The 57,671-nt window shown below is 66.6% G+C and carries 36 protein-coding genes (2 of these 36 only partly in view); 14 read left to right on the top strand and 22 right to left on the bottom strand.

What is annotated here, in order from left to right; translation table 11 throughout:
- Nucleotides 1-137, bottom strand: partial view of a sugar MFS transporter gene (locus ACLBKT_RS10185; RefSeq protein WP_410182803.1) — the 5' end (the start) only. It extends 1,159 nt beyond the left edge of the window; only the first 137 of its 1,296 coding nucleotides appear in the window; its start codon is at nucleotides 135-137; its stop codon lies beyond the left edge, outside the window.
- Nucleotides 138-286: 149 nt separating this feature from the next.
- Here ACLBKT_RS10185 and ACLBKT_RS10180 point away from each other — a divergent pair, with 149 nt between their 5' ends.
- The gene (locus ACLBKT_RS10180) at nucleotides 287-1,306 is read left to right on the top strand and encodes a LacI family DNA-binding transcriptional regulator (RefSeq protein ID WP_410182802.1); all 1,020 of its coding nucleotides are present in this window, start codon (nucleotides 287-289) and stop codon (nucleotides 1,304-1,306) included.
- Between the two features lie 41 nt (nucleotides 1,307-1,347).
- Here ACLBKT_RS10180 and ACLBKT_RS10175 read toward each other — a convergent pair whose 3' ends face one another.
- From ACLBKT_RS10175 to ACLBKT_RS10160, 4 genes are all read right to left on the bottom strand, one after another.
- Complete coding sequence (locus tag ACLBKT_RS10175; protein WP_410182801.1) at nucleotides 1,348-4,104, bottom strand: phosphoenolpyruvate carboxylase; 2,757 nt, start codon at nucleotides 4,102-4,104, stop codon at nucleotides 1,348-1,350.
- The gene (locus tag ACLBKT_RS10170; protein WP_410182800.1) at nucleotides 4,101-5,090 is read right to left on the bottom strand and encodes a glucokinase; all 990 of its coding nucleotides are present in this window, start codon (nucleotides 5,088-5,090) and stop codon (nucleotides 4,101-4,103) included. Before ACLBKT_RS10170 ends, ACLBKT_RS10175 begins: the two co-directional genes overlap by 4 nt.
- An 84-nt stretch (nucleotides 5,091-5,174) precedes the next feature.
- Nucleotides 5,175-7,313 carry a S46 family peptidase gene (locus ACLBKT_RS10165; protein WP_410182799.1) on the bottom strand — a complete coding sequence of 713 codons (2,139 nt, stop codon included), beginning with the start codon at nucleotides 7,311-7,313 and terminating at the stop codon, nucleotides 5,175-5,177.
- Between the two features lie 93 nt (nucleotides 7,314-7,406).
- Complete coding sequence (locus tag ACLBKT_RS10160; RefSeq protein ID WP_410182798.1) at nucleotides 7,407-8,060, bottom strand: DUF1826 domain-containing protein; 654 nt, start codon at nucleotides 8,058-8,060, stop codon at nucleotides 7,407-7,409.
- A gap of 164 nt (nucleotides 8,061-8,224) precedes the next feature.
- Here ACLBKT_RS10160 and ACLBKT_RS10155 point away from each other — a divergent pair, with 164 nt between their 5' ends.
- The 10 genes from ACLBKT_RS10155 (at nucleotide 8,225) to ACLBKT_RS10110 (ending at nucleotide 34,187) form a co-directional block, all read left to right on the top strand.
- Nucleotides 8,225-9,082, top strand: coding sequence for a hypothetical protein (locus ACLBKT_RS10155; protein ID WP_410182797.1), 858 nt, complete (start codon nucleotides 8,225-8,227; stop codon nucleotides 9,080-9,082).
- A gap of 362 nt (nucleotides 9,083-9,444) precedes the next feature.
- Nucleotides 9,445-11,211 (top strand): ShlB/FhaC/HecB family hemolysin secretion/activation protein, encoded by a 1,767-nt coding sequence (locus ACLBKT_RS10150; RefSeq protein ID WP_410182796.1) that lies wholly within the window; start codon nucleotides 9,445-9,447, stop codon nucleotides 11,209-11,211.
- Between the two features lies 1 nt (nucleotide 11,212).
- Nucleotides 11,213-18,811, top strand: coding sequence for an MBG domain-containing protein (locus tag ACLBKT_RS10145; protein WP_410182795.1), 7,599 nt, complete (start codon nucleotides 11,213-11,215; stop codon nucleotides 18,809-18,811).
- A gap of 1 nt (nucleotide 18,812) precedes the next feature.
- Nucleotides 18,813-21,875, top strand: coding sequence for a CHAT domain-containing protein (locus tag ACLBKT_RS10140; protein WP_410182794.1), 3,063 nt, complete (start codon nucleotides 18,813-18,815; stop codon nucleotides 21,873-21,875).
- Between the two features lie 15 nt (nucleotides 21,876-21,890).
- Complete coding sequence (locus ACLBKT_RS10135; protein ID WP_410182793.1) at nucleotides 21,891-23,951, top strand: CHASE2 domain-containing protein; 2,061 nt, start codon at nucleotides 21,891-21,893, stop codon at nucleotides 23,949-23,951.
- The gene (locus ACLBKT_RS10130; RefSeq protein WP_410182792.1) at nucleotides 23,938-24,684 is read left to right on the top strand and encodes a hypothetical protein; all 747 of its coding nucleotides are present in this window, start codon (nucleotides 23,938-23,940) and stop codon (nucleotides 24,682-24,684) included. Before ACLBKT_RS10135 ends, ACLBKT_RS10130 begins: the two co-directional genes overlap by 14 nt.
- Before the next feature lie 184 nt (nucleotides 24,685-24,868).
- Nucleotides 24,869-26,254: a multiheme c-type cytochrome gene (locus tag ACLBKT_RS10125; RefSeq protein WP_410182791.1), complete on the top strand. Its 1,386-nt coding sequence runs from the start codon at nucleotides 24,869-24,871 to the stop codon at nucleotides 26,252-26,254.
- A 2-nt stretch (nucleotides 26,255-26,256) separates the two neighbouring features.
- On the top strand, nucleotides 26,257-28,209 hold the full coding sequence (locus ACLBKT_RS10120; RefSeq protein WP_410182790.1) for a heme-binding protein: 1,953 nt from the start codon (nucleotides 26,257-26,259) through the stop codon (nucleotides 28,207-28,209).
- Between the two features lie 3 nt (nucleotides 28,210-28,212).
- Entirely contained in the window at nucleotides 28,213-30,066 is a 1,854-nt protein-coding gene (locus ACLBKT_RS10115) for a hypothetical protein (protein WP_410182789.1), read from the top strand.
- Nucleotides 30,066-34,187: a hypothetical protein gene (locus ACLBKT_RS10110; RefSeq protein ID WP_410182788.1), complete on the top strand. Its 4,122-nt coding sequence runs from the start codon at nucleotides 30,066-30,068 to the stop codon at nucleotides 34,185-34,187. Before ACLBKT_RS10115 ends, ACLBKT_RS10110 begins: the two co-directional genes overlap by 1 nt.
- A gap of 107 nt (nucleotides 34,188-34,294) precedes the next feature.
- Here the strand turns inward: ACLBKT_RS10110 and ACLBKT_RS10105 are convergent, their stop codons facing one another.
- The 4 genes from ACLBKT_RS10105 to ACLBKT_RS10090 are packed head-to-tail and all read right to left on the bottom strand — an operon-like array spanning nucleotide 34,295 to nucleotide 40,422.
- Nucleotides 34,295-35,182 (bottom strand): metallophosphoesterase, encoded by an 888-nt coding sequence (locus ACLBKT_RS10105; protein WP_410182787.1) that lies wholly within the window; start codon nucleotides 35,180-35,182, stop codon nucleotides 34,295-34,297.
- A complete protein-coding gene (locus ACLBKT_RS10100; RefSeq protein WP_410182786.1) occupies nucleotides 35,179-36,993 on the bottom strand; it encodes a cytochrome c3 family protein in 1,815 nt (604 codons plus the stop codon). Before ACLBKT_RS10100 ends, ACLBKT_RS10105 begins: the two co-directional genes overlap by 4 nt.
- 13 nt (nucleotides 36,994-37,006) lie before the next feature.
- Complete coding sequence (locus ACLBKT_RS10095) at nucleotides 37,007-37,885, bottom strand: hypothetical protein (RefSeq protein WP_410182785.1); 879 nt, start codon at nucleotides 37,883-37,885, stop codon at nucleotides 37,007-37,009.
- The gene (locus ACLBKT_RS10090; RefSeq protein ID WP_410182784.1) at nucleotides 37,885-40,422 is read right to left on the bottom strand and encodes a cyclic nucleotide-binding domain-containing protein; all 2,538 of its coding nucleotides are present in this window, start codon (nucleotides 40,420-40,422) and stop codon (nucleotides 37,885-37,887) included. The genes ACLBKT_RS10095 and ACLBKT_RS10090 overlap by 1 nt, the downstream gene beginning before the upstream one ends.
- Before the next feature lie 108 nt (nucleotides 40,423-40,530).
- On the opposite strand from ACLBKT_RS10090, the gene ACLBKT_RS10085 reads away from it, so the two are divergent.
- Nucleotides 40,531-41,481 carry a tetratricopeptide repeat protein gene (locus tag ACLBKT_RS10085; protein WP_410182783.1) on the top strand — a complete coding sequence of 317 codons (951 nt, stop codon included), beginning with the start codon at nucleotides 40,531-40,533 and terminating at the stop codon, nucleotides 41,479-41,481.
- 136 nt (nucleotides 41,482-41,617) lie between these two features.
- Here ACLBKT_RS10085 and gdhA read toward each other — a convergent pair whose 3' ends face one another.
- The 12 genes from gdhA to ACLBKT_RS10025 all read right to left on the bottom strand — a co-directional run bounded on the left by gdhA (nucleotide 41,618) and on the right by ACLBKT_RS10025 (nucleotide 53,390).
- Entirely contained in the window at nucleotides 41,618-42,973 is a 1,356-nt protein-coding gene (gene gdhA / locus ACLBKT_RS10080) for an NADP-specific glutamate dehydrogenase (protein WP_410182782.1), read from the bottom strand.
- Between the two features lie 121 nt (nucleotides 42,974-43,094).
- Nucleotides 43,095-44,405 (bottom strand): oxygen-independent coproporphyrinogen III oxidase, encoded by a 1,311-nt coding sequence (gene hemN / locus ACLBKT_RS10075; protein ID WP_410182781.1) that lies wholly within the window; start codon nucleotides 44,403-44,405, stop codon nucleotides 43,095-43,097.
- Between the two features lie 64 nt (nucleotides 44,406-44,469).
- On the bottom strand, nucleotides 44,470-44,709 hold the full coding sequence (locus ACLBKT_RS10070) for a hypothetical protein (protein WP_410182780.1): 240 nt from the start codon (nucleotides 44,707-44,709) through the stop codon (nucleotides 44,470-44,472).
- Nucleotides 44,706-44,867 carry a cbb3-type cytochrome oxidase assembly protein CcoS gene (gene ccoS / locus ACLBKT_RS10065; protein WP_410182779.1) on the bottom strand — a complete coding sequence of 54 codons (162 nt, stop codon included), beginning with the start codon at nucleotides 44,865-44,867 and terminating at the stop codon, nucleotides 44,706-44,708. Before ccoS ends, ACLBKT_RS10070 begins: the two co-directional genes overlap by 4 nt.
- Nucleotides 44,864-46,987: a heavy metal translocating P-type ATPase gene (locus ACLBKT_RS10060; protein WP_410182778.1), complete on the bottom strand. Its 2,124-nt coding sequence runs from the start codon at nucleotides 46,985-46,987 to the stop codon at nucleotides 44,864-44,866. The genes ccoS and ACLBKT_RS10060 overlap by 4 nt, the downstream gene beginning before the upstream one ends.
- The gene (locus tag ACLBKT_RS10055) at nucleotides 46,984-47,439 is read right to left on the bottom strand and encodes a FixH family protein (protein ID WP_410182777.1); all 456 of its coding nucleotides are present in this window, start codon (nucleotides 47,437-47,439) and stop codon (nucleotides 46,984-46,986) included. Before ACLBKT_RS10055 ends, ACLBKT_RS10060 begins: the two co-directional genes overlap by 4 nt.
- Nucleotides 47,436-48,887 (bottom strand): cytochrome c oxidase accessory protein CcoG, encoded by a 1,452-nt coding sequence (gene ccoG / locus ACLBKT_RS10050; protein ID WP_410183676.1) that lies wholly within the window; start codon nucleotides 48,885-48,887, stop codon nucleotides 47,436-47,438. The genes ACLBKT_RS10055 and ccoG overlap by 4 nt, the downstream gene beginning before the upstream one ends.
- A gap of 118 nt (nucleotides 48,888-49,005) precedes the next feature.
- The gene (ccoP, locus tag ACLBKT_RS10045; RefSeq protein ID WP_410182776.1) at nucleotides 49,006-49,953 is read right to left on the bottom strand and encodes a cytochrome-c oxidase, cbb3-type subunit III; all 948 of its coding nucleotides are present in this window, start codon (nucleotides 49,951-49,953) and stop codon (nucleotides 49,006-49,008) included.
- Nucleotides 49,943-50,107: a cbb3-type cytochrome c oxidase subunit 3 gene (locus ACLBKT_RS10040; protein ID WP_410182775.1), complete on the bottom strand. Its 165-nt coding sequence runs from the start codon at nucleotides 50,105-50,107 to the stop codon at nucleotides 49,943-49,945. Before ACLBKT_RS10040 ends, ccoP begins: the two co-directional genes overlap by 11 nt.
- The gene (gene ccoO, locus ACLBKT_RS10035) at nucleotides 50,104-50,868 is read right to left on the bottom strand and encodes a cytochrome-c oxidase, cbb3-type subunit II (RefSeq protein WP_410182774.1); all 765 of its coding nucleotides are present in this window, start codon (nucleotides 50,866-50,868) and stop codon (nucleotides 50,104-50,106) included. The genes ACLBKT_RS10040 and ccoO overlap by 4 nt, the downstream gene beginning before the upstream one ends.
- A 23-nt stretch (nucleotides 50,869-50,891) precedes the next feature.
- Nucleotides 50,892-52,547, bottom strand: coding sequence for a cytochrome-c oxidase, cbb3-type subunit I (gene ccoN / locus ACLBKT_RS10030; RefSeq protein WP_410182773.1), 1,656 nt, complete (start codon nucleotides 52,545-52,547; stop codon nucleotides 50,892-50,894).
- A 66-nt stretch (nucleotides 52,548-52,613) separates the two neighbouring features.
- Nucleotides 52,614-53,390, bottom strand: coding sequence for a Crp/Fnr family transcriptional regulator (locus ACLBKT_RS10025; protein WP_410182772.1), 777 nt, complete (start codon nucleotides 53,388-53,390; stop codon nucleotides 52,614-52,616).
- Between the two features lie 147 nt (nucleotides 53,391-53,537).
- Here ACLBKT_RS10025 and ACLBKT_RS10020 point away from each other — a divergent pair, with 147 nt between their 5' ends.
- Nucleotides 53,538-54,215, top strand: a complete 678-nt coding sequence (locus tag ACLBKT_RS10020; RefSeq protein ID WP_410182771.1) for an OmpW/AlkL family protein — start codon at nucleotides 53,538-53,540, stop codon at nucleotides 54,213-54,215.
- 186 nt (nucleotides 54,216-54,401) lie between these two features.
- Here ACLBKT_RS10020 and ACLBKT_RS10015 read toward each other — a convergent pair whose 3' ends face one another.
- Nucleotides 54,402-55,790, bottom strand: coding sequence for a DcaP family trimeric outer membrane transporter (locus ACLBKT_RS10015; RefSeq protein ID WP_410182770.1), 1,389 nt, complete (start codon nucleotides 55,788-55,790; stop codon nucleotides 54,402-54,404).
- Between the two features lie 148 nt (nucleotides 55,791-55,938).
- Between ACLBKT_RS10015 and acs the strand changes: the two genes are divergently transcribed.
- Nucleotides 55,939-57,671, top strand: the 5' portion of a protein-coding gene (gene acs / locus ACLBKT_RS10010) for an acetate--CoA ligase (protein ID WP_410182769.1). The gene runs 199 nt beyond the window's last position; the window shows 1,733 of its 1,932 coding nt (coding positions 1-1,733); it begins with the start codon at nucleotides 55,939-55,941; its stop codon lies beyond the right edge, outside the window.

Below are 57,671 nucleotides of genomic sequence, written 5' to 3'. Positions count from 1 at the left end.
CTGGTGATCCCGCCGAAGATGAAGAACAGCGCAAAGACGAAATAGTTGAGGCCCGGCGCATCCACCTGCGGCGCATCATCCGCGCCCGTTACCTGCCCGTAATCCCCCGCGGCTGCGCCGCCCGGTGCTATTGCCATTGTCGCTCTCTCCCCAAGCGGCTCTTTGTTGCGAACGTTCACAATCCGCGCGCCCGTGTCAACCTGCAAGAACCGCGGCGGCTTTTCCAGTGCGTATAGCAATGCAGGCCAGCCTTGCGCGGGGATAACGTCCCGCTAGAGTGCCGCCCATGAACGGGGGACCGAAAAGACGGCCGACATCCTTCGATGTGGCGGAACGGGCAGGCGTCAGCCAGCCGACCGTCAGCCGCGCGCTGTCCGGCTCGCCCGCCATTGCTGAAGCCACCCGGCGCAAGGTGATCGAGGCGGCCGAAGCGCTCGGCTATTTCGTCGATGAACGCGCCGCGCGGTTGCGGCGGGGATCGACCGGGACGCTGGCGGTGGTGGTGATCTGCCGCGAGGGCGACAATGCCGCCAGCATCAATCCCTTTGCCTATGCCTTGCTTGGCAGCGTCTGCGTCGCCGCGTCGGAGCGCGGGTTCGAGACGCTGGTGAGCTTTCAGGCGCGGCCCGAGGACTTCTTCGGCCATTATCAGGAACAGGGCCGGGCCGATGGCCTCGTGGTGATCGGCACCACCACCAATGCCCCGGCGTGGGAGCATTTCCGCGCGCTCGATGGCGATGGACGCAAGGTGGCCTATTGGGGATCGCCCTTCGACGAGCTTGACTGGGTGCGCTCGGACAACCGCGCCGCCGGGCGGCTCGCGGTCGAGCATCTGCTCGCCGCCGGATACCGCCGTCCGTGCTTCCTCGGCGCGCTGAACACGCCGCAGGTGCAGTTCACCGAACGCTATGAAGGCTATGCCGAAGCGATGCGCGCCGCCGGGCTTGCGCCCTGTCTGGCCCCCACGGTCAATGCCCCCACCCGCGAAGAGGAAGGCCGCCGCGCCGCGCGCCGTCTGATCGAGCGGGGCGAGGATATCGACGCGGTCTTTGCTGCCTGCGACGCCATGGCGCTGGGGGCGATCGAGGCTTTCGCTGCGGCCGATATCGCGGTGCCGCAAGGCGTGGGTGTGATGGGCTTTGATGATCTGGTCGCCGGCCGGTTCAGCCGTCCGCCTTTGACCACGATTGCACCTGATCCAGCGGAGGCCGGAGTCGCGCTGGTCGAGGCTGTGCTGGATGATGGCGAAGCCGCCCGCCGCCGCGTCCCGGTCAAGCTGATCGCGCGGGGGAGCACGGCGCGCTAAATCCGCCCCGAGCTTCGCTCGGGGCGGGGGAGGATCAGCGCTTACCCGTGCGCGCCGAATTCGTTGGCGATGGCGGTGCTGATCCTGAGGCTGAGTTCCTGCGCGCGGGCAATCGGCGTCATGAAGTCACGCTCGATCGCGCCATAGCCTTCCTCGCCGCCGTCAGGGTAGTCGGAGGGCTCGTCCAAGGGGAAGTCGCGCGGGCCGGGGATGCGCACCGGGAAGGCGCGGCGCAGCTGGGCGAGGGCCTCGTCCACCCGCAAGGTCATCACCATCTCGATCACGTCGCGGCGGCTGATGTCATTGGCGCGGCTGAAGGCGGGGACGGCGACCGCTTTCAGGAACATATGCTGGAGCAGCGCCAGCCGCAGCGCCTGCAACACCCCGATGCGGCGGCGCACATGCTCGCGGGCTTCACTTGGCGCTTCATCCGGGAGGAGATCGGTCAGCCGGTGCAGCTTGATCGCGTCGATCCTGAGGCGCGAGGCCAAGCGGCGGAACACCCCCGTCCGGTCATCGCCGACGAGATATTCGGCCAGCGCCGCGCAGCTTCCCGCGAGGTGATCCTCGGTGCCGCGATAGGTCCGGCTGGCCCAATAGGCCGAATTGAACAGCTCGCCATAGGCCGCCACAGTCTTGATACTCGCGAGCGCATTGGCGGCGCGCACCAGCCGCATGATCTGCGCCCCGCGTGGGGATTCGGTCAGCAGAGCGGCGATTTCCTCGCGGTTGCTGTCGGCCGCGCTGCCAATCCCGGCGATGACATTGACGGGATAGCCCAGCTGCTGGAGGATCGCGTTGTGCGGGATCGCGCGGATTTGGCGCAGGCTCATCTCGCGGTCGGCATTGATGTCGCTCTGACGGCGCGAGACGCGGCTGCCGGTGGGGTTCAGGAGGCCGAGGCCAAAGGCCGTTACCGCGCGCGCATAGGTGCGGCTGGCCAGGTGATCGCCCTGATGTTCCTTCACCGCGCGGTAGAAATCGAGGCTGATATCGGTGCGGTGATAGAAGGGGTCGGCGGGCGCGGCGAGGTCGGTCTCGGCCGGGCGCAGTTCGGCGATGCGGGTGAGGGTGGCGAGCGCCAGTTCGGGCGTGGCGAAGAACAGATAGCCGTCACCGCCCTGAAAGCTGACCTCGGGCTCCAGCCGGACGCCCGCCCGTGCAAACCGCCGCCGCGCCCAGGGGGAAAGCGGCCATTCGATCCGGTCGCGGAACGACGCCGGATGCGCGCCGCGGCCCATGCTTTCGCCGTGGGTGTTGAAGACGAGCGCGGCAATGTCGGACAGGCCATTGGCGGCCATCGCTTCGGCGAGGCGGCCTTGCAGGCGCTCAATGGCGAGGGCGGCGGGGACTTGCCCGACGAAGCGGCCCGCGTCCGAGAACCCGGTCTGAACCGCCACTCGGCCACGCTGACGGGCATAGGCGCGGTAGGCCGGCTCGGCGAGCAGCGCGTCGAGGAACCTGCCGCCATGTTCCAGCGCGGTCTCGGTTTCGAACAGGGGCGAGACATCGACCTTGTCCTCCACCCCGAACAGCTTCGCGAAGTAAAGCGCGGCGAGCACCGTGGCAGGCTGTTCGCACTCGGCCACCAGCATCCGGATCGGCGCATCGGCATCGATGTGCTTGAGGATCTGCGCCATCGCGAGGAACTGGCGGATCGCGGTCGAGCTTTCGGTGGCGAGGGCGGCAAAATTGGTGCGCAGGGGGCGGGCTTCTTCCACCATCCGGCGCAGGGTGGCGATCGCGCCCTTGCTGGCCAGATCGATCGCCTCGTCATCCGCGAGGCGGCGGCGGATGGCATTGTGGAGTTGCTTGGCGTTCACCCGGAAGTGGATCCAGCCCATGCCAAGCCCGTCCGCACGCATCGCGGCAGCAAGGGTGAGCAGGCGGACGGCGCGGGCGGGATCGGCTGTCTCGGCCTCGGTTTCCAATGCTGCGATCAGGGCAGCAAGCGACAGCAGGTTGTCGGCGCTGTGGGTGGTCAGGCGGTTGGCAGCGGCGGCCAGGGCCTCGGCGCTCGACAGATCGGCAGAAAAGTCCTCAGCCCGGGCGGCGGCGAAGGCGGCGGCGGGGCGCAGCGTGTCCAGCAGCGGGTGGCCCGGATCGATGCCGTCAAGGCTGGCGGTGTAACGCGCCAGCCTCTCGGCCTTTTCCTGAAGCCGGAAGGCGATCGAGGTGTGCCAGCCGATATCGGTGCGCCCGTCCATGTCGTAGCCGACCCAGCTGGCGAAGCGGAACGGGAGCGGACGGAGCGCGCGCCAGTCCTGCGGCCAGCGTTGGCGCGCGTCCTCCAGCAAGCGGGCGACGATCACGTCGCGCGCGTCCTGCGCGCGGGCCATCGCGTCCATCGCGGCCCGGTGTTCATGATCGAGTGTCACGGCAGTGCGGGCGGATGGCACGGCGCAGGCGGCTGCGTCATCATCGCCCGATGCCGCGGCGGCGACCGCTTCGGCCTGTGCCGGGGCGAGGAGGAAGGTGGGGTGGGCGGTGAAGACGGCGTGGAGCTGCGGGCGCTCCCAGCGCGCCGCGAAGGCCTCGAAATCCTCGCCCTCACCCGCGAGCCGGACAGGCTGCGGCGGCGGGGCGAGCAACGCGCGCAGCTTGCCCGCGCGGGCCTTCAGCCCGTCACACTCCAGCTCGGTGACGAGCGCGGAAAGATCATCAAGGGTCAGCGCGTCCCCCTCCAGCGCGCGCGACAGATCGAGCGAGAGCTGGAACACCGGGTTGAACAGCGGCGTTTCGCGGGTGCGCTGGTGCAGCTCGCCCAGCCGGGCTTCGAGGGCGGCGATCGTCTTCATGCGTGTTCGGAGGCGAAGGCTGCCGCTGCGCCGAACAGGCCGGGCTGCGGGTGGACGATCAGCTTGACCGGGATGTTCGCCATCAAGCTCTCGAACCGGCCCTTGGCCTTGAACCGCGCGGCAAAGCCCGAGGTCAGCAGCGTGTCGCGGATGCGGTAGCCAAGGCCGCCTGCGATCACCACACCGGCGAACCCGCCTTGCGCGAGGGCGAGATCCCCCGCCGCCGATCCCAGCGACAGGCAGAAGCGGTCCACAGCGGCGGCGGCCAGGCTGTCTTCGCCGCTGGTGCCAAGCCCCCAGATGGTGATCGCATCCAATTCGGGCACGCTGCGGCCTTCCAGCGCGGCGAGCGCTTCATAGATGTCGACGATCGCGGGCCCGGACACCACGCGCTCCACCGAGACGCGGTTGTGGCGGCTGCGCAGACGGGCGAGGATCGCGTCCTCGATGCTGTCCAAGGGGGCAAAGTCGATATGCCCGCCCTCGGTCGCCTGCACGCGGTACTGGCTGCCCGAGCGCCACAGATGCGCGACGCCCAGCCCGGTGCCGGGGCCGAGCACGCTGATCGTGCCTTCGCTCCCCAGCGGCGTTTCTGGTCCGGCGAGGTGCAGGAACTGGCTGTCATCGGCCCGCGCCACGGCATGGGCGACAGCGGCGAAATCATTGACGAGGGTGAAGCGCTCCACCTCCAGCTTCTCGTTGATGAGCGCGGGGCGGATGATCCACGGATTGTTGGTGAAGCGGATCACCGGATTGAGGTTGCCGGGGCTGCCGACCGGCCCGGCAATCGCCATGCTGACGGCCGGGGGCAGGGTGCCGCCGCGCAATTCGCGGAAATGCTGCCATGCGGTCTGGAAGCTGGCGTGATCGGCGGTGTGCAGCGTGTCGGGTTCGTCGAGTGTGATGGCTCTGTCATCGCCGATGCGGGCAATCGCGAACCGGGCATGGGTGCCGCCGATATCGACCACCACCACTTCGTGCATCATACTCTCCCCGTCTCAGCGCAACCGCTGGGGAGGCAATAGCAGGCGGCGCGCGGAAATCCCACGCGCCGCATACTTATTCAGATTTTACTCAGCGGTGACGCCCATTTCCTTAAGCAGGCGGTCCGCGCCGTCGACCTTCTCCATGGTCCATAGCATGAAGCGGCTGTCGACGTGGATCGTGCGGTTGATCTTGGGATCATACATCCAGTCCGACACCACGCCTTCGATCGTGCCGTCGAAGGCCAGGCCCACAAACTCGCCGCGCGCGTTGAGCGTCGAGGAGCCGGAGTTGCCGTTGGTGATGTCGACGGTCGAGAGGAAGTCGACCGGCAGCGTGCCCAGTTCCGGCGCGACATAGCGGCCATAGTCCTTGGCCTTGATCAGCTCGATCATCTTGTCAGGCGCATCGAATTCACCGCGGCCGGTGTGCTTGGCGACAATGCCTTCGGCGGTCGTGAAGGGCGTCCAGACCTGCCCGTCAACCGCCTTGCCGGTCACCTTGCCATAGGTGAAGCGCAGCGAGCCATTGGCGTCCGGGTACATGGTCTTGCCCTGCGAGGCGGCATAGGCAAGGCGCGCTTCCATGACCTTGGAACGGGCCTTCTGCACTGCGCCCGAGCGGGCCTTTTCTTCCGCTTCGTTGGCCATCGCTTCGTCATAGGTGGCGACGGCGAGCTGGATGAAGGGATCGCTGCTGGCCTTGAAGTCGGCGGGCGACTTGCCCATCCACTCCATCCGCTTGGCAGTGTTGCCGAGTTCGGTCGCGGCATAGAAGGATGCCAGATCGCGACCTTCCATGAAGGCGTCGAAGCTGGCGCTGCGCTGTTCGGCGGGCAAGGTGCGGTATTCAGCGATGCCGTCTTCCCAGATCGCCTTGTCGATCTCGGCCACGTAACGCCGCTCGATCCGCTGCATCCCTTGCGTCATGAAGGCGCGGTCGCGCTCCTGATAGCCGGGTTCGCGCTGCTTGTCGGGCTTGGCCTGCTCGTTGGCCCAGCGATAGAGCTGGCGCGCCGCCGCATAGAGCTGCCCGCGGCCCAGCATCCCGCGCTTGGCATCGGCCAGCGCTTCGGCGTTGCTGGTTGCAATCAGCGCGTCGAGCTCAGCCAGCGCTGCGCCGTACTGCGCCTCGCGCTTGGGATCAGCCTTGATCCACGCGCGGAAGCCCGCTTCTTCGGCCTGCTTCTTTTCAACCAGCGAAATGGCATCGGCCCCGGCCATCTGGCCTGCGATCTTCTTCTCGTAGTTCTCGACGCCCTGAAGCGTCGCGGCGTAGGCGATGGTCGCCGCCTGATTGCCTGCGGTCAGCGCGTCGATCATGTCGCCATATTCGGCCAGCATCGCCTGCTGATAGGGGTAGAGTTCCTCGTAATAGAACCGCGCTTCTTCAGCCGAACGCAGACGCTCGGTGGTGCCGGGGAAGCCGGCAACCATGATGAAATCGCCGTCCTTCACGCCGTCCTTGGCGATGGGGAGCCAGGCCTTGGGCTTGAACGGCACATTGTCCTTGCTGAACGCGGCGGAGGAGCCATCGGGGGCCACGTAAGCGCGGTAGAACGAGAAATCGCCGGTGTGACGCGGCCACATCCAGTTGTCCTTCTCGCCGCCGAAATTGCCGACGCCCGCTGCCGGGGCATAGACCAGGCGCACGTCCTTGATCTCGAGCTGCTGCTGGAGCCAGTACTGCTGCCCGCCGAAATAGGCGCGCACATCGCAGCGGCGGTTGGCCTGCTTTTCGCAGGCTTCGATCAGCGCGGTGCGGTTGGCTTGCAGCCGGTCATAGCGGGCGCGGCCTTCGAGCTTGTCGGCGCCCTTGAGCATGTCCTTGGACACATCGCGCAGGTCTTCTATCACATAGACGCGGCTGCCGGGGGCGGCGGGCAGTTCGTCACCCAGCGTCTTCGCGAGGAAGCCGTTGGTGAGGTAATCGTTCTCGGGCGAGGAATTGTACTGGAGCGATCCGGCGACACAGTGGTGGTTGGTCGCCACCAGACCCTCGGGCGAGAGGAACGCGGCCGAGCAGCCACCCAGCGAGGCAATCGCGGTCAGCGGCGGGCGGTTGAGATCGCCCAGCGTCTTGGCGTCAAGCTCAAGCCCGGCAGCTTTCATCGCCTCGGCAATCGCGCCGGTCTGGCTCGGTAGCCACATGCCTTCGTCAGCTTGCACAGCAGCGGGAGCGGCTATCATGAGGGCGGAGACCCCGGCGAGCAGGAATTTCTTCATCGAGCAGATACCTCTTGCGAGCGATGGGCGGCGCGCACGAAGGCAGCGGCGGCCATCGGAGTGGATCGCGCCTGCGGGCGCATGGGGGGCCTGTTAGGCCAGATGCGGAGGCTGTGAAAGACCCGAATCGGCCCCGTCGGCGATTGCCTTGCTGGCCGGGTTGAGCACCAGCAACAGCCGCGCGGCGCCCGTCCCTGCTATCGGTGGCGAGCGGTGGATCGCAGGCCGATCCGTCGCGAGCTTGCCCTTGAACAGTCCGATGTCGAAGGGGCGGAGGCGGTTGATTTGCCGGGGCGCTTCGCCTGCTGCGACACGGGCGGCATCATCCTCGTCCAGCCAATCGGTGCCGTCGCCGACATAGGTCGTGATCAGCCGGGCGGTGACGTAGTCTGCGTGGAACTTGCGGCAGGAATCGGTGCGCACGACTTCAAGCCGCAGCTCCAGCCGGGCAAGATCCATCGCGGTGCAGAACAGCTCGGCGAGCCGGGCGGCATCCGCAACCAGTGCGCTGTGCAGCGCAGCGCTGCCGCCATAGCCGCCTTGTTTCAGTTCCTTGGCCAGCAGCGCGGGCAGGCCAGTGACATCGCAGGTGAAGCGCAGGTCCTGCGGCGCACCTTCGACCAGCGGTCCAAACTCCGCAAACGGCGCGCGCTGCCAGATCGCCAGGTTGCAGTCAGGCTCCCTGATAGCGTGCAGCACTTCGGGGTTTGCCGAGATGCGGCACATGGGAGCGAGCAGCGTTGCCATAAGTTGTGATGACCCTGTGGAGCAGTTCATGAGACGTTGTATCATGTCTGTAATGACTCCCCTGCGCGCTGGCAAGGCTCGGGGTGCGAAAGTCTCTTGCGAGTGATTATCATCTGGGCCATGAGACCGCGACATATCTCCCGATCTGAAGGATACCGCCTCCCATGAACAGCACGCTCAAACTCTGGACCCAGCTTGGCCTCGGCACGGCGCTTGCCGGTGGGCTGCTGGCCGCCTGTGGCGGCGAAGCGGGCGGTGAGGGCGCTGCGACCGGAGCGGCAGGCGGTGACACGGCTGCGACTGCAGGCGAAGGTGAAGGCGGCGCAGGCGGCGAGGGTGAGGGCGGCGAAGCGGCTGGTGGCGAGGGCGAGGGCGGCGTTGCCGTGACCGATGCGGCCACTGATCCGGTCGCCTACGGGATCGCGCTCGCGGTCGCCGAAGCGCATGTGGTCGCCGCGCGCGATGCCTATGCGGCGGGCAAGAAGGAAGCAGCGGCGGAAATGTTCGCCCACCCGGTGAGCGAAGTGCTGGTCGATATGGACCCGGTCTTTGCCAAGCTCGGCGTCGCAGATTTCAAGGAGCTGTTCACGGCAGCATCGCTCGCCGCCAATGATGGCAAGAGCGTCGCCGAAGTCGGCAAGGCCTATGACGCGATCATCGCCGCGCTGCGGGGTGCCGCCCAGAAGGCTCCCAAGTCGGACGCCACGTCGGCGAAGGTCGCCACCGGAGTCATCGCTGACCAGATCGAGCGGGCGAGCGCGATGTATCGCACTCTGCCCAAGAACGACAGTTACGAGCCCTATCTCGACGGTTACGGCTTCGCCAAGGTCGCCGCGGCTGCCTTCGCCACCAATGGCGCGGCGATCAAGGCCGAGAACCCGGCCGCTCACGCCCGCATTACCGAAGCGCTTGGTGTGTTGGGCCAAGCCTATCCCGGTGCGGCCCGCCCCGCCAAGCTGCCGGTTGAACCCGGTGCCGTATCCGGCGCCTCTGCCAAGGTGATGCTCGCGGCCGCGGGCTGACGCTTTTTCCCCCCGCAAGCTCCCTGCGTGGCGCTCGTTGCGCCCGCAAATCTTGCTCAAATGCGACAAAGTGTCTCGCATGCGCCTGCGCAGGCCTTTGCGCGCTTGTGTTTGCGGTGCGCTGGAGTAGTCTCCCTGCCTACGAGGGGTCGTAGGTTCACCGGCGACATGAGCGTTGGCGTGTGGACCTTGGGGGAAGGCACAACGCTGCGAGCGCGCGCATAGCGTCTGCCCGGGCGTGAGCTTTGGGGGGGACCTTGTCGCACGCTCTTACCTGCCTGCATCAGGTGCAGTCCGCCGTCTTTTCGACCCGACGCGCGCGGCATCCTCGCGATTTTCGCTCTCTCGGCCTGCGCGCATTTGTGTCAGCACTCGCCCTGTCCGCCGGATTGTTGAGTGCGAGCGACCCGGCCTCGGCCCAGCCGGCCCAAGTCGCGCCGCCCAATCGCAGCGATCTGATCCCGCCCGAGCTGCGCCGTGAGGAGCGCAGCGTCACTCTTACCATCGACGGTGATTTCGAGCGGCCGCCCTGCGCGCTCGACCGGCCAGAGTTTGCCGGAATCACCTTCACGGTGGCCGGCGCACAGTTCAACGGGCTCGACCGGGTGCCGGGTCTCTCGCTTGAAAGCGCCTACGCCGATTATCTCGGGCGCGCGCTGCCCGTGTCGGTGCTGTGCGATATTCGCGCCGAAGCCAATGCGATCCTGCGCCGTCAGGGCTATCTCGCCACCGTCGAAATCCCCGAACAGAACCTCGCCGACGGCATCCCCGATTTCAACGTGGTGTTCGGGCGGCTGACAGCGGTGCGGGTGCGCGGCGACGCCGGGCCTTCGGAAAAGCTGGTGGCGGGCTATCTTGAAAAGCTCACCCGGCAAGACGTGTTCAACACCAACGCGGCCGAGCGCTATCTGCTGCTCGCCGATGATGTGCCGGGTCTGGATGTCCGTCTGTCATTGCGACCGGCGGCAGGCGGCGCGCCGGGCGAGCTGGTGGGCGAGATCGCGGTGTTGCGCCAGCGCGGCGTGGTTGATGTCAACGTGCAGAACTTTGGCTCCAGATCGATCGGCCGGTTCGGAGGAACGCTGCGCGGCGAGCTGTATAATGTGACGGGGCTGGGCGACCGGACCACGATGGCTTTGTTCAGCACGCTGGAGTTTGCCGAGCAGCAGACGCTCCAGATCGGCCATGACTTCCGCGTCGGGAGCGAGGGCCTGCGGTTGGGCGGGCAGTTCACCTACAGCACTTCCAACCCCGCGGTCGGGCTGGCTGGGTTCGATGTCGAATCCGAAACCATCTTTGCCAGCCTGTTCGCCAGCTATCCGCTGGTGCGCACGCGCGGCCACAGCCTGATTGCCGATGTCGGTTTCGATTATGTCGATCAGGACGTGCTGCTCAACAATTTCGGCCTGACCGATGACCGGGTGCGGATGGCCTATGCCCGGTTGGCGGGCGAATGGACCGATCAGCAATCCGTCCTGCGGGCAGGCGGCTATTCCCCTTACGAGCCCAAGCTGCAACTGCGCTATGGCATCGAAGCGCGCCACGGGCTTGATGTGTTCAATGCCAGCCCGGACTGCCGCCCCAATCTGCTCGGCTGTATCATCGGCGCGGCTGTTCCGCCAAGCCGGATCGAGGCTGACCCCACACCGCTGCTGGTGCGGTTAAATGCCGATTTCGCATATCGCCCCACCCCGAAGTTGACCTTCGCGCTGGATACTCAGGCGCAAATCACCAAGGATCCGCTGCCCGCCTTCGAGGAAATCGCGGCCGGCAGTTTCTCGATCGGGCGCGGTTATGATCCGGGCGCGGTGCTGGGCGACAGCGGAATCATGGGCGCGTTCGAGCTGCGCTACGGCTCGCTCGTCGCCAGGACCGCGGACGGGCTTGCCTACCAGCCCTATCTGTTCACCGATGTGGCCTACGTCTGGAACGAGGATCCCAGCCGCTCCCCCACCAACCCGGACCGGCTGTGGTCGGCAGGCGGAGGCCTGCGCGTCAGCTGGGCGCCGGGGGTGCAGAGCGATTTTCTGGTCGCCGTGCCGCTCCAGCGGCCCGATCTTGCCGCTGACCGCGGCGATGTCCGCTTCATGTTCACGCTCACTGCCCGCTTGCTGCCGTGGAGATATTGAGATGACCCGTGCGAACCGGAGCCGCCATCCTCATGCCAGGCGTTCGCAGCTCATGCTCGGCTGCGGCAGTGCCGCGCTGGCGCTGGCGCTGCTGCTTCCCACCCGGGCCGAGGCGCAGGGCATTCTTGCAGACGGTGCCGTTGTGTTCGGTGCGGCGAACATCGAGGATTCCGGGCCGACCAGCACGACGGTCGATCTGTTCACGCCGACGGTGGTGATCAACTGGACGCCGAACGTGGACAATGCTGGCAATGCACTGGATTTCCTCCGAACGGATGCCAGCGCCCTGTTCCGCAATTTTCAAACGCCAAACTTCGCGGTGTTGAACCGGATTCTGCCGACCGCCAATGGCAACGTTGTGACGATCAATGGCACGGTCCTGTCGCGCTTTTTCGACCCCAATAACGGGGGCACACCGGCCGGCACGGTCGCCTTCTATTCGCCCACCGGGATCCTGATCGGGGGCACCGCAACCTTCGATGTCGGGAGCTTGCTGCTGACCACGCTGGATATCCAGCCGGGCGACTTCGAGGCGTTCGGGCAAGGCGGCATTGCCACCCTCACCGGCGCCGCAGGATCGACCGCGCGTGTCCAGATCAATCCCGGCGCGCAGATCCTCGCGACGCCGGAAAACGCCTTTTTCGCGGTGGTCGCGGCCGATATCGAAATGCTGGGCACGGCGCGGATCAACGGCAGCCATGCCTATGTCGCGGGCGAGGTGGTCAATCTCGGCTTCTCGAATGGTCTGTTCAACATCGTGGTCCCGGTCGGCACGGCGGCGTCCGGCGAGGTGGTGACGGTCAACGGCAATGTCGGCGGCCCATCGAGCACCGGGGCAGGCGACAATCACATGATCTACGGCGTCGCCCGCGCCGGAGCTGACCCGATCAGCATGTTGTTCAGCGGCAATCTCGGCTTCGAGCCCGCGCAGGGTGTCAGTATCGTCAATGGCGAGATCATCCTGTCGGCCAACTACAACGTGTCCGGGCGCGATGTGGACGGCAACACCATCAGCAACGGGATCGCGGCGACCTTCAACGGCAATGCCGCGCTCAGCGATGTGCGCGCGGATATCTTCATCGATGATTTCCTTGCCAGCAGCAGTGTGCTGGCGATCGGTACCCACCGGGTGCAGGCAACATCCTTTGATATCGCAAGCTCGGTCGCTGGCAATCTGCTGCTTGTCGGCCGCGAGAATGCCGAGTTGATCGCGCAAAACGGCCAGGGCTTCACCGTTACCGGCGATGTGCTGGTCGACGCGCGCGACTATGGTGAGAGCGGTGCCATCCTGACATCGCTTGATGCGATCAATGCGCAAGGCGGGTCTTCGCTGATCCTTGCCGGGGTGGGCAGTGATGTCACCATCTCCGGCAGCGCGCTGGTGACGGCCGACGCCCTTGGCGGATTTGATGCGGGCAATCTGACCGCGGGCAGTGCCATTGCCGGTTCGGCGCTGGTCAGTGCGGCGGGCGGCACTATCCGCATCCAGAGGGACGCGACCATCAAGGCGCGGGGGCTCGGCACTCCAACGGCGGGTGCCGGAGTGGGGGCCGAGGCCCGCGGCGGGCTGGCGCAGCTTGCGGCAACGCAAGGGGGCTCGGTCGACGTCACGCAGAAGCTCAACCTGTTTGCCGAGGCGATCGCTGCGGAAGGTTCGCTGGTCGGCCCATCGACCGTGTCGAATGCCTATGGCGGGCAAGCGTTGATGACGGTGGCGGCCGGCGGCGGCACTTTGACCATTGGCGGCGACGTTGAGGCCAATGCAAATGCCCGCGGCGGTTCTTCGAACAGCGCCGGGGCGGGTTCCATCGGTGATGCCGGGACAGCGGCGGCCACGATCAACGGGCCGGGACTGATCACCATCACCGGCCGGATGCAGCTTGATGCCCAAGGGTTTGGCGGTGCCAATGGCAGCGGCATTGGCGGGGTCGGGCTCGGCGGCCGCGCTTCGGCGACAACCTTCACCGGCGGCACGATCGCCATCGGCGGAACAATCGACGCCAGCTTCCGGGCCGACGCGCGCGGTGTGGGCGGTGCCGGGCAGACCGGCGGCGGCGGGTCCGGCGGGATTGCCGGAGCGACCGCAGAAATCGGCACGGTCACGATCCTCGGCCGCGCGCAGGCGACCAGCGATGGTGTCGGTGGCAACGCGACACTCGGACTTGGTGGCAATGGCGGGATTGGCCGGGGCGGCCGGGCGGTCTTCCAGGCCACCGGCACTTTGACGCAAAATGCCACACTCACCATCGGCGGCAATGTCGCCGTGTTTGCGCAAGGCGCGGGCGGCATCGGCGGGCCGACCGATGGTGCAGCAATTGCCGCCGGACGCGGGGGTGACGGCATTGGCGGGGATGGTGCGGCCCCCAATCAGGCCGATCCGACGGTCACCAACGGCGCTTTCCTGCTTGCTGGCGGTGACCGGGGCAACCTGTCGGTCACCGGAAGCGCACAGCTTTCGGCCAATGGCACGGGCGGCCGGGGCGGGGCGGCTGCCGGACTGATCAACGGCGGGCGTGGCGGCGACGGGTTTGGCGGACGGGCGCAGACGGGCCTCGAATTGTTCGGGCTGGACGGTTCGGTTGGCCAGGGAACGGCCACCGTCGGCAACGTGGTGGCCCTCGCCAACGGCACGGGCGGCATTGGCGGCGGCGCGGATTTCGGCTTTGCGACCGGCTCGGGTGGCAATGGCACCGGCGGCTCAGCCGCGCTGACGGTGCGGGCGGGTGACATAACTGCCAATCAGATCACGCTCGAAGCCGCGGGCCGCGGGGGCGAGGGGCGCGTGGGTGGCAGCGGGACCGGGGGCGCGGCTCAAGCGACCGGCAGCCTCGGCGGCGCTGTGTCCTTGGCGCAGTTCAATGCATCTGCAACTGGTGTGGGCGGCAATAGCGGCTTTTCGGCGGGCGGGGCCGGCCTCGGCGGGGAAGCGGCTGTCGAACTGCAAGGCATCAGCGTCACGGTCTCGGGCAACACCACCGTCGAGGCGAATGGCGGCGGCGGGTTTGCCCTGACCGGCAATGCCGGTAACGGAACGGGCGGCACGGCCTATATCGCGGTGACCAACGGCACGCAGGGCAGCGGGACGTTCTCGGGCAACACCGCGATCCTCGCCAATGGCTTGGGCGGCGCACCGGATGAGGGTGGGATCGGCGGCACTGGACGCGGCGGGACGGCCTTTGCGCAGTCGCAAGCGGCCAGCGTGGTGCGCTTCGGCTCGCTTCAGGTGACCGCCAGCGGGCGCGGCGGGGAGAGCGAGGCCGATCAGGCTGCCTATGTCGGCGGCGCCGGATTTGGCGGTTCCGCCGAGCTGCGCAGCCTGGGGACGGGCAGCAGCCTGATCGTCGAGCGCAATTTTGATTCCATCACCTTTGCCGACGCCCTCAACGAGGGGGCGATTGTCGCCGCGCTCGGGATTGGGGGCATCACCTCGGGCGGTACGGGCATTGGCGGCGCGGGCAATGGCGGTACGATTGTGCTGCGTGCGGCGCAAGGCGGGGCGATGGCCTTGCCCGCCAATCCGAACACCGATCCGGGCAGTGGCGGGTTCAACCGGCTGCTCGCGCGCGGAGTGGGTGGCGGCTCGCTGGTAGAGGGCGGCACGGGCGGCGCGGCCTCCGGCGGCGCGGGGCTGATCGAAGTCGACGGCGGCACCATGACCATGGGTGAGACGCTGTTCTCGGTGTTTGGCGAAGGCGGGTCGAGTCTGCTGGCGGGCAGCAACATCAGCGGTGGTAACGCCAGAGGCGGCACCCGTCAGATCCGGGTGCTGAATGGCGGCACGGCGACGCTGGAGCTGCTTGGCGGCGTGGCGGGCGGCGTCGGTGGCAATGGCTCGGGCACGGGCGTTGGCGGTGACGGCTTCGGGGGCCGCAGCACGCTTGAGGTGCTGGGGGCGACGCTCAACCTCGTTGGCCGGACGGTGGTGGTCGATCAGGCCACCGGCGGGACGGGCCGCATCGGCGGCAATGCCTTTGAGAGCGGTGATGACGGGCTCGTCAGCTTCACCGCCAACGAGGCGACGATCAACTTCCTCCCCAATGCGAGCGGCCAGTCAGGCCTTTCGGTCGGCGGGACCAATCAAGGCGGTGCGGGCGGCGTGGCGGGCGGCAATGCGCGCGCCACACCGGCCTCGATCACCATCACCAACAGCACCGTGACCGGCGGCAATTTCGAATTCCTCGCAACCGCGGCGGGCGGCGCTGGGATAGGCCCGGGAGGAAGCGGCGGCAACGCGGTCGCCGCGAATATGACGGTCGCGATCACGGGCTCGGATATCGGCCTCAGCGGACAGAATGTCATTGCGATCGATGCGCTTGGCGGAGCCGGAGCGACGAATGGAACAGGCGGCACGGCCACCAGCGCCAGTGCCGATGTGGTCGTGACCGGCTCCACTCTCAACATCGCCACCAGCGCGGTCGGGCTGCCGGGCGTTCTGCGCGTGCGGTCGCTAGCCAATGGCGGCGCGGGGTCCACCACCGGCAATGCCGCGAGCGGCAGAGCATTGCTCAACCTGGCGGATTCGACCCTCAATGTCGGCCAGGTCTTTATCGAGGCGCGCGCTTTTGCGGAGGCTGCCAATGCGGGGCAGACCGGCGGGATCGCCAATGGCGGGTCTACGCGCCTCGAATATGGCGGTGCAACCGAGGTCACTACGAACCTGATCAGCATCAGCAGCAATGCCCAGACTTCCAGCGGCGGCAGCGCGGCTGCGGGCAGCACCTTGCTTCAGGGGGGCGCTGGCAGCCAGGCGGTGATCAACACCGCCGTGCTGACCATGTCCGCCGATGCCAGCGGGGGTAGCCCCGGGTTGCAGGCCAATGGCGCGGGCCGGTTCCTGGTCGATCTGGGCGGAGGCAACGTCAATGCCGGCACCATGCTGGTCACGGCGCTGGGCGATGCGATCATCGGCGATCCGCCAGCATCGCAGGTCGTCGCCCAAGGCGGCAATCTCAATGTGGCGGGCCAGCTCGATATCTCGGCCTATGACTCTATCCAGATCATCACCGGGGCCGGATCGATCATCGGCAGCCAGCCTGTCGCCGCCACCACCACGGCGATCACGGTTACCTCGCGTGGCACGATCGCAATCACCGACGACAATAGTGGCAGTGTCAGCCTTGGCGGGCAATCGATCAGCCTCAATGCGGGCCGTTCGATCCTGCTCGACGGCAACCTTGCGGTGCGCGATGGCGCGGTCGATGTGCTGGCCAACGTTGCCGGGACGCTGCCGCCTCCTCCGGGCGCTGCCGGTCCTGCGGTCATCACGATGGCACAGGGCAGCTCGATCAATGCCGGCACCGGTTCGGCGACGCTGCGCTTGTTCGATGGCGGCGGCCTTCCCGAACTTGAGAGCGGCACCATCACGCTGGCAAACATCACCGCCGGCCAGATCGACGCGCGCAACTTCGGCACCACGCCCGGCAGCGACATCGTGGTGATCGGCTCGGGCGTGCTGACCGCTTCGGGCACCGGACGCGCCATCGACCTTGCCGCGCTCAATGGCGAGGTCATCAACCTCAATGGCGATGCCGGTCTGATCCTGACCGGCGGCGGGCATTACGGTATCTTCGCCGCGACACCCGCGGGATCGCAGATCGGCTCCTTTGCCAATTATGCCCGGCGCTACAGCATTGCGAACGCGGCGGCCTATGACGCGCTGAACCCGGGAGGCAATTTCGCGGCCTTTCGGATTGTGCCGGTCCTCACTGTGACCGCGAATGATCTCACCCGCTTCTATGGCAGCACGGACCTGGCGCTCACCGCCAGCATCACCGGCTTCCTGCCGGGTGACGATGTGGCGAACCTGTCCGGCGCGCCGCTGCTGACGACGGCGGCCAACAGCACCTCCAATGTCGGCCAGTTCGCCATCAACGCGGCGCAGGGATCCTTGCTCAGTGCACAGGGGTATCAGTTCACCTTCAACCCCGGCCAGCTGACGATTGCGCCGCGCCCGATTACGGTGACAGCGAACAATCTCAGCCGGGTCTATGGCAATGCCAATCCGGCTCTGACCTTCACGGTCGGCGATTTGGGGCTGGTGAACGGCGATCAGCTGACGGGGGCGCTGGCGACCGCCGCTGACGTGACCACGCCGGTCGGCACCTTCGCGATCACCCAAGGCACGCTGGTGGCGAGTTCCAATTACGCGCTGACCTTTGTGGACGGCCAGCTGACGATCACGCCGCGCGGGCTGACGATCACCGCGGATAGCTTGAGCCGGGTCTATGGCGATGCCAACCCGGCGCTGACGTTCACGCTGGGCGGCGCGGGGCTGGTCAACGGCGATCAACTGATCGGAGCGCTCGCGACCACCGCTGACGTGACCACCGGAATCGGCAATGTCGCGATCACGCAGGGCACGCTGACGGCTGGCGCAAATTACGCGGTGAGCTTCACCAACGGCCAGCTGACGATCACGCCGCGCCCGATCAGCGTGACGGCGGACAGCATTGCTCGCATCTATGGCAACGCCAATCCGGCCCTGACCTTCACGGTCGGCGGGGCGGGGCTGGTGAATGGCGATCAGCTGACCGGCGCTCTGGCGACCACCGCTGACGTGACCACCGGTGTCGGCAATGTCGCGATCACGCAAGGCACACTGGCGGCTGGCGCGAACTATTCGGTGAGCTTCACCAATGGCCAGCTGACGATCACGCCGCGCCCGATCAGTGTGACGGCGGACAGCATTTCGCGCATCTATGGCAATGCCAACCCGGCGCTCACCTTCACGGTCGGCGGGGCGGGGCTGGTGAACGGCGATCAGCTGACCGGCGCGCTGGCGACGACGGCTGACGTGACCACCGGGATCGGCAATGTCGCGATCACGCAGGGCACATTGGGGGTCAGCTCCAACTATTCTCTGAACTTTATCGGCGGCCAACTGACGATCACGCCGCGCCCGATCACGATCACGGCTGACAATGTGACGCGCATCTACGGCAACGCCAACCCGGCCCTGACGTTCACTCTGGGCGGGGCGGGACTGGTGAATGGCGATCAGCTGACCGGCGCTCTGGCAACCACCGCTGGCGTGACCACCGGCGTCGGCAATGTCGCGATCACGCAGGGCACGCTGACAGCAGGCGCGAATTACGCGGTGAGCTTTACCAATGGCCAGCTGACGATCACGCCGCGCCCGATCATCATCCGGGCGGACGACAAGGACAAGCTGCTCGGCGAGCCTGATCCGGTGTTCACCTTCACCATCGGCGGGGATGGGCTGGTCAATGAGGACCGGTTGACCGGCAGCCTTGCGCGCGATCCGGGTGAGACCCGCGGCATCTTCGTCATCCGGCAAGGCACGCTCGTCGCCGGGCCGAACTACGTCACCACCTTCGAGCCCGGGGCGCTGACGATCATCGTCCCGCCAACCCCGCTCGCGCTCAACAACCCGACGCTGCTGGAACCCCTCAACATCATCGGCGAACCCCTGCCCGCCTTCAGCGACGAGGAAGAGGACGCCCGCTTCGGCATCGACTTCCTGCAGCGCGCCGATGCGGCGTTGATCTCGGAGGACGAGATGCTCGATGAACCGGTGACCAGTGGCGGCGATGCCTCGCTCTATGGCGGCGGCCAGACACCCCCGACGGGAGGGCAGTGAGATGACCCAGTCCAAGGACAAGGCACGCGTCCTTCTGCCCGCGCTGGCGGCGCTCGGGCTGATGGGGACTTTGCCCGCCAGCCAGGCGGCCGCCGCGCGTGAGCCGGGTCCGGCCAGCCTCAGCCTGCGGGATACCTTCCCGATCGGCTCCAATGGCCTGTGCGAAGCGCAAATCCTTGCCCCCGAGCCGGGCGCGGGGCTATTCGACCGGCGCTATTCGGTGATCTGCCGCGATGCCGCCGCGCCGGTCGGCACGCTGTGGGTGGTGAAGACGGGAAGCGCGGTCCCTGCGCCTGCGCGCTTTGCGGGTGCGGATGCGCGCTGCATCGATGGCGCTGGCGGAGCAGTCGCCGTGACCGGGATCGCCGCCGTGCAACGCTTCTCCTGCGCCAGGGAGGGCAGCGCGCTGCGCGCGGATGTGCTGATCGGCAATCGCGGCGGACGCACCTATGCGGCCAGCGGATTGACGGCCTATGCCAAGGCGCTTGAGCTCGGCATGGCATCCTTGGCGAGCGATGCGGTGGTGCCCGGCATCGTCGAAATCCCGCTCACCAGCACCACCGACGCGGTCACCTTTGCCCGCCAGCAGGCCGAAGCGATCGCGGCCGATCAGGCGCTGATCGAAGCCTACCGCCGCAGCAACGCCGGCGATTTTGCCGAAGCAGCGGAATTTTTCGCGGCATCCTCGGCCGCGCTGGCGGGGCCGGGTGCCGCCGAAGCGCGCCTGAATGAAGCGCTGCTCCAATCCAATCTCGGCAACTTCGCCGAGAGCCGCCGCCGTTTCGCTGCCTTGCGCAGCGGCAGCGCGACCAGCCCCGTCCTGGCCCGCCTGCAACGCAATTACGAAGCGATGGACGCGCTCAACCAACGCCAGTCGGCGCGCGCGCTCGCGCTGCTCGATGCACCGCTCCCGGTCGAATTCACCGACAATGCGGCGCTCGCCAGCCTCCAGATCGGGCCGGCGCTGGCGGGACAGCTGGCCAGCGAGAGCGGGCGGGTCACAGGTGACTATGCACTCAGCCTGACTCCGCTGGAACGGGCGCAGCTGCTCGATGGGCAGCACGCCTATCTCAAAGCCACAGTGCTGCGGCAGTTGGGCCGGACCGAGGACGCGGCGGGCTTCCTGCGCACCGCCGAAGCGATCTTCGGCGATGTGCGCGGCGGACGTGTGGTGTCGATCATGTGGCTGCGAGCGCAGGTGCTGGGTGAGCTTGCCGAACTCGCCGAGCGCTCCGGCAAGCAGGGGGAGGCGGAGCGGCTGCACAAGCAGGGGATCACCCTGCTCGAAGCGACCTATCCCGGCTCGCCCGCGCTGGGCACCGCCCGGGCGCAGCTGGCCGGGCTCTATGCGCGCAGCGGCCGCCGTGAGGAGGCGCTGACGCTGTACCGCACGGTTATCGCCGATGCGAAAGGCCGGGCCACGCCATCGCTCCGCAGCTTGCTGACGCCTTATTTCGGGCTGTTGATCGACGAGGGTCGCGGCAATGCGAGCGCAGCGGGCGATCTGTTCGCCGCCAGCCAGCTGCTCCAGCGCCCGGGCCTTGCTCAGACTCAGGCGGCTCTGGCGCGCGAGCTTTCGGGCGGCAGTGACGAAGCCTCGCAAATGTTCCGCACCGCCACCAATCTCGGCCGGGGGATCGAACAGCTGCGCACCGCGCTGCTCGAACTGGAGACCATACCTGAACCCGACGCTGGCCAGCTTGCGCTGATCGCCGAGAAGGCTGCGCGGCTCGAACTGCTGCGGCAGCAGCAGGCCGAAGTGCTGGACAAGCTCGCCGCCTTTCCGCGCTACCGTGCCGTCAGCGAACAGGCGATCTCGCTCGCCGACCTGCAAGCCACGCTCACCGAGGGCGAGGCCTATGTGAAGCTCGCGACGCTCGAGCGCGATGCCTATGTCATCTACGCCACCCGCGATGCTGCGATGGCCTGGCGGGCCGATGCCACCCCGGCGCAGCTCGACAAGCTGGTAAGCCAGATCCGTGAGAGCATCGCGGTGGTCGAAGGCGGGCAGGTGCTGACCTATCCCTTCGACATCGTGCGCGCGCGTGAGCTTTACGTCCGCCTGTTCAACCCGGTAGCGGACGAACTGCCCAAGGCCCGCCACATCGTGTTCGAGCCCGATGGCGCGCTGCTCAAGCTGCCGATCAACCTGCTCGTCACCGACGATGCCAGCGTTGCGGCCTATCAGGCGCGGATGAAGCAGAAGGGTGCGGACGAATATGACCTGCGGGGCACCAAATGGCTCGGGCGCAGCACTCAGATCAGCACCTCGGTCGCCGCCTCGGCGTTCCGCGATGTGCGGGCGGCACCGCCGTCGGATGGCAGGCGTGCCTATCTCGGGCTTGGCGAAAACGCGCCGATCGGCACCGCCACACCCGCTGCCGCGCGCACCCGGGCTGCCTTGGACGCGGGCGAGAAGTGCCTGTGGTCGCCCAATATCTGGGCCAATCCGATCAAGGCGGACGAACTGCGCGGCGCAGCGGCCCGCTTTGGCGAGGGCGCTCGGGTCCTGACCGGGGCTGCTTTCACCGACAGCGCGATTGCCGCTCTGCCTGACCTGTCCGAATACCGCATCCTGCACTTTGCCACGCACGGCCTCGTCACCGCGCCGCAACCGCAATGTCCGCCGCGCCCGGCGCTGCTGACCAGCTTCGACAGCGTGGAAGGTTCGGACGGGCTGCTGAGCTTTGCCGAGATTTTCGGTCTGCGGATCGATGCCGACCTCGTGATCCTGTCCGCTTGCGACACCGCGGGCAGTGCGACGGTGGGCGCGACCCGTGAGGCCGGCGTCACCGGCGGCGGCGAGTTCGCGCTTGATGGGCTGGTGCGCGCCTTCGTGGGTGCAGGGGGACGGACCGTGCTGGCGAGCCACTGGCCGGTGCCGGACGATTACAACGCGACCGGACGCCTGATCGCGGGCCTGTTTGCCGAGGACGGGCGCGCCACCGCTCAAGCGCTCAAGGCCTCGCAGGAGGCGTTGATGGATGATGCCGAAACCTCGCACCCGTTCTACTGGTCGGCCTTTGCCGTGGTGGGCGACGGTGCGGCCAAGCTGGCGCGTTGAGGCGCGGCTGTTGCCATGAACACCAGCGCCGCCGCTGGCTCTGCCCTGCGCCTCGGTTGGCTGGCGCGCGGTTGGCGCAATGTGCGCGAAGCGGGCGGGATGCAGCTGGCTTTGACCGTCATGCTCGTGTGCGTGGCGCTGTTCATCGCGCGCTACAGCTGGGTTCTGCCCGATGGTTCCGAACCCACCCCGCTCACCAGCGAGGCTGAGCGCGCGTTTTACGATCTCAGGGCCTATTATTCCGCCGATCTGGTCGAGGAAGACCAACGGGTCGTGCTCGTCGTCTATACCGATCAGACCCTGATCGCCGCGCGCAAGCGCTCACCGCTCGACCGGGGCCTGCTCGCCAAGACGCTGCGCACGCTCGACACCTTCGCGCCCAAGGCAATCGGGATCGATATCTTGTTCGACCAGCCACAGGACGAAGACGAGGAGCTGATCGCCACGCTGCGGAGCATGAAGACCCCGGTTGCGGTCGCCTATGCCGCCAAGGCGACCAACCCCGACGATATCGAATACGAACAGCAGCAGTTCCTCGAAGCCTTCATGGCGCGGCTGGAAGGCAGCAAGGCGAAGCCCGCGAGCATCCGGCTCGACAACACCTTTGGCGCAACCCGGCTGTGGCCCGATATCCGCGAGGGCCTGCCGCCGCTGCTCGGGCGCGTGATGCTGGCCGAGGCAGGGGAGCCTGCCGCCGCCTTTGCCGATTACGAGGGCGCAATCGATTACCGGCGGCCCAAGTTTCAGGATTCGGTGCTGTTTCCCCCCGCCCAGATCGACCTCTTCGTCGATCCCGACCCGGAGATCCTGCCCTTCCTCAAGGAACAATATGCCGGCAAGTACATCCTGATCGGCGGCGATATCGTCGATTACGACCGGGTCGAGACGACCTTCACCTCGATCAATGGCGAAGTTCCCGCAGGGATCTCTGTCCATGCCGAAATCATCGCCCAGATGCTGGATAACCGCGTCCTCACCCCGATCCCGATCTGGGTGCTGTGGGTCATGGCGGTTCTGGTGATCATGGTTGCGGTCTTCACGGCACTGCTCGAATGGCCCGCGCGGCGGCTGGCGCTGTTTGGCGTCGCGCAGCTCGTGATTTTTCAGGGCGCGCCGGTGCTGTTGCAGGTTCGCAATGTCGATACCTACGGATTGCCGGTGGTCGGCTGGCTGATCGGATGGATCATCGTCTTCACCGCCGTGACCACAGCTGCGCGCGCATCGGGTGCGGTGCAGCGCAATTTCGCCACGGGGGCGCTCGGCAAATACATCCCGCGCGACATCGCCCTCGCGATCATCGACAAGCCCGAGCTCCTGTCGCTGGGCGGCGAGAAGCGCGAAATCTTCGTGCTGTTCAGCGATCTGGAGGGCTTCACCAAGATGAGCCACGCGATCGAGCCGGAAATGGTGGCCAAGCTGCTCAACCGCTATCTTGATCGGCTCAGCCAGGTGGTGCTCGACCATGGCGGCGTGATCGACAAGTTCGTTGGCGATGCGGTGGTGGCGTTCTGGGGCGCGCCGATCAGCCGCCCGGATGATGGGATGCGGGCGGCGCGCGCGGGGTTTGCGATGTGGCAAGCGGGTGAGGCGTTCCGGCGCGAGGTGGCCGCGATGGATGCCAGCCTGCCGCCGATCGGCAAGACCCGCGTGGGCCTGCATTACGGCGCGGCGGTGATCGGGAACTTTGGCGGCGCGACTCGCATCCAGTACACTGCGCTGGGCGACTCAATGAACACGGCTGCGCGGCTGGAAGCGGCTAACAAGGCGCTCGATTCAGCGGTGATGGCCAGCCGCGAATTCGCCGAGGCTTCGGGGCTCGATTGGTGGCGGCCGATGGGGCGAGTGCAATTGCGCGGGCGGGCGCGGGCGGTGGATCTGTTTGAACCCGCGCCCGATTTCCCGGCCGAAGATCGCGCGCTGCTGGCCGAGGCCTGCGCACTCGCCGCGACGGACCATGCTGCGGCCCTGCGCCTGGCGCAGCAGGTGGCCGCGCGCCACCCTGACGATACAGCGCTGAGCAATCTTGCCCGGCGCATGGAAGCAATGGACGAGGGAGGAACCTATGTTCTCGCATAAGTTGACATCGCGGCTGACGGCGCTCGCGCTGGCGGGTGCGGCGCTGGCGCTGCCGGTTGCGGCACTGGCCGGGGTGGTGGTGAAGTCCACCGGCCCCTCTTCGAGCAAGTACCCGGTTGGCACCAAGATCGATGACAATGCATCGATCACGCTGAAGGCGGGTGATGTGGTCACCGTGCTCACCGCTGACGGCACCCGCGTCATCAAGGGGGCGGGCACCTTCCGCGTGGGCGACCGTCCGCAGGTCGCGGCGGACCGCTTCGCCTCCCTCACCCGCAAGCGCGCCGCCACCCGCGTGCGCACCGGGGCCGTGCGCGGCGAGGCGGACGAGAACCCGACCAATCCCAGCCTGTGGTATGTCGATGTCACCCGTTCGGGCACAATCTGCCTGTACGACCTTGCCACTGTGCGCCTGTGGCGGCCCGCCACGCCCGGCACCAGCACCTACCGGATGTTCAACCGGGAGAACGGCGCAGCGGTCGATGTCACATTCGACGAGGCGGTGATGATCGCCGCGCTCGATCCGGCGCGCCTGCCGATTGTGGAGGGCGCGTCCTACACCATCACCGGGCCGGACAATGCCACCAGCGCACAGATCGATTTCGTGCTGCTGCCTGAGGATTACGAGGCGCCCGATGCGCTCGCCGAAGCGCTGATCGCCAAGGGCTGCACGGTGCAGCTCGAAGCGCTGGCTTCCAGCCTTGAGGCCTCGGCCGAAGCCAGCGGGGACTGAAACCGCATTGGCTGTTGCATCCCGGCCCCAAGCTTGGGACAAGGGAGGCAGGGGTCGGCCAAACGGGGGAATCGGCAGGCGGACAATCAAACCGGACGCAGGGGTACAAGCAGCGCGTGGGGGCGCGTGCTAGCCTGCTATGGTTTGGGGCAATCCGGCTCTCGGGCATCTCGGGGGGGATGGGATGAGGCGATTTTGGGCGGATGCGGTCACAGGCCTGGCGCAGCGGCGGGTAGCCTTGCGCATCGCGGCGGTGGTCGGATTGGCTGCGCTCTACCCGGCCTCTGGCGCGATCGGTAACGGCACGTTCGAAGGCGTCGCCAGCTGCGCCGGATCGACCTGTCATGGCCGGGCCGAAGGCAATGGCGCGGTGGTCCGGCAGGACGAGATCGCCACCTGGCAGGAACCCTCATCCCCCAGCGGTGCCCATTCCCGCGCCTATGCCGTGCTCGGCGGTCGGCGCGGTCAGCAGATCGCCGCGAGCCTCGGGCTGGGTAATGCGCAATCGGCTCCGGCGTGCCTCGGCTGCCATGCCACCAATGTCCCCGAAGGTCAGCGCGGTGCAAAGTTCACCGTCACCGACGGGGTCGGCTGCGAAAGCTGCCACGGACCGTCGGGCGGGACATGGTTGGCAGAACACTATGCACTGCCGGCCACCCATGCCTCGAACGTCGCGGCCGGGCTGACGCCCCTCGACAACCCCAAGGCGCGCGCCAATGTCTGCCTTGATTGCCATTACGGATCATCGAAACCGGGCCAGTTCGTCACCCACGCGATGATGGCCGCGGGCCACCCGCGCGTTTCCTTCGAGCTCGATCTCTTCAGCGCCTTGCAGCAGCACCACACGGTCGACGGCGATTACACCGCGCGCAAGGCCGCGCCCAATTCGGTGCGGTTTTGGGCGGTGGGGCAGGCCGAAGCGGTGCGCCGCGCGACCAGCCTCTTTGCCCAACCGAGGTTCGCTTACGAGGGTGCCTTTCCGCAGTTCTATTTCTACGACTGCCATTCGTGCCACCGGACGATCATCGATGGCCCGCAGCGCAAGCTCACCTTCGAGCCCAATCCCGCGCGCCCGATCCCGTTCGGCAACCCGCCGTTCAATGATGAGAACATGATCATGCTTCAGGCGGTCGCCAGCGCGTTGGTGCCGGGCGAGGCGGCCAAGTTCCAGAGCGCCGCGCGCGGCTTCCACGCAGCCATGGGGCAGGGGCCCGCTGAAGCGCGTGCGGCTGCGCAGGCATTGTCGGTTCATGCAGGGGTCTTGGCCGATGCATTGTCGGGTCGTGCCTATGCCGATGCGGACGCCTTCAGGGTGATCGCGATCATCGCGGGCGAGGCGACCGCGCCGCGCTTCACCGACTACGCCGGATCGGTGCAGGCGGTGATGGCGGTCGACACGCTGCTCAACGCGTTGGTGCGCGAGGGCCGAGTGACACAGGGCGCCGCCGCCGGAATCCGCGGGGAAATCGCTCGGGCGTACAAGGCGGTGGAGGAGCCAAACGCCTACCGCCCGGCCGATTTCCGCGCGGCGCTCAAATCGGCCAGCGGCGCGATTGGCAGGCTGCAATAGCGATGCGCAAAGGGGGGGCATTCTGGGTTGCGGCAAGCGCCTTGGTGATCGCCTCCTGCGGGGGCGGTGGGCCGTCCTCGAGCGGCGGCGCGACCGGCGGCACCGGCCCAACGCCGACACCCACGCCGCCGCCTGCCGGTCAAGTGTATTCCGTCCCCGCCGCCGAAAGTCTCACCAGCGCCGAAGTCGGCACGATCATCGCTCAGGCCGCCGCTGAAGCGCGGGCGCGCGGGGTAGCGGCGACCATCGCGGTGACTGACCGGGTGGGCAATGTGCTCGGCGTCTTTGCCATGCCGGGGGCTGCGGGCACCGCGCGCATTCCCTCGGCGCCCGATGGCAGCAATCAGGACGCGCAGGGCCTCACCATCCCGAGCGCCGGAGCGGCCATCGCCAAGGCGATCACCGGGGCCTACCTCTCCAGCAGCGGCAATGCCTTCTCGACCCGCACGGCGAGCTTCATCGTGCAGGAGCATTTCCCGCCTGCGCCGACCACCGCAGGCCTGGAAAGCGGCCCGCTGTTCGGGGTGCAGTTCAGCCAGCTACCCTGTTCCGACCTCGCCGCGCGGGCGAGCGACGGGTTCATCGGCCCCAAGCGTTCGCCCTTGGGCCTCGCCGCCGATCCGGGGGGCTTCCCGCTCTACCAGAACGGCGTGGTCGTCGGCGGCATCGGGGTGATTGCGGACGGCAGTTACAGCTTCGATCCCAATGTGCTCGACCGGGATGGCGATGTGGACGAGGCGATTGCGCTCGCCGGGACGGTGGGGTTCGAAGCCCCGGTCAGCATCCGCGCTGACCGCATTACCGCCGACGGGACTTCGCTGCGCTATACCGACGTCGAGTACACGCAGATCAGCAATCTTGCCGGCGCGAGCTTTGCGGGAACGGCGGGCGCGTTGGTGCCAGTGGCCGGCTATTACATGGGATCGGCGCTGCTGGCGGGCGCGACCTATGGCAGCGAGGCTTCGGGCGTGCGCGCGTCGACGGCCGCGGAATTCGCCAACCGCGATGCCTTCGTGCTCACCAATGGCGCGGGCGCGAACCGCTTTCCGGTGCGCGGCGGAACCGATGCGGGCGATGTGGCGAGCCCGCTGACCGCAGCTGAGGCGCGGGTGATCCTTGAAGAGGCCTTCACCGTGATGAGCCGCGCCCGGGCGCAGATCCGTCAGCCGCTCGATAGCCGCGCGCAGGTGACGATCAGTCTGGTCGATACGCGCGGGCAGGTGCTTGGCCTTGTCCGCTCCCCCGATGCGCCGGTCTTCGGCATCGATGTGAGCTTGCAAAAGGCGCGCACGGCCAATTTCTTCTCGGGCGCGTTTGCTGCCAATGAATTGCTGGCGGCGGGCGGGGAAGTGCCGCAATTCGTGGCCCGGACGCGCGCGTTCCTCGGCGATCCTGCGGCGCTGACCGGCGGCTTTGCCCTTTCCGACCGCGCCAGCGGCAACCTGTCACGGCCCTATTTCCCCGATGGCGAGGTGGGTCAGCCCAACGGCCCGCTGTCGCGCCCGATTGCGCAGTTCAATCCGTTCTCGACCGGACTGCAAAGCGCGCTGATCGTCGGCAATCTCGCGCAGCATCTCGCCTTCGTCACCGGCGCGAGCGCGCAGGACACCCCGCGCCGTTGCACCGCTTTGCCGCAAGTCACAACGGGCGCGACGCGGCTGGACAATGGCATCCAGATCTTCCCCGGATCAGTCCCGGTCTATCGCGGCAATGTGCTGGTCGGCGGCATCGGGGTGTCGGGCGACGGGATCGATCAGGACGACATGATCAGCTTCCTCGGCCTGCACAACGGCGCAAACCGTGCGGGCGGCGGCCTGGGCAATGCGCCGACTGCGATCCGCGCTGACCGGATCGTGGTCGCGGTCGGAAATCGTCAAGTGCGGCTGCGCTACGTCAACTGTCCGTTCGCGCCGTTCATCGGCAGCAGCGAACAGAACGTGTGTCAGGGGCTCTAGCCGATGATGCCGCTGCTCCCCGCCCTGCTGCTGCTACAGGCTGCCCCACCCGAGGAGCCGACGCCCCCCGTGGTGCCGCCCGGCGAGGCACCCGCGGCACAGGACTGGGAGCAGGACGTGCCCCCCGTCGACCCCGGCATCATCGAGGGCCGCGAGCGCCCCGGCTACACCGCGCCGCTGCCCGAACGGATCGAACAGAACAACGAAGGCGCAATCCGCGCGCCGCCCCCCAGCGCTTTTCCGACCGATCAGCTGCCCATCCCCGATCGCTGGCGGCTGATCGAGAGCCTGGGTCTGGTGAAGGAGAACCTGTTCGATCCCTATCACCAGAACACCTACAAGGGTGACCGCCCGATCAACCGCGCCAAGGTGCCGTGGCTGCCGATCAAGGGCGATGACTGGTTCTTCGTCGCCAACCTCATCAGCGACTCGGTCTACGAACCGCGCACCTTCCCGATCCCTGTCGGCGTCCAGACCACCGAAGACCCGGACCGCAACGACGTGTTCGGGAACGATTTCAGTCAGGTCTTCAGCCAGACCTTCATCGCCGGTTTCGCGCTGCTGAAAGGTTCGACCACCTTCAAGCCGCCGACCATCGAGTACCGCGTCACGCTGGCCTACAACGTCAACTATGTCGACGTGCCCGAGCGGCGCGTGCTGTTTGTGGAACCCTCGCGCCCCTCGCACCGGCTCGACCAGTTCCTTGGGGTGCAGGAAGCCTTCGTCGATTACCACTTCAGCCAATTCGACAATGACCGGTTCGACTTCATCTCGCTGCGTGCCGGGATCCAGCCGTTCCAGTCGGACTTCCGGGGTTTCCTGTTCAACGACCAGCAGCTGGGCGTGCGCCTGTTCGGATCGCGCGACAACAACCGCTTCCAGTTCAATCTTGGCGCGTTCTGGCGTCTTGAGAAGGACACCAATTCGGGCCTCAACGCGATCCTGAGGAGCCCGCGCGATGATTTCGTCTTCGTCGCCAATGCCTATCGGCAGGACTTCCTGATCCCGGCGCTGACCAGCCAGATCACCGTGGTCTACAACATGAACCGCGAGGCCGATGACATCCAGATCGACACCAACGGCTTTCCGGTGCGCCCGGCCTTGCTGGGGACGCTGCGGGGCCGCGAGTATGACGTCGTCTATCTCGGCTACAACGCCGATGGCCGCATCGGACGGGTGAACCTGACGGGCAGCTTCTACTGGGCGCTGGGGGAGGATCGGAATTCCTTCTTCACCGACCGCCCGGCCGACATCAACGCGCAGTTCGCCGCGGTCGAAGCCAGCTATGACCGCAACTGGATGCGCTTCCGCCTCTCGGCCGCCTATGCCAGCGGGGACGAGGATCCCTATGACGATACCGAGGGCGGGTTCGATGCGATCTTCGAAAACCCGGTCTTTGCGGGGGCCGATACCTCCTACTGGATCCGCCAAACCATCCCCTTTGCGGGCGGGGGGCGAGCGGTCAGTGTCAATGGCCGCAACGGCCTGCTCAATTCGCTGCGCTCCTCGAAGGAGCAGGGGCAGTCGAACTTCAACAACCCCGGCCTGATGCTGCTGGGCATGGGTGCGGATTTCGATCTGACGCCGCAGTTCCGCCTGTCGGCCAATGCCAACCACCTGTGGTTCGCAAACACGTCGAACCTTCAGGCGCTGCGCAACGAAGGGTCGATCCCGAAGGAAATCGGCTTCGACCTGTCGGCTGCGGCGATCTGGCGGCCCAAGGCCAATCAGAACCTCGTCTTCCGCCTATCTGCCGCCACACTGCTGGCGGGGGACGGTTTCCGCGACCTGTTCACCGCGCGCGGCGGCGGGCGGGAGTTCGTTTCGATCCTCGCCAACGTGGTGTTGACCTACTGATGCGCGCGCTGACCCACTCCCTCACCCGCCAGATGGCGCTGCTGGCAGCGGCGCTGGTGCTGGCCATCGGCCTGTTCGCGGGCGCGCCGCAGGCGGCGGACAAGGAGAAGCCGGTCAAGCGCGATTACTCGCTCATCATCGCGCCGCCCGCGCCGCAGCGGCAATCGGTCGCCGAGATGGACGCCAAGTCCGAAGGCTGCCTCACCTGCCACGTCAAGACCGATGCGCCGACCATGCACGTCTCGCCTGCCGTGCGGCTGGGGTGCACCGATTGCCACGGCGGCAACCCCACAGTGCGCGGCAATGCCGAGCTTCCGCACGATCACCCCGATTACGTCGCCGCGCGCGACAATGCCCACGTGCTGCCGACCTATCCCGACAGCTGGCACTTCCCGTCCTCGGCCAACCCCAAGCGGTCCTACGCGCTGCTCAACAAGGAAGCGCCCGAGTTCGTGAAATTCGTGAACCCGTCAGACTACCGCGTGGCGCGTGAGGCCTGCGGCTCATGCCACATTCAGGCGATCGAGGCGGCCGAGCGCTCGATCATGGCGTCAGGCGCGATGCTGTGGGGCGGGGCGAGCTACAATAACGGGATTCTGCCGTTCAAGAACTACCTGCTGGGCGAGGCCTATACCCGCGACGGGTTGCCTGCGAAGATCACCTCGCCCGGCGCGGGGCCGGGGGGTGTGCTGTCGGAAGATCAGATCGCGCGCGGCGTGCTTGCCGAGATGTATCCGCTCCCGACGTGGCAGGTGATCCCGCCGGGCGACATCTTCCGCGTGTTCGAGCGCGGGGGCCGCACGATCAACTCGCAGTTTCCGGAAATCGGCCTACCCAACCCTTCGGGCTCGATCCAGCGGCTGGAAGAGCCGGGGCGGCCCGACCTCAAGCAGTCCAATCGCGGCCCCGGCACCGGCCTGCGCGTCGCGATCCCCGCGCTCAACATTCACAAGACCCGCCTCAATGATCCCTTCACCTGGTTCCTCGGGACCAATGACCAGCCGGGCGACTATCGCCATTCGGGCTGCGCGAGTTGCCATGTGGTCTATGCCAATGACCGCGAACCGCGCCATTCGCTGATCTATGCGCAATTTGGGCGGGACGGGCAGAGCATCACCGCCGATCCGACCATCGCCGAAAAGATCGAACATGCGGCGGCGGGCCATGATGAGAAGACCACCGGCCACGGCGCGGTGAAGCAGCCGGGCCATGATGATCACGAAAAGGAAGCGGTTCCGGGCAAACGCGCCGACGACGGGCTGACGGTGGGCGGGCAGCTGAAGGAGAAGGGCCACCCGCTCCAGCACGTCTTCACCCGGGCGATCCCGACCAGCCAGTGCATGAACTGCCACATGCACCAGCCCAACATCTTCCTGAATTCCTTCCTCGGCTACACCATGTGGGATTACGAGAGTGACGCGCCCGCGATGTGGCCCAAGCAGCAGAAATACCCCACCGCCGAGGACGTCCGCGCCGCCAATGACCGCAACCCCGAAGGCGCAGCGCCCAAGGGCAACTGGGCCGACCTCGACTTCCTGCGCAACGTCTATGACCTGAACCCGACCCTCAAGGACACCCAATTCGCCGATTACCACGGCCACGGCTGGAACTTCCGCGCGATCTTCAAGCGCGACCGGGAGGGCAACTTGCTGGATGCGGATGGCAATGTCGTTGACCCCGACGATCCGGAGAAATGGCGCAAGGAAGGCGAGGGCAAGTTCGTCCCCCCCGGCACCAATCCGGGCAAGGCGGTCCACATGATGGACATTCACGCCGAAGTCGGCCTGCAATGCGCCGATTGCCACTTCGAGCAGGACAGCCACGGCAATGGCCTCATCTATGGCGAGGTCGCCAACGCGATCGAGATCACCTGCAAGGACTGCCACGGCACGCCCGATGCCTACCCCACCCTGCGCACCAGCGGCCCCGCCGCACCGCCGGAAGGCCACGACCTCAGCTTGCTGCGCAACCCCGATGGCAAGCGCCGGTTCGAATGGATGGAAGGCGCGGACGGCCGGCGAAAGCTGATCCAGCGGTCCATCGTCGATCCGAAACTCGAATGGGAGATGAGCCTCGTCAAGGACTCGGTCGATCCCGCCACTCCGGTATTCAACGCCAAAGCGGCCCGCGCGAAGCTGGTGAGCCGTTACGGGGCCGAGACGGGGAATTTCGAATTCGGCACCGGCATCGCGCTCGACGACCGCGCGCATCGCGACCCCGAAATGGCGTGTTTCACCTGCCACCTTTCATGGACGACGAGTTGCGGCGGGTGCCACCTACCCATCGAGGCCAACTGGAAGACCAAAAGCCACCGCTATGAGGGCGGCGAGACCCGCAACTTCGCGACCTACAACCCGCAGGTCGCGCGCGACGAGATGTTCCAGCTGGGCAAGCACCAGACCACCAAGGGCAACCAGGTCGCCCCGGTGCGCTCGTCCTCGGCGCTGGTGCTGTCCTCGACCAACATCAACCGCGAACGCATCTACGTGCAGCAGCCGCCGATTTCGGCCATCGGCTTCTCCAGCCAGGCCTTCGCGCCGCACTTCCCGCACACCGTGCGCAAGACCGAGACCAAGACCTGCACCGATTGCCACCTCAGCGCCAAGGACGATAACAACGCGATCATGGCGCAGCTCTTCCTGCTGGGCACCAATTACGTGAACTTCGTCGGCCTCAACGCGTGGAGCGGCCTCGAGGGCGGCTTCCAGGCCACCCGCGTGACCGAATATGACGAGCCGCAGGCGGTGATCGGCTCCTATCTCCACCGCTACGCCTACCCCGATTACTGGGGCCTCCACGTCGACCAGAACGGGCGCGAGCTGAAGAACTGGGTGCGCGGCAAGACCTTCGACAAAGGCATGAGCGGGGAGACCCATCCGCTGGAGGAATTCGTCAACGTGCACGAGGGCACCTCCGACCGGGTCGGCTGCCTGCAACTGCGCGGCGAATACATGTTCGTGGCGGGCGGCAAGGGCGGGTTCACCGCCTATGACGTCGCCAGCATCGCCAACAAGGGCACGTCGGAACGGATCCTGAAGGGGCCGTTCAGCGCGCTCGGCCATGACACCAACGTCAAGACCACCAACGCGACCTGCATGGCGCTCGCCACCAACCAACCGATTGCGCCGACCCGCAGCACGCCCGAATTGCGCGTCATCAATCAGGAACAGGCCTTCCTGCCGATCTACAACTATGCGGTCGTCACCGATGCGGTGGAGGGCCTGATCCTCGTCAACGTCAACACGCTGGCGGATGGGGAATTCCGCAACAACAAGCTGACCCGCAAGACCTATGCCGATGGCTCGACGGCGTGGAACCCCGACGGGGTGCTGACAGGGGCGCGGCATATCGTGCTGGCGGGCGAGGTGGCCTATATCACCGCCGACAAGGGCCTGGTGGTGGTCGATCTCGCCAACCCCGATACGCCCAAGCTGGCGGCGGTGCGGCCGCTGCGCGATGCGCGGGCTTCCGCGGTGCAGTTCCGCTATCTCTGGGTCACCGATGCCGAGGGGGTGAAGCTGTTCGACATCACCGCGCTGCGCGCGCCGGTTGCGGTGCCCGAGGGCGCCGTGCCGCTGGCCGACGCGCGGCGCATGTATATCGCGCGCACCTATGCCTATGTCGCGGCGAAGGGAGAGGGTCTGGTGATCCTCGACGTGAAGAACCCGCGCGCGCCCCGGGTCTATCAAAAGGTGACGCTGGAGGGATCGCTCAACGATGCCGAGGATGTGATCGTCGGCACCACCAACGCCTCGCTATTCGCCTATGTGGCCGATGGGCGCAACGGGATGAAGGTGCTGCAACTCACCAGCCCGGACAGCCAGCGCAATTTCTACGGCTTCAGCCCCGCGCCCAAGCCTGAAATGATCGCCTGGGCCAAGACCCCATCGCCCGCCATCGCCCTGTCCAAGGGCCTGGACCGCGACCGCGCGGTGGACGAGACCGGCGGGCAGATGGCGGTGTTCGGCAGGCTTGGCTCGCGACCGTTCACGCGGGCCGAAATGGAGCGGCTGTTCATGACCCGCTCGGGCGTGCCGTGGAAGGTGAGCGATGACGTCGACATGAAGCGTTGGGTCGGGGTGGCCCCGACGGGCGCACCAAGGGCGGCAGTGGGGAAGTAATGCAACACCCCGCCCCGGGCCTGACCCGGGGCCCAGCTCTCTTTCTCGCCGATGTTGAGTGAGAAGAACAGCGGGGCCCCGGGTCAAGCCCGGGGCGGGGGAAAGAACTACTCCCGTTCCGCGAACATTCCTTCGATCATGGGTTGCAGCCCGACGTGGAAGCGGGCGAGCACCTCCCAGTCGCCGACGCGCTCGTAGTGCGACACCAGCGCCGTCCCGTCCCAGCGGTGGAGCGCATAGGTGGGCGGCTCAGTGGTGATGAGCTCGCGATTGTCGGGCACGTCCTTGTCGATCGGATTGAGATCCATCGCCACCAGCGGCGCGACTGACGGCGTCACGCCGAGCGGAATACCCGCGAACTGTGTGCTGATCTGGCGGTGCAGGTGCCCGCAATGGATCGCCTGCACCTGATGCTGCTCCGCCAGCACATCGCGCAGCCGCATGATCCACGCCTCGTCCGGCGCGGGGTCCATCCAGTCGATCCCGGCGACCACCGGCGGGTGGTGCATGAAGATCAGCGTCGGCTGATCGGGCGCCTCGGCCAGCCGCGCGGCGAGCCAAGCGGCGCGCGCTTCGCAGAAGGCCCCGCCGTGGCGACCGTCCTCCAACGTGTCGAGGCAGATGATCCTGAGGCCGAGCGGGGCTTCGATCACAGAGTGCAGGAACCCGCCCTCAGCCGGCGTGACCTGCGGGAAGGCCCCGAGCAGCCCCTCGCGGCTGTCGTGATTGCCGACCAGCGGGATGATCGGGCAGGGGCAATCCTTCAGCAGCGCCGCTGTCCGCGCGAAGCTCTCGGGATCACCGTGATCGGTGATATCGCCCGAAAGCACCAGCAGATCGGGCCGGTTGGGGCCATCGAGCAGCCGCGCCAAAGTCGCGCGGAAGCGGGTGAGGTTCAACTCCTCGGGCTGTTCGTCAGGGGCAAAGCCGACGTGGATGTCGGTCATCTGCGCGATCAGCACAGCACGCCCGGAGGGAGGGGCCGCCCCGCTCATGGCTGTTGTCTCGCCGTGGCCGCTGCCGCCGCCACCTTCGCCTTACGCGGAGCGGGCGGCGCCCGGTAATGCGGGGCGGGGCCCTTGGATTGCCCCGAGCCCGTCCATTGCCCGGCGGGCAGGTGATAGGCGTGGCACATCGCGCAGTCGCTCGGCACGATCTTTCTGGTTTTCACCGCAGTCGCACCGAGATGACACGCGCGGCAGCTTTTCAGGTCAGGGATCAGGAGATCGCTCGCCACCTTGGAGATGTTCGCCGCGTGGCAATCGGTGCACGTCTCGCGCTTGTGCGCTTCGTGGTTGAAATAGCCGCTGGTAAGGAAGCGGTCGGGCAGGTTGACCGGCATGAGATCGGCCTGCCCGGTCGGGCCGCGGGTCGGCAGATGGCATTCGGTGCAGACCCCGCCCGCGGACAGGGCGTTCGACACGCCGATATAGGCGCGCACCGGGCGGCCGAAATCGGCGCGATAGGGTGAGGCGCTGCCGATCTGGCCGGGCCGCTGGCGCGCAGGGCCGACGCGCGGGCGCGGGCCGGACGAAATCCGGGCGAGATCCTCGGCCAGATCCTTGATATCGCCGTGGCGCAGCTTGCTGAACCCGCCCGCCGCCGTGCGGCCGGAGACCAGACTGTGGCAACCTTCGCAGGAATCCTCCATCTTCACCTCCTTGAACGACATTCGGTCGGCTGTCAGGGTGTGACAATCCTTGCATTCCAGGGGCTTACCATATTGTGTCAGGCTGACCGCCATCCGCGCCGCCCCGCCACGCGCGTTCATGTGGACATCGTGCGGAAAGATCAGGCCGGAGCGTTCGACCGGCCGCGACCCCGGCGCCGCGCGCACCGGCTTGGCCGCGCCGAAGCTGGCGTAATAGGCGGGGCGGAACTGCGGGTGGCCCTTTCCGAAATCATGCGCATTCGTCAGCGCCGTATCGCTCAGCCGGGTGTCGAGCGTCTTGTGGCAGTCCGAACAGAACGCTTCTCCGCCCGCCGCTTGGCGCTTGGGGCCTTCGTGTTCCGAATGGCACGAAACGCAGCCCAGCGGGCCTTCCTTGCCGAAGCCTTCCGCGATCCGCCATTGCAGCGCGTCACCCGGCGATAGCGCAGGCGCACCTTTGGCGAGCCGTCCCATCGGCGCGTGGTCGCCGGTGTCCTTGTGGCAGGAGAGGCAGGTTTCATCCTGCACGCTTTCGAAGGCGGCGGTGTGGCAGCTTTCGCAATTGTCAGCGAGGTCGTGGTGCTTCAGCGACAATTCGCCGCTCGTCCACGCGCTGTCCATCAGCACGGTGCCGGGGGTCTTGCCGGTAGGATCGGGCTTGGCGGGCGCGCGCAGCAGATGGCTGGTGACCGGCAACAGCAGCAGCAACAGCAAAATCGCGCCCGCGAATGCCCAGCTCATCGCGCGCTTGGACGGCAGGACGCTGGCGAGCGCAAAGCCGCGCAGGGCGTCGCCCTTGCCTTCATCGGCCACAACCTGCCGGATCGTGATGATCGTCCGCCCATCCGCCTCGCGTGCCACCGCCAACCGCGCTGCGCCGAGGGCGATCTCTCCCCCGGTGCGCGGGTCGATGGTCCCGTCCATCACCACCCGGCCATCGAGCGCAAAGCCGAGCGTGCCAAGCGCGGCGACCGCCAGTGTTCCATCGCCCTGAACGTCGATCCGCACATGGGTCTGCTCAACCGCCAGATCCGGCAGGTGGATATCGTTCTCGGCCGCCCGGCCGATGGTGAGGCTGTCCTGCTCGACCACCCGGTCACGGATGATCTCGCGCCCCGCAGCGGTGAAATCGATGGTGCGGATCAGGAACGCCACGCCCTCCGCTCCCTCACCAATAGTAGAACACGGAGATCACATGCGCGGTCAGCGCGGCGATCAGGGCGAAGGTGAGCGGGATGTGGACGAACAGCCAGATTTCCAGCAGCGCCCGGATGCGCAAGGCTTCGCGAATCTGCCCCAGTTGTTCGCGGCGCTTTTCCAGCAGGGCGGTAACACGGGTTGCGGCTTCGGAGCCGCCTCCCATGCCCCTCAAGGCCCGCGCCGTGGCGCAGCCGGGATAACTGCCGGTGAGCCGCGCCATCGGCCCGCCGTAGAACACATCCTGCGCCAAGGCTGCGATCACCCAATCGGCTTCGACCCGGCCCAAGGGCTGGGCGGCGCTTTCCAGCTGCCGGTCAATCGCGGTGAGCGCATCGAGCATCTGCGCGCGGGTCATTTCCTTGCGGTTGGCGCTGAGGCTGGCGGGGAGCGTGGCGTAAACCACCACGCCGTAAATCCCGGTCAGGATCACCAGCAGCATCAGCACATAGGCGAGCGTGTGGACGTTCCAGCCGATTTGGAACCCGGTGTGCAGCGTCCCCACCACCACCAGCGACAGGCCAAGATAGACATGCGCAGAGGTCCACGCCTTGAGGCTCCACGCACCCGGATTGATCCGCCGCTTCCTCACGCCCAGCAGTGAAAGCCACAGGATCAGGCCGACCCCGATGGTGCCGAGCGTATAGCCGTACCAGGTGCCGCCATTGGGACGCGGCTCCTGATCGATCAGCGCATAGCCCGCAATGCTCGCCGCGCTGAGCGCCAGCGCGATCCACAGCCAGCGATAGCCGCGATGTTTGAGAAAACTGACATGATCAGAATCGCGCCGCTGTTCGTCTTGCGTGAACCTGCCCGTGCCACCTTTCCCCTGGGCCGCCTTGGACGCCATTATTCGGCGTCCTCGGTCAGCTTGGTAAAGGTCAGGAACTTGTCGGGGCTGACGCGGATCGCCGCGCCGGTTGGGCAGGCGCGCACGCAGGCCGGGCCGCCGTCGATGCCGGAGCACATGTCGCACTTGATCGCCTGCTTCGGCTTGGCCGCGCCCTCCGCCTCGGCGGCCTTCTTGCGCCAGCTATAGGAGGCCTCGCCCGGGCCGGGGCCCTTGCCGAACAGCATCCATTGCAGGAGGCTCGGCTTCCTGGGCGGCTTGGCGTCCATGCGGATCACGCCATAGGGACAGTTGCGCTGACAATTGCCGCAGCCGATGCAGGTCTCGTCGATGAACACCTCGCCATCCGGCCCGCGCTTGATCGCGTTGGGCGGGCAGTCGGCCATGCAGTGCGGGTGTTCGCAGTGGCGGCATGACGTCGGCACGTGCAGGTGGGCGTAGGTGCGCCCCGCCTCACGGTCGAGGCGCGAGAGGCCGTCGTGGCTGTCGGCGCAGGCCTTTTCGCAATTGTCGCAGCCGATGCACAGCTTCTCGTCGATCAGCAGCACGTCGGTCGCCTCGCCGATGCCGTTGTCGACCAGGAACTGCGCGGTCTTGGAATAGAGATCGACCGCGCCCGAAAAGCTGTCCTTCTGCTCTTCGATGAAGGCATTGGTGGCGCGCCGCGCGGCCATGTCGGTCATTGCCCGCTCGCGCAGTCTGGGGTGCTTCGCCAGCAATGCGAGGAAGCCTTCCCCCGGCAGGCGGATCACTTCGGACTTGATCGCGGCCTTGACGGTGGCGGTGCGCGCGCTCCCGTCGATCACCGCCATCTCGCCGAAATAGGAACCGGCGGGGAGGTAGGACAGGAATACCGGTCGGTCGCCGATCTGCTTCTCGACGATCATCGAGCCGCGCCGGACGATGAAGATGTCCTTGTCGTCCGCACCTTCGGTGACGACCACCTCGCCCGCGCGCTTCTCCTCGACCTTGGCGGCTTCGACCAGCGGGGCGACATCTTCGCGGGTCAGGCCCGATCCGAACATCTGAAGCAATTGCCGCTCGATCGAAATGCGCTGAATGGCCGCCTTGGCCGAGGGCACCTGCGATTGCAGCTTGAGCGCGGCGAGGCGCGAGATTTCGACCACGATGGTATCTTCCGCCGCGCGAATCGTCGCGCCCCTGCGGCGACCCGAAATCAGCCCGACTTCGCCGAAGATCGAGCCTGCCGCGATGGGAATGGTAATCGACGGATCGGCGGGGTTCACCTCGACTGCTACCGATCCGCTGGCGATCCCGAACAGCGAGGAGCCCGGGGCATTGCGCTCGAAGATCACCTCGCCCGGCACGAAGAACTTCGCTTCGGAATCGAGCATGAACTCGCGCATCTGAAGCGGATTCATGCCGTTCAGGATCGACACGTTGCTGCGCAGGAATTCCAGCCATTCGTCGGTGCTTCGCTGGCCGGGAAGGCTGGCAAACTTGGCGGCGATGATCGGCTCGTCAGCGGGCTTCAGGTCGGTGTTGCCGTTGATGAACTCGATGACGTCGTGGCCCTGGTTCATGCAGTGCTTGATCAGCGGATAGCCCGCCAGCGCGCCGATCACGAAGATGCCGGGCGCGGTGCTTTCGAACACCGGGGAGAGCTTGGGGAAGGCGCTGCGGTCCTCGCTTGAAAATTCGATGCCGCATTCCTCGACAAAGGCACGCGGCGGGGCCGAGCCGATGCGGGCGATGATGCGGTCGCACGGGATGCGGATGTCCCCGTCGCGGGTGGTCAGCGTGATCCAGCCGGGCTCGATCGCCTTGGTCTCGCTCTCGGTGCGGACCATCAGCTTGCCCGCTTCGTGATCGGCCATCAGTGCGCTGACATTCGCCGGTTTGGCGGTCGGGAATTCGATCCCGCGGTTGAGGATCGAGACGGTGTTCCTCTGCGCCGGGTCTTCAGCGAGGCCGCGCGCGTTCTCGATCCCGGCGTCCCCGGTGCCGACGATGACGATATGTTCGTCGACATACTCCGCCGGATCATCCAGCTGGTATTGCACATGCGGCAGGTCCGCGCCGGGACAGCGCATCCGATTGGGATTGCCCTGCGTGCCGATGGCGAGGACGACGTTCTCCGCCATCACAACCTCGCCATTCGTCAATTCAATGGCATAGGGCGGGGCATGGCGCTGGATTTCCTTGACGTTCTTGGTGCCGTCACGCGCGCGGGTGACGAGTTGCTGGACGCTGCCCGCAATCGCCGCGCCCGTGCCGCGGATCGCCTTAGCCTCAGCGTGGTATTTCACATTGACCTTGTGACCGGCGATCTGCGCGTCCCACAGCCCGAGGATCGCCTCGCGCTTGCCCGCCTCGAAATCGATGTCCGAGCGCAGCACCAGATTGGCAGGCGTCGCCATGACGTGCTTGCCCTTCTGGTATTTGTAGATCGTGTCCGACAGGTGATCGGTCTTTTCGAGCAGCACATGGCTGAGGCCAAGCGCCGCGGCACGCGCGGCTGCGCTCAGTCCGGCAGGGCCAGACCCGATGATCGCGACTGTGTAAACATCGCCCACCTATCCTCCCCCTCGGATAGCGCGCACCCCGCGAGGCACCATACCCAAAACGGCCTCTGACGCCAGTGCGAATTGCCCCGCTGGGCCACCGGTGCTAGCCGCTTTGGCATGGCGTCAGACACACAACAGGCAGCGGGCGGAGCGTCCAAGGCGGGCTGGGTTCTGCTCGGGGCGGCATTGCTGCTGGCGGCAGGCTCGATCGGGTTCAACGTGTACCAGGGATCGGGCGACGGGAACGCGCCTGTGGCTCCGGCAGACGGCACCGCGACCATCGAACAATTGCGCGCTGCGGCCGAGGCATCAAAAGACGATGCGGGGCCGTGGGGTGATCTGGCCTTCGCCTATTTCGGGCAAGGCCAGTATGCCGAAGCCGCCGCCGCCTACCGCCACGCCGTACAGATTGCCCCGGACGAGGCCGTGCTGTGGTCGGCCCTTGGCGAAACGCTGGTGCTGGCGAGCGAGCGCGATCCCCTTCCGGCGGAGGCCTTGGCCGCGTTCCAGAAAGCGGTCGCGCTGGACGCCACCGACCCGCGCGCGCGGTATTTCCTCGCGGCGAAAAAGGATCTCGACAAGGATCACGAAGGCGCGTTGGCTGCGTGGCTCGACCTGCTCGCCGATAGCCCGCAGGGCGCGCCGTGGGAGGCCGATCTGGTGCGGACCATCGAACAGGTCGGCAAGATGAACAGCATCGACGTTGCCGCCCGCATCGCCAAGGCGCAAGCGGCACGCAAGCCTGCGCTGCTGGCACCGGGATCGGGGAGCGTCGCGGGGGAAGCCGCCTCGCCCGCGCTACGCGGCCCGAGTGCGGCGGACGTCGCGGCGGCAGGGGCGATGAAGCCGAGCGAGCAGCGCCAGATGGCCGAAGGCATGGTCGCGCAGCTCGAAGCGCGGCTTCAGCGCGAGCCGAACAACATTGATGGCTGGGTGATGCTGATGCGCAGCCGCATGACGTTGGGCGAGCCTGCCAAGGCCAAGGCGGCGCTGGAGGCGGCGGTGAAGGCCAACCCCGGCGCGGCGGCGGACTTGCGCGCTCAGGCGGCGGGGCTGGGGGTGAATTGACGCACTGACATCCGCTTTCGCGCCGTTCGCCCCAGGCTTTGAATGTCGGCATGGGCGTGGATATTTGCCCTTTCGTCATCCCAGCGAAAGCTGGGACCTAGGGCGGCAGGCACTGCACCATGAGGCGCACGGGGGCCTAAACCACCCCAAACGCCAGCATCGCATCCGCCACCTTCTTGAAGCCCGCGATATTCGCGCCTTTCACATAATCGATATAGCCGCCGCCCTGATCGCCGTAGCGGATGCAGGAGTTGTGGATGCCGGACATGATGTCCTTGAGCATCTGCTGGAGCTCCTCCTCCTTCCACGAGCGGCGTTCGGAGTTCTGGCTCATTTCGAGGCCCGAGACCGCCACGCCGCCCGCGTTGGAAGCCTTGCCGGGGGCATAGAGGATCTTGGCCGCCTTGAAGGTGTGCACGCCGTCAAGGTCGGTCGGCATGTTCGCGCCTTCGCTGACCGCGCGGCAGCCGTTCGCCACCAGCGTCTTGGCGTCCTCGCCCAGCAACTCGTTCTGCGTGGCGCAGGGGAGCGCCACGTCGCAGGGGACGCCCCACGGGGTCTTGCCGGCGTGGAACGTCGCGCGCGGGAAGGCTGCGACATATTCCTCGATCCGCCCGCGGCGGTGGGTCTTGTGGGTCTTCACCCAGTCGATCTTTTCCTGCGTGATGCCGTCGGGATCATGGATGAAGCCGCCGCTGTCGGACAGGGTCAGCACCTTGCCGCCCAGCTGCACGATCTTTTCGGCAGCGTGCGTCGCGACATTGCCCGAACCCGAGATCACCGCCGTCTTGCCTTCCAGCGTCTCGCCCTTCGTCGCTAGCATGTTGGCGAGGAAATAGACCGCGCCGTACCCCGTCGCTTCGGTGCGGATCAGCGAGCCGCCCCATTCCAGACCCTTGCCGGTCAGCACGCCGGTGAAGTTGTTGGTGATGCGCTTGTACTGGCCGAACATGAAGCCGATCTCGCGCCCGCCCACGCCGATGTCGCCTGCGGGCACGTCGATGTCGGCGCCGATGTGGCGATAGAGCTCGGTCATGAAGGACTGGCAGAAGCGCATGATCTCGCGCACGCTCTTGCCCTTGGGGTTGAAGTTCGATCCGCCCTTGCCGCCGCCCATGGGGAGACCGGTCAATGCATTCTTGAAGGTCTGCTCGAAGGCGAGGAACTTCAATACGCTTTCGGTGACAGAGGGGTGGAAGCGGATGCCGCCCTTGTAGGGGCCGATCGCGTTGTTGTTCTGCACGCGCCAGCCCCGCTGGACGCGGATATTGCCAGCATCGTCCTCCCAGCACACGCGGAAGGACACGACACGGTCAGGCTCGGCGATGCGGCGCAGGATCTGCTGGGAGTGATACTCCTCCTTGTCCTGCATGAAGTCAAAGATGTCCTCGGCCACTTCCTGGACCGCCTGGACAAATTCGGGCTGGTGCGGATTGCGCTTCTTCACGCCCTCCATGAAACCATTGAGGTCGACGTGATCGGTCACTGCCATGATGTTTCCCCCCCAGTATTGCTTGTATGCGCGCGATAGAGACTCCGCCTTTCACTATGCGGCAAACTATCAGGGCAAATTGCAATTCATGCAAGGAGCGAGGCGGGCCTTCGTCTGGCGGTCAGATCGCCGAGCTGAAACTCCTTTGATTGGCAGCGCGGTAGCTGTCGAACATGGCGGCGATCACGCGGGCATAGGGCAGCCCGCCGGGCAGAATGGCGAGCCGGTTGCCGTTGAGCCGCGCCAGTCCGGTGGCGGTGAAGGGGCGCAGTCGATCCTGCACCTCGGCCAGCAGGCAGGGCGAAAGCTCCGCCTCGCCCCGGCACAGCAGCGCCTCGATCACGCCGCCGCGCAAGGCATCTTGCGGTTTGCGCACGATCCCGTGGTTCGCCGACAAGCGCCCCTCGCCGGAAAGCTGGCGGTAGCGACCGGTGTGTTTTTCATTCTGGGCGAGCAGCCCCGGAAAGCCGCTGACTGCGCTCGCGCCCAAGCCGATCAGCACATCGGAGGGATCATCGGTGAAGCCCTGGAAATTGCGCCGCAGCCTGCCGCTGCGCACCGCAGCGGCCATCGGATCATGCGGCAGCGCAAAGTGATCGAAGCCGATCGCGTCATAGCCATGCCCGGTCAGCATCGCATGGGCCTGGCTCGCCATCATGAAGCGCGCCGCCGCGCCGGGGAGGGCGTCTTCGGGGATCATCGCCTGACGCGGCACCAGATGCGGGACATGCGCGTAGCCGAACACCGCGACCCGGTCCGCGCCGAGCTTGCGGGTGTATTCAAGGCTGTCTTCAAGGTCGGCCTCGCTCTGGTGCGGCAACCCGTACATCAGATCGAAATTGAGGCTGGTGACCCCCGCCCCCCGCAACAGGTCAACGCTGCGGCCGATCATGGAGAGCGATTGCTCGCGCCCGATCGCCTTCTGGCAATGCGCGGCGAAGGTCTGCACCCCCATGCTGGCGCGGGTGATGCCGACCTCACCCAGCACCGGCGCCCATGCGGGGGTGAGGCTGCGCGGATCGAGTTCAATCGACCATTCCGTGGCAAACAGCGGGAAGTGGGCATGGAGCGCATCCACGAGGCTCAGGAATTCGCCCGGCTCGATCGCGTTGGGGCTGCCGCCACCAAAGGCGATCCGCCGCACCCGCGCGGCTTGCGGGAGCAGGCTGGCGACCGTGGCGATTTCCTGATGCAATGCTGCGAGGTAACCTTCCACCCGCGCCCGCTTGCCTGAAGCGCCGGTGTTGCAACCGCAATAGTAGCAAATCTTCTCGCAGAACGGGATGTGGAGATAGAGCGAGATATCGCCCGACACCTCGGCAATGGCACGCTCGATCTGGCCGTGTTCGAGCGGGCCGAAATCGGCGGCGGTGGGGTAGCTGGTGTAACGCGGCACCGGCGTGGCGAGGAGGTCGGGGTGATAGGTCCACATTTTTGTCGAGCGCTCCTTTGTCGCGGCAGACCACCCGCCCCGCGGTTCGCGTTAGCGAACCCCATCACAAGGCGTCTTTGCGCGAAATCAAATTGCCGGATTTGTCGCGTTCGCGGCAGGTTCCGGCGTGGCAGCCCTTGGGGTGGCAGTTGCGGCTATCGTCCGCGGGCGCATCATTGCCGAGCGGGATGGTGATGGTGCCGCCATTGCACAGGGTCGCGGTGATCACCGTGTGTGTGGCAGGTGCCGGACCGAGCATCACCGGCACCAGCGCTGCGATTGCCATTGGGAGAGCGGCGCTCATGCGTCCTGCTCCAGCGGCTCGTCATCGTCGATCAGGATGCGGTTCGCCGCGCCGTCCATGTCATCATACTGCCCCTCGCGCATCGACCACAGGAAGGCGACGAGGCCGAGCAACCCCATGCCCAGCGCGATGGGGATGAGGAAGGCGAGGCCGGTCATTTGGCGGCTCCGGCGAGGCGCAATGAATTGGCGACCACCACCAGCGAGCTGACCGACATGGCGATGGCGGCGATCAGCGGGGTAACGAGGCCGAACACCGCCAGCGGCACGGCGAGCAGGTTGTAGCCAATCGAAAAGCCGAAATTCTGCCGCACGATCCGCATCGTCGCCTTGGCGACCCGCACCGCGAGCGCGACCGGCATCAGCCCTTCGCCAATGAACACCGCGTCGGCGGCCTGCTGGCTGGCGTCGGATGCGGTGCCCGGCGCGATCGAGGCGTGGGCAGCGGCGAGAGCGGGGCCATCATTGAGCCCGTCCCCCACCATCAGCGGATGGCGGCCCTGGGCTTTGAGGGCTTCCAGGATGGCGAGTTTCGCTTGCGGGGTGGCCTCCGCCTGCGCGGTCAGACCCAAGGCCCGACCCATCGCTTCGACCGGCGCAGCGCGGTCGCCCGAAAGGATGCTGGCGGCAATCCCCTCGGTGCGCAGGGCGGCGAGGGTTGCGACGGCATCGGGCCGCAGGGGATCGGCAAAGGTGATGATCTGCGCGGTGTCCCCGATGCGCAGGGTTGTGGCTAGGGCCTGCGCTTCGCCTTCGGGCTTCTCCAGCGCGACCGCCACGCCCTGCCATGTGCCGGTCAGGCCGATGCCGCTTTCTTCGCGGATGTTGTCGATGGCGGCGGGCTGCACCCCTTCGCGCAAGCATGCAGCGGCGAGGCCGCGGCTCAAGGGATGGCGGCTCGCCTGCGCCAGGCCCAGCGCGACGGCACGCGCCTCGGCATCCAGCGTGCTTACATCGGCGCGCGGTTCGCCCAGCGTCAGCGTGCCGGTCTTGTCGAGCAGTGCGACGTCCACCTCGGCAAGGCGTTCCAGCGCGCTCCCGTCCTTCACCAGCAAGCCCCGGCGCAGCAGCGCGCCGCTTGCCACCACCTGCGCAGCGGGGACGGCGAGGCCCATCGCGCAGGGGCAGGTGATGATCAGCACCGCAATCGCGATGGTGAGCGACTGGTGCAGACCCGCCCCCGCGATCATCCATCCGGCAAAGGCCAGCGCGGCCAAGCTGTGCACCACCGGCGCGTAAAGCCGCGAGGCGCGGTCGGCGATGCGGACATAGTGGCTGCGCGATTGCCCCGCTTCGTCCATCAGCCGCGCGATTTCGGCAATCGCGGTTTCCTCGGCCACACGGGTCAGCGCCACGCGGAGCGGGGCGGCAAGGTTGATTGCGCCCGCGTGCACGGCGCTCCCCGGCCCGACCGGCTCGGGCGCGCTTTCGCCGGTCAGCATGGCATTGTCGATCGCGCTGACGCCGTCGACCACCTCGCCGTCAGCCGCCAACGCCTCGCCCGCGGCGACCAGCACCAGCATGCCGGGTTCCAGATCCCTGGCGGCGATGCGGCGGGTGGTGCCGTCCGGTGCGATCACCGAAGCGCTCTTGCCCATCCGCCCGAGCAGCGCGCCGATCCCGGCGCGCGTCCGGGTGCGCATCTCCGCATCGAGCGCACGGCCTGCCAGCAGGAAGAAAAGCAGCATCACCGCGCTGTCGAAATAGGCATGCGCGCCGCCGGTGATGGTCTCGTAGAGGCTGAGGCAGGTCGCCAGAATCACGCCGATGCTGATCGGTACGTCCATGTTCGTCCGGCGGTGCGACAGCGCCATCCACGCCGAGGCGAAGAACGGGCGGCCCGCATAGGCGATCACCGGCAGGGCGATCAGCGCCGAGAGCCAGTGGAACAACGCCCGCGTCGCCCCGTCCGCGCCCGACCAGACGCTGACCGACAGCAGCATGACATTCATCATGCCGAAGCCCGCAACGCCCAGCGCGCGGTTCAGGCGTTTGCGCTCCTCAACCTCTACGCCCATGGGATTGTCGGCCACCGGCTGCGCTTCGAAGCCCAGCGCCAGCAATGCCGCTGTGAGGGCGTCTTCCCCCAGCGCCGGATCATGGCTGATCGCCACCCGCTTGGCGGAGAAATTCGCCCGCGCGGCGGTGATGCCTGCGACCTTGGGCAATTCGCGCTCGATCTTGCCGATGCACCCGGCGCATTTCATCCCCGGCACGGTGAAGCGGGTCGCCACCAGCGGGCGGGTGTCATCCGGGGTGAGGTGAGCCGGGGCGTTCATCGCAGGTCGCTTTCCCCGGCCCATTCCTGCGCGCCTACGCGGATGCCGATGTGCACCTGCCAGCGGCCTGCGCCCAGCGTCTCGTTGGAAAGCCAGCGGCCCTGGCCCTGCGGCACGAAGGTCAGGCGGGCGGCCTCACGCTCACCCAAGGGACGTTCGGCCTCGGCCGTGATCGCCGCGTTGGCGGGGACGGCGAGGGTTTCGAGCACCACCCGTCCATCCGCGCGGCGCTCCGGGATCGCCTGCCAGCCCAAGGCCTTGGAGGCTTCGGCCTTGTGGATCCAGCCATTGTAGTTCTGGCTGGCGACATAGGAATTGTCGACCACGGTGCCGTGGAAGCTGCCCACCGCAAAGCTCGCCATGACGAGGTTGACCGCGATCACCACGCCGAACCCGCCGATGAAGACTGCGGCCATGTGCTTGCCGGTGAAGGCGCTGGATTTGGGGGTCATTCGTCGTCCTCGGGCGTGGCAGGATCGGGTTGGGCAAAAGTGGTTTCGGCGATGTCCTGCTCGCCCTGTTCGTCGAGCGAGGTCAGGCGGAAGGCGAATTCGAGGCTGTCATCGTCCAATCCCGGTGGCAGCATCACATAGGCGCGCACGATTCTGGTCTCGTTGGCGGGCACGGCGATGACCTGCACCGGCGCGGCGTTTTCCACGCTGACCGCGTCGGTCCACATCACCGCGCCGCGAGGCAGGCCCACCAGCGCCACTTCCATATCGCGCGGGCGGGCTTCCATATTGCGCAGGCGCAGCGTGTAGGCGTTGCGCACCGAGCCGTCCTTCAGCAGCATGTAGGGCGGATTGCGATCAGGCGAGACGGTGAGATCGGTGTGGGTGCGGGTGCCGAGCGCGAACAGCAGCCCTGCGCCAATCGCGCCCCAGACGCCGAAATAGAGAAAGACGCGCGGGCGCAGCAGCGCCTTCCAGGCGGGCGTGGCGGGGGCGCCTGCGGCCTCGGCCTTGCACTGGTCGAGCGTGGCATAGTCGATGAGGCCGCGCGGGCGACCGACCTCGGCCATCACCCGGTCACAGGCGTCGATGCACAGCCCGCAGGTGATGCAGCCGATCTGCTGGCCTTCGCGGATGTCGACTCCGGTGGGGCAGACCGCGACGCACATATTGCAGTCGATACAGTCGCCATACTGGTCGGGGTTCTTCGCCGCCTTCTTGAGGCTGCCGCGCTGTTCGCCGCGCCAGTCCTTGTAGGTGACGATGAGGCTCTTTTCGTCGAGCATCGCGGTCTGGATGCGCGGCCAGGGGCACATGTAGATGCACACCTGTTCGCGCATGAAGCCGCCGAGCCAGAAGGTGGTGCCGGTGAGGATCGCGACGGTCGCATAGGCGACGGGGGCGGCGTTGCCGGTCCAGAAATCCACCGTCAGCGTCGGCGCGTCGGCGAAATACATGATCCACGCGCCGCCGGTCCAGAAGGCGATTGCCGCATAGACCGCCCACTTGGCGGTGCGCCGCGCGATCTTGGACGCGGTCCACGGCGCCTTGTCGAGGCGGATGCGGGCGTTGCGATCTCCGTCGAAGAAGCGGTCGACGTGCTGGAACACATCGGTCCACACCGTCTGCGGGCAGGCATAGCCGCACCACGCCCGGCCGACCGCAGAGGTGACGAGGAACAGGCCGATGCCCGCCATGATGAGCAGGCCCGCGACGAAGTAGAATTCGTGCGGCCAGATCTCGATGTCGAACATGTAGAAGCGGCGGTTGGCCAGATCGACCAGCATCGCCTGATCGGGCGCATAGGGCCCGCGGTCCCAGCGGATCCACGGGGTGACATAGTAGATACCGAGCGTCACCAGCATCATCAGCCACTTGAAGCGGCGAAAGGGGCCGTCGATCCGCTTGTTGTGGACCGTCTTGCCCTTTTCGTAGAGCGCGCTGCCCATGAAGCCCACGTCCTCTGCCACGGAGGCGAGGCGCGGGGTTTCGGCATCGGAGCCGAGCGCCGCGCCCCAGTCGCGCGGGGTTTCCCGCTGCGGGGCGGGACGCTCGGTATCCTTCAGGTCAGCCATCATTCTCGGCCTTGGCAGGGGTCTGGGCGACATCGCCCGTGGGTGCCGCTTCCGGCGCTGCGGGAGCCGCCGGTGCCGCCTGCTGCCCGCCGCCGCGCGAGTGGACGTAGGCCGCCAGCATCTTGATCGTCACCGGATCGAGCCGGTCTTTCCACGCTGGCATCACGCCGTGACGGGGGGCGAGGATCTGCTTGCGCACCGCCGCCTCACTGCCGCCATAGAGCCAGATCGCGTCGTTCAGCGCAGGCGCGCCCATCGCGGGCATCCCGCCACCGGCCGGGCCATGGCAGGCGGCGCAATTGTCGGCGAACAGCTGCGCGCCGACCGGGTTGCCCTTCGCCTTGCCGCTCAGCGAGAGCACGTGCTTCGCCACAGCCGCAGTCTGGCCCGCATCGAGCACACCTGCGAAGGCGGGCATGTAATTCACGCGGGTCTCGTCGGCGTTCTGCCAGCGGATGCCGTGGGTCAGGGTATATTCGATCTCGGTCAGCGTCCCGCCCCAGATCCAGTCATCATCATTGAGGTTGGGATAGCCGAACTGCTGATACCCCGCCGCGCCCGCGCCGTGGCACTGGACGCAATTGACCTTGAACGCCGCCGCCCCGCCGGACACCGCCGCCTGCATCAGCTCGGGCGAGGCAGGAAGCTTTTCGATATCGGTCGCCGCGATCTTTTCGAACACGCCCTGCCGGGCCATGTCGGCGGCGCTCATCTCCTTGGCGAGGTCGCCGCGGCTCGACCAGCCGAGCGTTCCGGCGGTCGCCTTGTCGATCAGCGGCCAGGCCGGATAGAGCACGACATAGACCGCCGCGAAGACGATGGTCGCGTAGAAGGTCCACAGCCACCAGCGCGGCAGCGGGGTGTTGAGCTCCTCGATCCCGTCCCATTCATGGCCGACGGTTTCGGTGCCCGTGGGTTGGTCGATGCGCTTATTTGCCATCTTGGTCATCCTTGAAAATCGAGTGCTTCGCAGCGGCCACGTGGGGACTGGCCCCCGGGCGGAAGTGCCACAGGCACAGCGTCAGATAGAGCGCGACCATCACCGCCAGCCCGTAGCTGTCGGCAAAGTGGCGAAGGGCGGTGTAGAGCGTCATCGGTCCTGCTCCTTCGTCAGCACTTCCTGTGCGGCGGCGCTGTTCACATCCACCAGCGTGCCGAGCATCTGGAGATAGGCGACCAGCGCATCCATCTCGGTCACACGCTTCGGATCACCGTCAAAGTCGCGGATCTGCGCCTTGGGGTAGCGCGCGGCGAGATCGCCCGCATCGGCATCGGGATTGGCCTGCGCCATCAGATCGGTGCTGGCCTGCGCGATGTCGGTATCGGAATACGGCACGCCCACCCGCCGCAGCGCGGTGAGGTTTGCCGCCGGATCAGCGACATGCAACTCGGCTTCGGCAAGGAAGCTGTAATTGGGCATGATGCTTTCCGGCACGACCGAGCGCGGCGCTTTCAGGTGCTGGACGTGCCAGTCATCGGAATACTTGCCGCCGACCCGCGCCAGGTCAGGCCCGGTGCGTTTCGATCCCCACTGGAAGGGGTGATCATACATGCTTTCGGCTGCGAGGCTGTAGTGGCCATAGCGTTCGACCTCGTCCCGGAAGGGGCGGATCATCTGGCTGTGGCAGGTGTAGCAGCCTTCGCGGATGTAGATGTCCCGCCCGGCCTGCTCCAGCGGGGTGTAGGGGCGCATCCCCTCGACCTTCTCGATCGTGTTGTCGATCCAGAACAGGGGCGCGATTTCCACGATCCCGCCGATGGCGACCACCAGCAGCGTGGCGGCGCCCAGCAGGGTGACGTTCTTTTCGAGCTTCTTGTGACCCTCGAAGGGTTCCTTGCGCGTTGTGTCAGTCATTGTTCGCGTTCCTTGGCTCGCGGTCATTCGGCCGGTTCGGCGATAATCGGGCGGTCATTGGCTTCGTCATGCGCGGTGTCGCCCATCGGGGCCTCGGCGCGCTGGTGGCCGGCGATGGTCATGGCGATGTTGTAGGCCATGATGATCGCACCGCTGAGGTACATGAGGCCCCCCACGCCGCGCAGCACATACATCCAGTGGAGCGCCGCGACGGTGTCGACGAAGCTGTTCACCAGGTAACCGTCAGACCCGTATTCGCGCCACATCAGGCCCTGCGTGATCCCGGCGACCCACATCGAGGAGGCGTAGAAAACGATCCCCAGCGTCGCGAGCCAGAAGTGCCAGTTGATCATGCGCAGACTGTAGAGCCGCTCCTTCTGCCACAGGCGCGGCGTGAGGTAGTAGACGCAGGCGAAGGTGATCATCCCGTTCCACCCCAGCGCGCCGGAATGGACGTGGCCGATGGTCCAGTCGGTGTAGTGCGAGAGCGAGTTCACCGCCTTGATCGACAGCATCGGGCCTTCGAAGGTGCTCATTCCGTAGAAGGCGAGCGCCAGCACCATCATGCGGATGATCGGATCGGTGCGGACCTTGTCCCACGCGCCGTTCAGGGTCATCAGCCCGTTGATCATCCCGCCCCAGGACGGCATCCACAGCATCACCGAGAACACCATGCCCAGCGTCTGCGCCCAATCGGGCAGGGCGGTGTAGTGGAGGTGGTGTGGACCTGCCCAGATGTAGAGGAAGATCAGCGACCAGAAGTGGATGATCGACAGGCGGTAGGAGTACACCGGCCGCCCGGCCTGCTTGGGCACGAAGTAGTACATCATGGCGAGGAAGCCCGCGGTGAGGAAGAAGCCCACCGCGTTGTGGCCATACCACCACTGGGTCAGCGCATCCTGCACACCGGCAAAGGCCGAGTAGCTCTTGCCGCCCAGCAGGCTGACCGGCATCGCCAGATTGTTGACCACGTGCAGCATCGCGATGGTCACGATGAAGGCGAGGTAGAACCAGTTGGCCACATAGATATGCGGCTCATGCCGCCGCAGCAGCGTGCCGACGAAGACGGCGAGATAGGCGAGCCACACGATAGTCAGCCACAGGTCGACATACCATTCCGGCTCGGCATATTCCTTGCCCTGGCTGATGCCGAGGAGGTAGCCGGTCGCGGCGAGCACGATGAACAGCTGGTAGCCCCAGAACACGAAGCGGGCCATGCCGGGGAAGGCCAGCGTGGTGCGGCAGGTGCGCTGCACCACGTAGAAGCTGGTTGCCAGCAGGGCGTTGCCGCCAAAGGCGAAGATCACCGCGGAGGTGTGCAGCGGGCGCACCCGGCCGAAGTTCAGGTAGGGCTCGAAATTGAGCTGCGGGAAGGCGAGCTGCGCGGCGATGAACACGCCCGCGAGCAGCCCCGCAATGCCCCAGAACATCGTCGCGATGACGCCCCAGCGGATCACGTCATCATCATAGCGCGATGGGCCGGGAGGCATCTTGAAGATGCTCTGCGCCTTGGCCATCGGATCATAGCTGGTGGCCGTGACCGCGATCAGGATCACGGCGACCAGCGCCACGATGCCCATGTGAATGGCAAAACCGCTATCGGGCGTCAGCGCGATAGCCGCAATCGCTGCGAGCAGGACAAGCGCCCATACCCCCAGCCGCCGAACGACTGTTTCCATGTTGATTTATCCCTTCCGTCGGCCCGGCTTTTACCGGACCCCCGCTGTGCTTGTGTTTGACCGAAATCAAATTTGATGCGTTTTTGCCAAAGCCTCTGGGGCATGGCGCGATTGCCGCCCGGCGAGCCGGGCGAGCGCTGTCACATCGGACAGGCAGACTTTGGAACGACCCTCGGTGGTAACGAGACCGGCCTCGCGCAGTTCGGTGAGCTGGCGGCTGACCGTCTCGATGGTGAGACCCAGACTGTCGCCGATATCGCGGCGGCTCATCGGCAAGGAGAAGGCGCAGGCGCCCGCCGTGCAGCCCGCCAGACGTTCGGCCATGGAGACGAGGAAATCAGCGATCCGCGCTCCGGCGGATTTGTGCCCCATCTGCATCATTCGGGTGCGGCTGCGGTGCAGGGCTTGCAGCGAACGGGTCAGCACCGATCGCAGAACGGCGGGATCGCCTTGGGCCACGTCGAGGAAGCGGTCGGCAGGGAAAATCACCAGATCACTGTCGATGAGCGCCGTCAGCCGTAGATCGCCCCAGGATTCCTCGGCGCTCTGGCGGAGCACCGACACGAGATCGCCTGCGAAATGGAACGCCAGCACTTGCCCGCCCGGCGATCCCGTCACAGCGGGCGCAACCAGTTTCACCGCGCCAGTGGCAATCCACACCAGCCGGTCGCTCTTCGCGTCAGGCCCAAGCTGATCCCCGCGCGCCAGATGCGCCGCCTCACCCAGCGCACAGAGCCGATCAGCCGTCACCGCGTCGCCCGTTCCCGCAGGCAGCGCGGCGCGGAAGGCCGTGAGATAATGCGCCAGCCCGAGGTCGGGCGGTGAAGGGCTGATCGTCGCCATGATGGTGCGGCAATGGCGCACGACAAAGCAAAGGTCTTTGATCCGGATCAATGAGAGCCATGCGGTTCCGGTTCTATCCGGCCCGCACAGGCAGCAAACAACCTGGGCCACGGAGGGTGGCCACTGCTGCCGATGAAGGACGATACCATGAAGACTCTTCTGATGGTTGGCGGCGTGGCTGCAATGCTGGCCGCAACGCCTGCGATGGCGCAGGATGATGACCGCGCTGGCGACATTCAGGTCAAGCTGCTCGCCACGGCGGTTCTGCCCGATGGCAAGATCACGGACATCAACGTCAACGTGCCCGGATTGCCTGCGACCTTGCAGACCAAGGCCAACGACAATGTAACGCCGACCCTCGCAATCGAATATTTCGTGACCAACAACATCTCGATCGAGACGATCGCGGGCATGACGCAGCACGATGTCGATACCGTCGCCGGGCTTCCCGCCGGGGCGGAGCTGGTGTCGAACGCCAAGCTGATCCCGGCGACGGTGACCGCGAAATATCACTTCGATCTGGGCGGGCTGAAGCCCTATGTGGGCGCGGGTCCGGCCTACTTCCTGTGGGTCGCCGATGATCCGGGCGCGGCCACCTTGCCGCTGGGCGTGACCGAAACCAATCTGTCGAACGAGCTGGGCCTTGCGCTGCAAACGGGTTTCGATCTGCCGGTGAATGACAAGGGGCTGGGCATCAGCGTCGATGTGAAGCGCTACTTCATCGACACCACTGCCCGCTGGTTCGTCGGCAACACGCTGGCGATCGAGACCGAACACAAGCTTGATCCGTGGGTGATCAGCGCGGGGCTGTCCTACCGCTTCTGAGACGCGCGCGATCAAGACGAACCCCGCTGGCCGTCACCGGCTGGCGGGGTTTTTGCTGTCCGGGAGCGGGCCTTGCGCGGTCATCGGCGGGTCGTTGCGGGGTCATTGCTACACCTGACCGCAGCCTGAATGCCAAAACGGCGATGTTTCACGTGAAACATCGCCATATTGGTTCGCTGTTGCGGGTCAGAAATTGTAGCGGGTGGAAATCATCAACCGCCGCAGATCGCCCGTTCGGCCATCTTCCAGCGAGCGTTCGGCGTAGAGCAGCTCGATCCCGATATCGAGCGGGTCGACCGGGTTCCAGATCAGGTTGGCAAACCCGTTCCAGCTTTCGTCGGTCACCTGCCGGGTGGTCAGCGTTACCGGGTTGTCCGCCTTGAAAAAAGACCCCGCCACGCTCGACCGCAGGCGGCCACCCCAATGGTGCTGGTAGGCGGCAAAGCCCGACCAGGTGAAGATCGGATCGAGATTGCCGGCCGCATCCAGCGCCGCATCATTGACGATGTTGAGCCCGATATAGCGCCCCAGGCCGTCCCCCGCGGTCGCCATGAAGCGGATGTCGTCCTTCTCGCCCACCTTGATCTTGCCGGACAGGCTGAGGCCGTAAGCCATCGCGCTATCCGTGCCGGTGCCGAAATCATCGTCGGAAATCCGCAGGGTGCGCACAATGCCCGCCGCCGTCAGCGACCCCCACGGCCGGTTGAGATTGTAACGGGCGACGACATCGGGGATCGTGTCGTCTCCCGCCATGATCCGCGCCCCGGTGCGCGTGGTGACGGTGGTTTCGGGCTGTTCGAGCGCGATCTGCCAGCCGTTCTTGCTGTAGCGGATCATCGGCTGGCGATCGAACACGGTGCCCGGCGTCACTCCAATGAAATCGAGACTATCGGGCAGCGCGGCGATGTTCTGGAAGGTCGACCACGCCTGCCCGAACAGCCAATTGTCATAGGTAATGAAGGCCTGCCGCAAGCGCGGGACATAGGAGTTGGTGGTGCGTTCGTCCCCGCCGTCGGTGACGTTGAAATCGAGCTCGATATGCGAATTGAGCGTATGCGCCGTGCCGACATCGGTGGCGGTCTTGAGGATGAAGCGGGTCTGGCGGGCGCTGTAATCGGTGTCATAGCTTGAGGCTGTGCCGCCGACCGGGATCAGCGCCGGAATCAGGAAATCGCGCCCGATGGAATTGTCCGGCAATTGCCCGCCGCTCGTGCGCTGCACCAGCGTATCAAGCTTCACATAGCCCGCATAGGCCACCGTGGTCTTGCCGACGCGGAAGCCCTTGTCCTCCTGCCCCTTGGGCACGGCGATCTGCTGGGCGAGTTCGGCTTGGCGGTCCTTGAGGTCGCGGGTGGCGGCGAGCAGCGCGGCGCTCTGTTCGCGGATCTCCGCTTCCTCGGCCTCGTGCGAGGTCGCCTCGGCATCCAGCCGCGCGATCAGGCCTTCGACCAGCCGCTCCAGCCGATCAAGCCGCGCCTCCGTGCTCTGCGCCTGCGCCAGCACCGGCGACGCGGTCAGCACGCTCGCCGTCAGCAGCAAGGCCCGCAGACTGCGGGCCGCCTTCGCGTGAACCATTCGGACTCTCCCATCCTTTTTCGATCCCGTCGCAGAATGGGCTGATCGGACGGATGCGGACAGCTAGCGGATGGTCGTAAGACCTTTGTCTCATGGGGCGGGACGTGTAGCCTGATGTAAAAGCGGGCGCAGATTAGGGAGAGTCGAGATGATCCACGCCGTTGAGCGGCCTCAGGCCCACACGCCGACCCATTGCACCGCTGAGCAATATGCCGCGATGTACCGCGCCTCGGTGGAAACGCCGGACGCCTTCTGGCTGGAACAGGCGCAGCGGCTGGATTGGGTCAAGGCGCCGACCAAGGGCGGTGCGTGGTCCTATGATCCGGTCGCGATCGAATGGTTCGCGGATGGTCAGCTTAACCTCTGCCACAATGCGGTCGACCGGCACCTGCCGCATCACGCCGAGCGCACGGCGCTGATCTTTGAACCGGACGATCCCGCCAGCCCGGGCCGCAGCCTCACCTATGGCGAACTCCACACTGAGGTGGTGCGGATGGCCAATGCGCTGAAGGCGCTGGGGGTGACGCGCGGTGATCGGGTGACGATCTATATGCCGATGATCCTGGAAGGCGTGGTCGCAATGCTTGCCTGCGCAAGGCTGGGCGCGGTCCATTCGGTGGTGTTCGGCGGCTTCTCGCCCGAGGCGCTCGCGGGGCGGATCGAGGATTGCGGCAGCCGCTTCGTGATTACTGCCGACGAGGGTCTGCGCGGCGGCAAGCGGGTGCCTCTGAAAGCCAATGTCGATGCGGCGCTGGCTCTCACCGCGCACGCGACCCCGGTCGATGGCGTGCTGGTGATCCCGCACACCGGCGGCGCGACCGCAATGGTGGAGGGCCGCGACCACTGGCTCGCCGACCTCGTCAGCGACGCGGATTGTCCCTGCGAGGTGATGGGCGCGGAAGACCCGCTGTTCATCCTCTACACCAGCGGCTCGACCGGCAAGCCCAAGGGCGTGCTCCACACCACCGGTGGCTACGGTGTGTGGACCGCGACGACCTTCCACTACATCTTCGATTACCAGCCGGACGAGGTGTTCTGGTGCACAGCCGATATCGGCTGGGTGACGGGGCACAGCTATGTGGTCTACGGGCCGTTGTTCAATGCTGCGACGGCCGTCGTGTTCGAAGGCGTGCCCAATTACCCCGATCACGGGCGCTTCTGGGACGTGGTCGACAAGCATCAGGTCAACATCATCTACACCGCCCCCACCGCGATCCGTGCGCTGATGCGCGAGGGCGACCACCACGTGACCAGCCGCTCGCGCGCCTCGCTGCGCCTGCTCGGGTCGGTCGGTGAGCCCATCAATCCCGAGGCATGGCGCTGGTATTTCGACGTGGTGGGCGAGGGCCGCTGCCCGATCATCGACACCTGGTGGCAGACCGAAACCGGCGGCTGCATGATCACCACACTGCCCGGCGCGCACGACATGAAGCCGGGGAGCGCGGGGCTCCCGTTCTTCGGCATCCGCCCGCAGCTGGTCGACAGCGAAGGGGCGGTGCTGGATGGCGCGGCCGAGGGCAACCTGTGCATCACCCACTCGTGGCCCGGTCAGGCGCGCACGATCTATGGCGATCATGGTCGCTTCGGGCAGACCTATTTCAGCACCTACAAGGCCAAGTATTTCACCGGCGACGGCTGCAAGCGCGACGCGGACGGCTACTACTGGATCACCGGCCGGGTCGACGACGTGATCAACGTCTCGGGCCACCGCATGGGCACGGCGGAAGTCGAAAGCGCGCTGGTGCTTCACCCCAAGGTCGCCGAGGCCGCGGTGGTCGGCTATCCGCACGACATCAAGGGGCAGGGCATCTATTGCTATGTCACCCTGAACGTCGGCGAAGAGGGCACCGACGCGCTGCTCGCGGAACTCAAGGCGCACGT

It is taken from the genome of Erythrobacter sp. W302b (assembly GCF_046452395.1).
GTDB lineage: Bacteria > Pseudomonadota > Alphaproteobacteria > Sphingomonadales > Sphingomonadaceae > Erythrobacter.
This window is presented reverse-complemented; position numbering and strand designations above follow the sequence as displayed.

What these genes read in the sequence shown, in the direction of transcription:
- ACLBKT_RS10180 (WP_410182802.1), top strand. Translation starts at nt 287, where the DNA reads ATGAACGGGGGACCGAAAAGACGGCCGACATCCTTCGATGTGGCGGAA.
- ACLBKT_RS10175 (WP_410182801.1), bottom strand. Translation starts at nt 4,104, where the DNA reads ATGAAGACGATCGCCGCCCTCGAAGCCCGGCTGGGCGAGCTGCACCAG.
- ACLBKT_RS10170 (WP_410182800.1), bottom strand. Translation starts at nt 5,090, where the DNA reads ATGATGCACGAAGTGGTGGTGGTCGATATCGGCGGCACCCATGCCCGG.
- ACLBKT_RS10165 (WP_410182799.1), bottom strand. Translation starts at nt 7,313, where the DNA reads ATGAAGAAATTCCTGCTCGCCGGGGTCTCCGCCCTCATGATAGCCGCT.
- ACLBKT_RS10160 (WP_410182798.1), bottom strand. Translation starts at nt 8,060, where the DNA reads ATGGCAACGCTGCTCGCTCCCATGTGCCGCATCTCGGCAAACCCCGAA.
- ACLBKT_RS10155 (WP_410182797.1), top strand. Translation starts at nt 8,225, where the DNA reads ATGAACAGCACGCTCAAACTCTGGACCCAGCTTGGCCTCGGCACGGCG.
- ACLBKT_RS10145 (WP_410182795.1), top strand. Translation starts at nt 11,213, where the DNA reads ATGACCCGTGCGAACCGGAGCCGCCATCCTCATGCCAGGCGTTCGCAG.
- ACLBKT_RS10140 (WP_410182794.1), top strand. Translation starts at nt 18,813, where the DNA reads ATGACCCAGTCCAAGGACAAGGCACGCGTCCTTCTGCCCGCGCTGGCG.
- ACLBKT_RS10135 (WP_410182793.1), top strand. Translation starts at nt 21,891, where the DNA reads ATGAACACCAGCGCCGCCGCTGGCTCTGCCCTGCGCCTCGGTTGGCTG.
- ACLBKT_RS10130 (WP_410182792.1), top strand. Translation starts at nt 23,938, where the DNA reads ATGTTCTCGCATAAGTTGACATCGCGGCTGACGGCGCTCGCGCTGGCG.
- ACLBKT_RS10125 (WP_410182791.1), top strand. Translation starts at nt 24,869, where the DNA reads ATGAGGCGATTTTGGGCGGATGCGGTCACAGGCCTGGCGCAGCGGCGG.
- ACLBKT_RS10120 (WP_410182790.1), top strand. Translation starts at nt 26,257, where the DNA reads ATGCGCAAAGGGGGGGCATTCTGGGTTGCGGCAAGCGCCTTGGTGATC.
- ACLBKT_RS10115 (WP_410182789.1), top strand. Translation starts at nt 28,213, where the DNA reads ATGATGCCGCTGCTCCCCGCCCTGCTGCTGCTACAGGCTGCCCCACCC.
- ACLBKT_RS10110 (WP_410182788.1), top strand. Translation starts at nt 30,066, where the DNA reads ATGCGCGCGCTGACCCACTCCCTCACCCGCCAGATGGCGCTGCTGGCA.
- ACLBKT_RS10105 (WP_410182787.1), bottom strand. Translation starts at nt 35,182, where the DNA reads ATGAGCGGGGCGGCCCCTCCCTCCGGGCGTGCTGTGCTGATCGCGCAG.
- ACLBKT_RS10095 (WP_410182785.1), bottom strand. Translation starts at nt 37,885, where the DNA reads ATGGCGTCCAAGGCGGCCCAGGGGAAAGGTGGCACGGGCAGGTTCACG.
- ACLBKT_RS10085 (WP_410182783.1), top strand. Translation starts at nt 40,531, where the DNA reads ATGGCGTCAGACACACAACAGGCAGCGGGCGGAGCGTCCAAGGCGGGC.
- gdhA (WP_410182782.1), bottom strand. Translation starts at nt 42,973, where the DNA reads ATGGCAGTGACCGATCACGTCGACCTCAATGGTTTCATGGAGGGCGTG.
- hemN (WP_410182781.1), bottom strand. Translation starts at nt 44,405, where the DNA reads ATGTGGACCTATCACCCCGACCTCCTCGCCACGCCGGTGCCGCGTTAC.
- ACLBKT_RS10070 (WP_410182780.1), bottom strand. Translation starts at nt 44,709, where the DNA reads ATGAGCGCCGCTCTCCCAATGGCAATCGCAGCGCTGGTGCCGGTGATG.
- ccoS (WP_410182779.1), bottom strand. Translation starts at nt 44,867, where the DNA reads ATGACCGGCCTCGCCTTCCTCATCCCCATCGCGCTGGGCATGGGGTTG.
- ACLBKT_RS10060 (WP_410182778.1), bottom strand. Translation starts at nt 46,987, where the DNA reads ATGAACGCCCCGGCTCACCTCACCCCGGATGACACCCGCCCGCTGGTG.
- ACLBKT_RS10055 (WP_410182777.1), bottom strand. Translation starts at nt 47,439, where the DNA reads ATGACCCCCAAATCCAGCGCCTTCACCGGCAAGCACATGGCCGCAGTC.
- ccoG (WP_410183676.1), bottom strand. Translation starts at nt 48,887, where the DNA reads ATGGGCAGCGCGCTCTACGAAAAGGGCAAGACGGTCCACAACAAGCGG.
- ccoP (WP_410182776.1), bottom strand. Translation starts at nt 49,953, where the DNA reads ATGGCAAATAAGCGCATCGACCAACCCACGGGCACCGAAACCGTCGGC.
- ACLBKT_RS10040 (WP_410182775.1), bottom strand. Translation starts at nt 50,107, where the DNA reads ATGACGCTCTACACCGCCCTTCGCCACTTTGCCGACAGCTACGGGCTG.
- ccoO (WP_410182774.1), bottom strand. Translation starts at nt 50,868, where the DNA reads ATGACTGACACAACGCGCAAGGAACCCTTCGAGGGTCACAAGAAGCTC.
- ccoN (WP_410182773.1), bottom strand. Translation starts at nt 52,547, where the DNA reads ATGGAAACAGTCGTTCGGCGGCTGGGGGTATGGGCGCTTGTCCTGCTC.
- ACLBKT_RS10025 (WP_410182772.1), bottom strand. Translation starts at nt 53,390, where the DNA reads ATGGCGACGATCAGCCCTTCACCGCCCGACCTCGGGCTGGCGCATTAT.
- ACLBKT_RS10020 (WP_410182771.1), top strand. Translation starts at nt 53,538, where the DNA reads ATGAAGACTCTTCTGATGGTTGGCGGCGTGGCTGCAATGCTGGCCGCA.
- ACLBKT_RS10015 (WP_410182770.1), bottom strand. Translation starts at nt 55,790, where the DNA reads ATGGTTCACGCGAAGGCGGCCCGCAGTCTGCGGGCCTTGCTGCTGACG.